Source organism: Allobosea sp., assembly GCF_030694325.1.
Lineage (GTDB): Bacteria > Pseudomonadota > Alphaproteobacteria > Rhizobiales > Beijerinckiaceae > Allobosea.
The window spans coordinates 1-43,387 of record NZ_JAUXYO010000297.1; the positions used below are offsets into that span (position 1 = coordinate 1).

Consider the following 43,387-nt stretch of genomic DNA (forward strand, 5'->3'; position numbering starts at 1 on the left):
AGCCGCGCCATCGCGCCGAGCGGGGCCGCGCAGGTGAGGTTCAGATGCAGGCCGAGATCGGCTTGGTCGGCGAGCGCCCTGAATGCCCCGGCGAAGGTCCGCCAGTGCGGACGGTTGGTCATCGCCCCCGCCGCCGAGAGCTTGCCGGCTTCGAGCAGCGCCAGGATCGAGCGGCTGACCCCGTCGGTCAGCGCGAAATCGTCGGCGCATAAAACAAATCCGCTCGCCATGCCGGTTTGTTGTCCTCTGTTCAGGCGCCTTGCGCTAAGAGCGCCCGCAAGCTTTACGGTTCCGCACAGGCCCCGTCATCCCGGCACCGCCCGGCCTCGACGGGATCGCGCCGGCGAAGCCGCCGAGAGGTCAACCGCGTGTCCGAGATGCAGCCCCCTTCCGCTTCGCCCGCACCGCCCGGCCAATCCAGCCGGCCGGAGCTCTCGATCGTCGTTCCCGTCCACAACGAAGCCGACAATCTGCCGCTGCTGTTCGAGCGGCTGAAACAGGTGCTCGACGGCGCGGTGACCTCCTGGGAGCTGGTCTGCGTCGATGACGGCAGCCGGGACGGCACGCTTGCGGTGCTGCGCCTGCTGGCGAGCCAGGACCGGCGCGTCAGCGCGGTCTCGTTCAGCCGCAATTTCGGCAAGGAGATCGCCATCGCGGCAGGGCTCGACCACGCCTCGGGCAATGCCGTGGTGATCATGGACGCCGACCTCCAGCATCCGCCCGAGACGATCCTGGTCTTCCTGGAAAAGTGGCGCGAGGGCTATCTGAACGTCTATGGCCAGCGCTCGGACCGCGACGGCGAAACCCGGCTGAAGCGCAATTTCGCCAAGGTCTTCTACCGCCTCTTCGCCCGCTTCGGCGAGACCGAACTGCCTGAGGGCGCCGGCGATTTCCGCCTGCTCGACCGCAAGGTGGTCGATGCGCTGCGAGCCCTGCCCGAGCGGGCGCGTTTCTCGAAGGGGCTCTATGCCTGGGTCGGTTTCCGTTCGACGGGCGTGACCTTCGACGTCGCCGAGCGCGAGCACGGCGTCTCGAAGTTCCGCTACCGCAAGCTGTTCTCCTTCGCCTTCGACGGGTTGTCCTCGTTTTCGACCGTGCCGCTCAAGATCGCGACCTGGGCCGGCGTCGTCATCGCGGTGATGGCGGCGATGACGGCGCTGTTCTTCGTGCTGCGCACCCTGTTCTTCGGCACCGACCTGCCCGGCTTCCCCTCGCTGATCGTCTCGATCATGTTCTTCTCGGGCATCCAGCTCGTCTCGCTGGGGATGATCGGCGAATATGTCGGGCGCATCTTCGCGGAGGTGAAGCGCCGGCCGCTCTACCTGATCGGCGAACGGGTCGGCTTCGATGCCCGCACCGTCGACCATCCCCGCGGCGACGCGCTGCCGCCGCTGATCCGGTAGACGCTGGCGCTGCGATCTGGGATGTAGGCGACATCGTTGATTGCCGGTCCCTGCCGACACCCACCGTCATCCCGGACGAGCGGCAAAGCCGCGCTGATCCGGGATCCATTCCGGAACTCTGATCGCAAAGGTTCCGGAATGGATCCCGGGTCTCCGCTTCGCTCCGCCCGGGATGACCGCGCGGTGGTTGTGAGAAAAGTCGTCACGCGCTGATGCTTCGCAAAATCCTCTCCGTCGGCGGCTTCACCCTGCTCTCGCGGCTTTCTGGCTTCGTGCGCGACATCGTGCTGGCGGCCGTGCTCGGCGCGGGCGCGCTGATGGACGCGTTTTCGGTGGCGCTGCGGCTGCCCAATCATTTCCGGGCGATCTTCGGCGAGGGGGCGGTCAACCAGGCCTATATCCCGGCCTATGCGCGCATTCGCCAGCAGGGTGGCGAGGCGGCCGCAGCGCTGTTCTCCAACCGCGTCTTCAGCCTCAACCTGATCGTCCAGCTCGTTCTGGTGGCGATCGCGCTGCCCTTCATGCCCGAGATCGTGCGGCTGCTGGCGCCGGGCTTTGCGAATGATCCGCTGCGTTTCGATCTCGCGGTTTCGCTGACGCGGATCACCTTCCCCTATCTGCTCTTCATCACGCTGGTGACGCTGCTCTCGGCCAATCTGAATGCGGTCGATCGCTATGCGGCTGCCGCCGCTGCCCCAATCCTGATGAATCTCTGCCTGGTCGCGGCGCTGATGGTCGCTTTCCTGTTTCCGAACGCCGCCTATGCGGCCGCCTGGGGCATGGCGGCGGCCGGCGTGCTGGAATGGCTCTTGCTCGCCTTCGCCGCGCGGCGCGCCGGCGTCGCCGCCGCCCTGACCCGGCCGCGGCTGGACGCCGATGTGAAGAGCTTCCTCAAGGCGTTCGGGCCGGCCGTCATCGGCTCGGGCGGGGTCCAGATCGCGCTCTTCGCCGACACGATCATCGCCTCGCTTTTGCCGGCGGGGGCCTATGCGGCACTGTACTACGCCGAGCGGCTCTACCAGCTCCCGATCGGCGTGATCGCGATCGGCGTCGGCACGGTGCTTTTGCCGACCATGAGCCGCCTACTCGCGGCCGGCGACGAGGCGGCCTCCGACCGGGCGCAGAACCGGGCGATCGCGCTGACGGTCGTCGCGGCCGCGCCCTTCGCAGCGGCCTTTCTCGCCATCCCCGAACTGGTCGTCTCGGCGCTGTTCGAGCGCGGGCGCTTCGACGCAGCCGCGAGCCAGGCGGCGGGCGCGGTGCTGCTGGCCTATGCGGTGGGGCTGCCGGCGATCGTGCTGATCCGCACCCAGGTCTCGACCTTCCAGGCCCGCGGCGACACCACGACGCCGATGTTCGTCTCGCTCGCCGCCATCGGCGCCAATGTCGCGCTGAAGCTCTTGTTGTGGCGCGATTTCGGCGCGGCCGGGCTGGCGCTGGCGACGGCGGCCGGCGCCTGGATCAATGTCGCGACCCTGTTCGTCCTCGGCATCCGTCGCGGCTGGGCGAAGCCGGACCGGAGGCTCGCGGTGCTGATCGCGGTCACGCTGGCAGCGGCGCTCGTCGCCGGCCTCGCCGCGCGTTTGGCGGCGCCTGCCCTGCTCGCGGCGATGGCCGGCTTCCCGCACGAACCCCGGCTCGTCGCGGTGGCGGCCTTGAGCCTGCTCGCGGCGCTGCTCTACGCGGCGGTGCTCGCGGTCGGGCTCAAGGTCTCGGGGACGGTCCGGCTGCTGCGGTAGGGCTCAGGTCACGATGACTTCGCTCGAAAACACGGCGTCATCCTGGACAAGCCGCGAAGCGGCGCAGCTCCGGGATCCATCATAGGGCACCGACGAGCCCTATGATGGATCCCGGGTCGACCTGCGGTCGCCCAGGATGACGGTTGTGTTTCCGAGTGAAGTAATCATCAACCCAGCAGGCCCCGCGCCCGCTCGCCCAGCAGCACCGCCGCCTCGTCGACCATGCGCGTGACGATGTCGCCGGCCGAGGGCACATCGGCGACCAGCCCGACCGCCTCGCCGACGATGACCGCGGCGTTGTCGGGATCGCCGGCCGCGAAGGCCTCCCGATAGGCCGGCGCCTCCTGCTCAATCGCCGCCTTCAGCGCTTCGTCGCGGCCGGCCCAGCGGGCGGTGAAGGCATTGGCGGCGACGCGGATGTCGAAGGGTTTCGGCCAGTCGAGCCTTCGGGCGATGTCGGGCAGCGAGGTGCGCAGCGTGCCGTCGCCGGTGGCAGCCAGCGCGGCCTCCTGCTGCCGTTCATGGACCAGCGCCTCGCGGCTCGCCCAGAAGCGGGTGCCGACCAGCACGCCGTCGGCGCCCAACATTAGCGAGGCCGCGAGACCGCGCCCGTCGGCGATGCCGCCCGCCGCGAGCAGCAGCGTGTCGGGGCTCTCGCGCGCCAGCAGATCGGCAACCTCCGGCACGAAGGGAAAGGTCGCGCGGCGGTGGCCATGGCCGCCGGCCTCGCCGCCCTGCGCGACGATGATCGCCGCGCCCGCATCGAGCGCCTGGCGGACATGGTCGAGCGACTGGCACTGGCAGATCAGCGGGATCTGCGCTGCCGCGATCTCCGCCGCAAACGACGTGGGATCGCCGAAGGAGAGCATCAGCGCCGCGGGGCGATGCGCCAGCGCGGCCGTCAGCAGGTGCGGCTGCTTGGCCAGCGACCAGGTGATGAAGCCGCAGCCGGTGCGGGTGTTGCCGGCCTGGGCGAACTCACGCTCGAGCCAGTCGCCGTCGCCATAGCCGCCGCCGATCAGGCCTAAGCCTCCGGCGCGGGTGACGGCGGCGGCGAGCGCGCCGCCCGCCGCCAGCGCCATCGGCGCCGAGAGCAACGGGTGCTCGATGCCGAGCCGCCGCGTCAGCCTGGTGACGAGGCGCGCCATGGTCTTCAGGCCTTCGCGCTGTTGGCGAAGTCCATGTAGAGCTCGCGGGCCTTGCGATAGAGCGGGCCGGGCTGGAGCTGGCGGTCGTCGATGCGGCCGACCGGCACGACCTTCGAGTAGTTGCCCGAGGAGAAGATCTCGTCGGCTTGCTCGAAATCGCTGTAGCGCAGGCTGGTCTCCTCGACGGTGACGCCGTCCTGCCGCAGCAGGCCGATGACGCGCTGGCGGGTGATGCCGTTCAGGAAGGTGCCGTTGGGAACCGGCGTCTTCACCACGCCGTCCTTGGCGAGGAAGATGTTGGAGGTCGCGGTCTCCGCGACATTGCCGAGCATGTCGAGCACCAGCGCGTTGTCGAAGCCGGCGGCCTTGGCGGCGCGCAGGGTGCGGGCATTGTTGGGGTAGAGGCAGCCGGCCTTGGCGTCGGTCGGGGCGGTCTCGACCGTCGGGCGGCGGAAGACACCCTGTGTGACCGAAAGCCCGTTGGGCGGCAGGCCCATCGGCGCCTCGAAGAGGCAGAGGCAGAAGCGGGTCGAGTCCTCGTCGGGGATGATGGTGGAGATGCCGTCGGCCTCGGCCCAGTACATCGGCTTGATGTAGAGGGCGACGTCGCCCTTGAACTTCTTGATGCCCTCATGCGCCTTGGCGATGATCGTCTCGGCGGTTTCCGTCGGCTTCAGGCCGAGCGCGGTCGCGGAGCGGTTCACGCGGGCCGCGTGGAGCGCGAGATCGGGCGCCAGGCCGTCGAACCAGCGGGCGCCGTCGAAGACCGAGGAGCCCTGCCAGGTCGCATGGCTGCGCGGCCCCATGATCGGCGGGTTGCCCTCGTGCCACTCTCCCTCGAACCAGGTCCAAGTCTGCGAATACCAGGCCATCAGGCGCTCCTGCTGCATCGGTCGATGTCGCGCGCACCGTCTGCCGCGCGGTGTCCGGCGTCAACACGCAGCCCCGCACATCCCGATGACGGGATGTGATGGAAGCGATCGGTCGCGGTGATGGATCAAAACCCCAGCGCGCGCAGGGCGGCGATGACGCTCATACCCACGACCAGTGCGAGCAGTTCGTTGCGACGCAGGATCATGCTGCCCATCGCAGCGAGCAACGCGATGCCGGCCGCCAGGCCGAGCCGCTCGATCAGCGGCAGGACGGTGGCGGCGATGATCGAGCCCGGCAGGGCCGCCAGCCCGCGGCGGACATGTGGCGTCAGCGGGATGAAACCCATCAGCACCACGCCCGCGATGCGGCAGAGATAGGTCGCGACCGCCATGGCGAGGATCGCGATGACGGCGCCCCAGGCGCCAAGATTCGCCGAGCCCGGATCAGGCAGCGTCATCGCTGAACGCTCCCACGATCGCCCCGGTCAGGGAGCCGACGATGATGAAGGCGTAGCCTTCGACCAGCTTGGCCGTCAGCAGCGCGGCGAGGCCCGCGGCGACCCAGGGCACGGCGGCGCGGCGGCCGCGCCAGAGCGGCACGATCATCGCGGCGAAGAAGATCGGCATGACGAGGTCGATGCCGAAGGCGCGCGGATCGGAGACCAGCGCGCCGAGCCAGTAGCCCAGCCCTGTGAGCAGGACCCAGACCACCCAGAGCAGCAGCCCTGCACCGATCAGGACGCCGAGATCGCGCCCGCCCTCGGCCCGGTAGCGCGTGCCGATGACCCAGTTGGCGTCGGTGAAGAAGAACAAATGGAGCGCGTTCAACGCCTTCGGATAGGACGCGAACCAGGGCTGCAGCGACGCACCCTGCAGGATCATCCGAGAATTGACGGTGGCGGTGACGACGGCGAGGCCGGCGATGGCGCCCCAGCTCCATTCCGGCCGCCAAAGCTCCATCGCGACGAGCTGCGAAATGCCGCCATAGACCAATGCGCTCATCAGCAGCGTCTCGACGAGGCTCAAGCCCTTGGCCGAGGCCGCCGCCCCGAAGGCGACGGCGAAGACGACGACGCCCGGCACCAGCACCATGACCCTGCGCATGCCCAGGCGAATCCCGGCCGCGCTCACCTGTGCCGCAGTTCGCTCCATCGACGGCTTCTCTCCCATGGTGCGTGGCCGTCTTTGGCCGCCCTTGCGCCGCCCGGGGCGAGCGGGAGGCGTGGTGTCCTTCCAAAGCCGAACCGCGCCGCAGGTCAACGCTGTCAGACGGGCGGGGCGCATGAGCCGCACACAGGGCGCGATGGCGGGTGCCGGCGCCCTGCCCTATCCTGCCGCGATGATCTGGCTCCGCAATGCCGACGACATCGCCGAAAGCCTTCCCGCCATCTGGCTGGTGGCGACGCCGGAGCGGCCCGCGACGCTGCCCGAGCGCTCGGCGCTGCGTCGGGGGGTGGCGGCCGGCATTCTGGCGCGGCAGCTCGGCCTGCCACTGGCGGCGATCGCGATCGGCCATGAGGCGGGCGGGCGCCCTCTGGTCGCGCAGCCCTCCGGCAACGGGCTGCATCTGTCGCTCGCGACACGGGCCGGGATGGTCGCGGTGGCGCTCGCCCGCCGGCCGGTCGGCGTCGACGTCGAAGCCGTGGACGAAACCGCCGCCCCGCCGATGGGTGTCCTGCATCCGGAGGAATCGGCCTGGCTTCTCGCTCAGCCGCGGGCGAGCCGCGCTTTGGCCTTCGCGCGGCTGTGGAGCGCCAAGGAGGCCTATGTGAAGGCGCTGGGGACGGGCTTCGCGCGCGCTCCCGAGAGCTTCGCCGTCTCGCTCTCGGCGGAGGGGCGGGTCACGGTGCGGGACGGAGCGGACGCCCTGGTGGCGAGCGGTTTCAGCCGCATCATCGAAAACGGCGGCCAGGAGATCCCGGCCGCCGCGATCGTCGTCATCGGGTGAGGCGAAAGGGCGCTCAGCCCTCGGCCGCGCGGTTACCGCGCCGCTGCTTCAGCCCATAGGCGATGGCGCAGACGAGTGCGGCGCCCATCACCGAGGTGACGTAATGCGGCATATTGGCAGGGCCGATCCCGAGCGCGCTGACCTCCGGCGGCACGGGCTTCACCCAGGTCGGCATGTTGACCTGAAGCCATTGCAGCACAGCGATGTCGCCGAGGATCATTTCGGCCGCGATCCAGCCCAGCAGGGCCGCGCCGATCCAGATCAGGATCGGGTAGCGGGTGATGATCGCGGTCAGGAACTGCGCGCCCATGATGATCAGCGGGATCGAGAGCAGCAGGCCGAAGATGAACAGCTCGGGGTGTCCGCGCGAGGCGGCGGCGATGGCGATGACGTTGTCGAGGCTCATCACGGCATCAGCGATGGCGATGGTGCGCACCGCCTGCCAGAGCGTGGTGCCGCCGTCGATCTCGGCATGGCTTTCGTCCTCGCCGAGCGCGAGCTTCACCGCGATCCAGAACAGCAGGATGCCGCCGACAATCTTCAGATAGGGCACCAGCAGCAGGTAGGTGACGACCAGCGCGAAGATGATGCGCAGGCCGATCGCCGCGGACGCGCCGAGCCAGATGCCGACCTTGCGCTGCTTCTCGGGGAGAGAGCGGCAGGCGAGCGCGATCACGACCGCGTTGTCGCCCGACAACAGCAGGTCGATCCAGATGATCTGGAGCAGCGAGACCCAGAATTGGGAGGATGAAAAATCCATTGGTCGGTCAAGTCCTCGTCGATCGGGGCACTGCGCCCTCCTGTGACCTTACGGGCCGCTCAACGCAAGAGGCTCGATCAGGCCAAGGGAGGCAAAGCCCGGTGGCAGCGCGCCGCCTCGCCCCGAACGGGTGACGGCGCGCAGGGTTCCATGGCCGTCAGCCGAGCGCCTGCTCGACCGCCTTGCCGGCAGCTTCGGTGCCCAGCGAACCGCCGAGATCGCGAGTGCGGGTGCGGGCATCGCCCAGCGCCCGCTCGATGGCGGCCTCGATGCCCTTTGCGGCTTCCGTCTCGCCGAGATGGTCGAGCATCATCGCCGCCGACCAGATCTGGCCGATGGGATTGGCCACACCTTGGCCAGCGATGTCGGGCGCAGAGCCATGGACCGGCTCGAACAGCGAGGGATGGTCGCCGGTCGGATTGATGTTGCCCGACGGCGCGATGCCGATCGTACCGGTGCAGGCCGGGCCGAGGTCGGAGAGGATGTCACCGAACAGGTTGGAGGCGACGACGACGTCGAACCGGTCCGGGTTCAGCACGAAATGCGCGGTCAGGATGTCGATATGGTACTGGTCGACGGTCACATCCGGGTACTTCTTCGCCATCTCCTTCACCCGCTCGTCCCAGTAGGGCATGGTGATGGCGATGCCGTTCGATTTGGTGGCCGAGGTCAGCTTCTTGCGCGGGCGGCGCATGGCGAGTTCGAAGGCGTATTTCAGCACGCGGTCGACGCCGACGCGGCTCATCACCGTCTCCTGCATGACGATCTCGCGCTCGGTGCCGGCATACATGCGGCCGCCGACGGAGGAGTACTCGCCCTCGGTGTTCTCGCGGACGACGAAGAAGTCGATGTCGCCGGGCTTGCGGCCGACGAGCGGGCCGGGCACGCCGGGCATCAGCCGCACCGGGCGGAGGTTGACGTACTGGTCGAATTCGCGCCGGAACAGCAGCAGCGAGCCCCAGAGCGAAATGTGGTCGGGCACCTGGGCGGGCATCCCGACGGCGCCGAAGAAGATCGCGTCATGGCCGCCGATCTGGTCCTTCCAGTCGTCGGGCAGCATCTTGCCGTGCTTGGCGTAGTAGTCGCAGGAGGAGAAGTCGAACTCGTCCAGGCGGAGCTCGAAGCCGTATTTCTTCGAGGCCGCCTCGAGGATGCGCAGCCCCTCCGGCATCACTTCCTTGCCGATGCCGTCCCCGGCGATGGCGGCGATGCGGTAGACGCGGTTGGTGCGGCTCATGACTTGTCTCCGAAGAAGGCGATGAATTCGGCGGCGACGAGATCGGGAATCTCCTCGGCCAGATAATGCCCGCCGGGCAGGCCGCGGCCTTGGACGTTCTCCGCGCGCAGGCGCCAGAGCGCCAGCGGATCGAAGCATTTGCCGATGATGCCGTTCTCGCCCCAGAGCGCGAGCACGGGCTGCGTCAGCTTGCGGCCACCATCCTCGTCGTCATGGCGGATGTCGATGGTGGCGGCGGCGCGGTAATCCTCGCAGGAGCCATGGATGGTCTGAGGATCGGCAAAGCAGCGCAGATATTCGGCCAGCGCTTCCGGCGCGAAGGGCTTCAAGCCCGCCGCGCCCGAACCGCACTTCTTGCGCCAATAGGCCTCCGGATCAGCCCCGATCATCTTCTCCGGGAAGGGCGCCGGCTGGATCAGGAAGAACCAGTGCCAATAGGCGCGGGCGAAGGCGTCGGTCGTGCCGGCATACATCTCGCGCGTCGGCGCGATGTCGAGCGTGGCGAGCCTGGTCACGCGCTGCGCATGGTCGAGCGCCAGGCGATGGGCGACACGGGCGCCGCGGTCATGCGCGCCGACCTGGAAGCGCTCATGGCCGAGCTGCGTCATCACCTGCGCCATGTCGAGCGCCATGGCGCGCTTGGAATAGGGGAAATGCTCGGCGTCGGTCAGCGGCTTGTCGCTGTCGCCATAGCCGCGCAGATCGGCGCAGACGAGGGTGAAGCGGTCCTTCAGCCGTCCCGCCAGCTTGTGCCAGAGCACATGCGTCTGGGGATAGCCGTGCAGCAGCAGCAGAGCCGGCCCCTGCCCGCCCGTCCGCACCCGGATGCGCGCGCCCGACGTCGCGACGTCGAGCAACTGGAAGCCGGGGAAGAGGCGGTCGGTGACGGGAAGTTCGGTGATGGCCATGGATGCCATTTCGGAATGTGCGATCGAGAGCGCGTACGCCTATTTCGGCGGAATTGCGCGCAGCGATTATTACACAATCCAGATCAATGGTGTGGGGGACGGAACCGCGCCATCCTCCTGGACAAGCTGCTAAGCAGCGCCGCTCCGGGATCCATCATAGCGCTCTGGAGCCCTTCGATGGATCCCGGGGCAAGCCCGGGATGACAGCGTGTTTCCGAGTACACACCTGCAGGTGCGCCCTATCCCCGGAGCACCGCCCCATAACGCTTCGCCATCTCGGCGACGATCTTGGCGCCGACCGCCTCGATCTCGGCTTCCGTCAGCGTCTTCTCGACCGGCTGGAGCGTGACCGCGAGCGCGACCGACTTCTTGCCGGGCTCGACGCCCTGGCCCTCGTAGAGGTCGAAGACCGAAACGTCGGAGATCAGGGCGCGATCGGCGTTCTGGGCGGATTTCACCATTTCGCCAGCCGCCGTCGCCTTGTCGACGATGAAGGCGAAGTCGCGCGTCACCGGCTGGAAGCCCGAGAGGGTGAGCTTCGGCTTGACCTTGGTCGGCTTGTATTTCGGCAGCGGCAGCGCATCGAGATGGATTTCGAAGGCGACCAGCGGTCCCTTGGCGTCGAGCGCCTTGAGGATGCGCGGATGGACCTCGCCAAAAGCGCCGATCACGCCCTTGGGGCCGAAACGCAGCGTCGCCGAGCGGCCGGGATGGGCCCAGGCCGGGCCGCCCGCCACGACCTGCAGCCCGCCGGTCGGCACGCCGAGCCCGGCCAGCAGCGCCAGAACGTCGGCCTTGGCATCAAAGGCATCGACGGGCTTGGCCACGCCATCCCAATGACGGCCGGCACCCTCGAGCCTCGCCGTGCCCCGGCGCAGGCCGGTCGCGGCCATGAGCTGGCCTTCGGGCTGGTCGCTCTGGAAGATCTGACCGACCTCGAACAGGGCGACGTCGCCGAAGCCGCGATCGGCATTGGCCTGGGCGGCGCGGATCAGCCCCGGCAGCAGCGAGGGCCGCATGTCCGAGAGATCGGCCGCGATCGGGTTGGCGAGCACGAGCTGGCGCGAGCCGCCGCCAAACAGCTTGGCCGACTCATGGTCGATGAAGGACCAGGTGACGGCCTCGACCATGCCGCGGCTGGCGAGCAGGCGCTTGGACTGGCGGGTGCGCTTCTGAAGGACGGTGAGGACGGGCTTGATCACTTCGCCGGTGATGCGCGGCAGCGGCGTCGAGACGACGCGGTCGAGCCCGGCGATGCGCAGGATCTCCTCGACCAGATCGGCCTTGCCGCCGACATCGGCGCGCCAGGAGGGGGCGGCGACCTTGACCCGCTCGCCCTGCCCCGAGACGTGGAAGCCCAGCGAGGTCAGCGCCAGTTTCATCTCCACCACCGGCAGGTCGAGCCCGGTCAGGCGCTTGACCTCGGACCATGGGAAATCGATCGCATGGGCGCTGTCGGGCAATTCTCCGGCGAAGACGATCTCCGAAGGCTCGCCGCCGCAGAGATCCATGATCATCGCCGTGGCGAGATCGAGCCCCGGCCGGCAGAACTCGGGATCGACACCGCGTTCGAAGCGATAGCGCGCATCGGAGGTGATGCCGAGCGCGCGGCCCGAGCGGGCGATGTTGAGCGGGTCCCACAGCGCGCTCTCGACGAGCACATCGGTGGTGCCCTCGTCGCAGCCGGAGGCCTCGCCGCCCATGATGCCGGCGATCGATTCGACGCCCGCCGCATCGGCGATGACGACCTGCTCGGAGGTCAGCGTGTAGGTCTTGCCGTCGAGTGCCACGATCGTCTCGCCGTCGCGGGCGCGGCGCACGACGAGGTCGCCCTTGACCTTGGCCGCGTCGAAGACGTGGAGCGGGCGGTTGCGGTCGAGCGTCATGAAATTGGTGATGTCGACGAGCGCGTTGATGGGCCTGAGCCCCACGGCGCGCAGCCGCGCCTGCAGCCAGTCCGGCGACGGGCCGTTCTTCACGCCTCGGACCAGCCGCAGGCCGAAGGCCGGGCAGAGCGCCTTGTCCTCGGGGGCGAAGTCGAGCTTCACATCGACAGGACAGGGGAAGGCGCCGCGCACGGGCGCCACCGACGGCGTCGTCGTCCTGCCGAGGCCGGCGGCGGCGAGATCACGCGCGACGCCGGCGACGCCGAGCGCATCGGCCCGGTTGGGCGTCACCGCGATCTCGATGACCGGGTCGCTCAGGCCGGCATAGGCGGCGTAGGACTGGCCGACGGGGGCATCCTGCGGCAGGTCGATGATGCCGTCATGGTCCTCGGACAACTGCAGCTCGGCGGCCGAGCAGAGCATGCCGTTGGATTCGACGCCGCGGATCACGCCCTTGCCGAGCGTGATGTCCTTGCCCGGAATATAGGTGCCTGGCGGGGAGAAGACGCTCTTCATGCCGGTGCGGGCATTGGGCGCGCCGCAGACGACCTGCACCGGTTCAGCCCCGCCGGTGTCGACCAGGCAGACGCGCAGCCGGTCGGCATTGGGATGCTGCTTGGCCTCGATCACATAGGCCACGGTGAAGGCGGCGAGCGCCTGGGCCTTGTCGTCGACGCCCTCGACCTCGAGCCCGACGCGGGTCAGGGCTTCCGTGATGGCCTCGACCGGCTCGGTCGTGTCGAGATGATCCTTCAACCAGGACAGGGTGAACTTCATGAGCGTCCGTCACTTCTCGTCATTGCATGGGACATCGGGGCCGGCGCGGCGTTCAGCTCGTCCTCCCCGTCCGTCTTGATCTTCATCGCGTTGCCGCGCCAGCTGACCTCGCCGGCAACGAAGGCGTAGGCCCAGACGCCTGGAAAGACGATGTCGCGGATCAGCAGCGCCAGCGGCATGCGCCAGGAGCCGTACCAGCCGACGCCGCGCGCGAAGGCCAGTTCGGCCGCGTACCAGGGCAGCAGCACGAGGACCGGCGCGAGCCAGGCGGACCACCCTAATGACGGCAGCGCGACGGCCGCCGCCAGCACCGCCAGCAGCGGACCGGAGAGGATCTCGGGCAGGAAGAACGGCAGGAAGGTCACGCGCCGCAGCCGTGCCCAGCGGAACTGGCGCTGGACCACGTCGCGCAGGCTGCGCTCGCCCAAAGGCTGCTCGAAGGGCCGGCCGACGAGATGGACATGCTTGCCGGCGCGGCGCACGAGCTTCGTCGCCGCCGCATCCTCCGCGATCTCCTCGCCCAACACGGCGATGCCGCCGCGGGCATCGAGGAAGGGCTTGTTCCAGAGCATCGACTTGCCCTGGGCGAAGCCGAAGCCGCAGGCCTCGCCGGCGAACTGCCAGCGCGCCTGGAAGGTGTTGAGGAAGGCGCATTCCAGCTCGGCCCAGAAGCCGAAGGGCCGCGAGCCCACCGGCGTCGAGCAGACCAGCCCGGTCTCCTCCCCCCAGGAGGCGAGCAGGCGCTGGATGTAGTCCTTCGGCATCAGCACGTTGGAATCGGCGAGGATGACCCATTTGGTCTGCGCCGCCTCCCAGCCCTTGACGCAGTTGTTGAGCTTGGGATTGGCGCTGACCTTCACGTCGCCGGTCATCAGCTTCACCCGCTCCGCGCCGTAGCGGGCGATCAGCTCCTCGACCATCGGCACGATCGGGTCGTCGGCATCGGCGACGGCGAAGATCGTGACATAGTCGGGATAGTCGAGTTCGAGCCCCGAGATCGCCGTCTCGCGGCTGAAGGCCTCGATGCCGCGCAGTGGGCGCACGATCGTCACCGGCGGCAGCGCCGCGAGCAGGGCCGTCTGCCGGTCGCGGCGGCGCAGGCGAACAAACGCGATCGCCTGGCAGAGCAGGTTCGTCGCGACGAGCAGCACGGCGAACAGGCCTGCCCATCCCGCGGCCGTCATGACCTCGCCCTCCGTTTGGCGGCGGCGCTCACGCCGAGAGGCCGCCGGTCAGCGTCGGCAGGTCGAGCGGGCGGAAGCCGTAATGGCTGAGCCAGCGCACATCCGCCTCGAAGAAGGGGCGCAGGTCCGGCATGCCGTATTTCAGCATGGCGATGCGGTCGATCCCCATGCCCCAAGCGAAGCCCTGATAGACCTCCGGATCGAGCCCGCAATTGCGCAGCACGTTCGGGTGGACCATGCCGCAGCCGAGGATCTCGAGCCAGTCCTCGCCCTCGCCGAAGCGGATCTCGCCGCCCTTGCGCGAGCACTGGATGTCGACCTCGACCGAGGGCTCGGTGAAGGGGAAGAAGGACGGCCGGAAACGCATCTTGACCGTGTCGATCTCGAAGAACGCCTTGCAGAACTCCTCGAGAATCCACTTCAGGTGACCCATATGGGCGCCCTTGTCGATCACCAGCCCCTCGACCTGGTGGAACATCGGCGTATGCGTCTGATCGGAATCCATGCGGTAGGTGCGGCCGGGGCAGATCACCCGGATCGGCGGCTGCTGGGCCAGCATGGTGCGGACCTGGACCGGCGAGGTGTGGGTGCGCAGCAGCTTGCGCTCGCCATTCGCGTCTGGTGCGAAGAAGAAGGTGTCGTGCATCTCGCGGGCCGGATGCCCGACGGGGAAGTTCAGCCTGGTGAAGTTGAGGTCGTCGGTCTCGACATCGGGCCCCTCGGCGATCGAGAAGCCCATGTCGCCGAAGATGGCGGTGATCTCGTCGATGACCTGGCTGATCGGGTGGATGCGGCCGCGCGCCTCGGGCCCCTCGCGCACCGGCAGCGAGACGTCGATGGTCTCGGCGGCGAGCCTGGCTTCGAGCGCAGCCTCCGCCAACGCTTCCTTGCGGGCGGCGAGCGCCGTCTGGACCTGGTCGCGCAGGCCGTTGATCAGCGGGCCTTTCTCCTTGCGCTCGTCGGGCGTCATCCCGCCCAGCGTCTTCAGCAGCGCCGAGATCGAGCCCGCCTTGCCGAGCGCGCCGATCCTGATCTGCTCCAGCGCCGCTTCGTCCTGCGCTTTCGCGATGTCCGCAAGGAGGCTCGCGCCCAAGTGATCGATCTCGTCCATGCCTGCTCTGGTCCGTTTGCGAGGCATCTTCTAGGGTGTCGCCAGCGTCGATGCTAGAGGCAATCACGCCGGCAAAGCAGGCGGACGCTCGCAAATCCCGGGGGTTTGACGATGATGAGCGCCGCTTCATGACAGGGCTGTCGCAATCATGGTCGCGCCGCGTGTGGCTGCGGTCGGCGCTGCCGATCGTCGCGCTCTTCGCGGCCGGGCTCGCCGGGCAAGCGCAGGCGCAGGACGGACAGCGCGTCAGCATTACCGGCGAGATCGCCGACAGCTGGTGCACGGTCAGCGGGCTGATGTTCGCCAAGGGCAGCGCCCATCACCAATGCGCGGTCTGGTGCGCGCTGGGCGGCATTCCGGTCAGCATCCGCGATGCGGAGGGCGCGCTCTATTTGATCCTGCGAATCGGCGACGATACCGACAGCGTCGCCAATCCGCGCGTCGCGCGGCTGATGGCGCATGAGGTCACGGTCGATGGCGAACTGCTGGAGCGCGACGGGGTCAAATACCTGCTCGTGGACCAGATCGCCGACGACAAGGGCGTGATCAACCTGACCCATGACGAACACGGCATCCAGCCGTTCGGGAACTGAGGAGATGGGCCACTTTCCAGCCCTCATCCTGAGGAGCGCTCCGCAGGCGCGCGTCTCGAAGGATGGTTCAGCACGCTCCGGAGACAACTGGAGCATCCTTCGAGACGCCGCTGAGTTTATCCTTGGGCCGGCCTTAGGCCGGACCCGAGGGCGGCTCCTCAGGATGAGGGCTGTGGGCATCGGCGTCGCGGCTTTGGTCGTCTTCGCTCCCGCAGTCGCGCCCGCCGCCGAGCCCTGGGGCATCCCGCATGAAAAGCCGGTCGTGCTGAAGGGCCGCGTCGTCGAGGCGCTGTGCCATCTCAAGGGCGTTTGCGCGCCCGATTGCGGCGCCGGCAAGCGCCAGCTCGGCATCGTCGAGGCGGATGGCCGCTTCCGGCTGGTCGGCAAGGGGCAGATCGATTTCGCCGGGGCGGCGCCCGATCTCGCCGGCTTCTGCGGCCGCGAGGTCGAGGCCGACGGGCTCTTGATCGAGAACCCGGCGATCACGCTGTTCTTCGCGCAGGGCGTCCGGGAGGCCGGCAGCACAGCCCCGTTCACGCCGACAGAGCGCTTCAAGGCGCAATGGGAGGCCCGCAACGGCCCCGCGCCGGAATGGTGGCGCGCGGACCCCGAGTCGAATGCGATCATCGCCGAGACCGGTCCGCTCGGCATCAAGGGCCTCGTGCCCAAGCCGAAGCCCTGAGCGCGCGGATGCGGGCAAGCCCGACGCGACGCGCTCTGCTGGCCGGGCTCGCCACCGGCTGGAGCCTGCCGGCGCCGGCGCAGCATCACGGCCATTCCGGCCATGCCGCGCCTTCCCCCCGGCCCGATCCGCTGGCGGGGCGCTTCGGTGGGCCGTTTGCGCTGGTCGACCACAGCGGCCGGGCCGTCAGCGAAGGCGACTTCCGCGGCCGCTTCATGCTGGTCTATTTCGGCTTCACCCGCTGTACCGACACCTGCCCGATCGACCTTCCGACGATCGCGCAGGCGCTGGACGGGCTCGGTCCGCTGGCGGAGCGCGTGGCACCGCTCTTCGTCACGGTCGATCCGGCCCATGACACGCCGGCGGTGCTGGCGGCCTATGTCGGCGCCGTCCATCCCCGCCTGATCGGGCTGACCGGCAGCGAGGCGCAGATCGCGGCGGTGGCCAGGGCCTACAAGGTCCACCGCCGCAAGCTGACGCTGCCGCACCACGCGCCGGGCGAGCACAGCGTCGACCATGGCTCGCTGACCTATCTGATGGATCGCGAGGGGCGCTTCCTGACGCTCGTCCCGCACAGGACGAGCGCGGATCGCATGGTGGCCGTATTGCGAAACTATCTGGGGTAAGGCTGGGACAGATCCACCGGATTCGCAAGACATGCCCGACACGACCGCCAAGCCCGACAGCACGGCCCAGAAGAACTCGCCCTCCTACCGCCTGGCGGCGCTCGACCCCGACTTCATCCTCGGCGATTCGACGCGGGGCGCCCGCTTCATGCTCGAATACCAGAAGGCCGAGGACCATTTGCGCGCCCGCGGCATCCTCTCGACGGTCGTCGTCTTCGGCTCGGCGCGGGTGCGGGAGGGTGATCCCTGGTACGAGGCGGCGCGCGCCTTTGGCCGCCTCGCCTCGGAGCGCGGCGGGGCGCTGGCACCCGGCGATCTCGGGCGCGACCATGTCATCGCCACCGGCGGCGGGCCGGGCATCATGGAGGCGGCCAATCGCGGCGCGACGGAGGCCGGCGCGCTCTCGATCGGCTTCAACATCACCCTGCCGCACGAGCAGGAGCCCAATGCCTGGTCGACGCCCGACCTCACCTTCCGCTTCCATTATTTCGCGATGCGCAAGATGCATCTGGCGATGCGGGCCTCGGCGCTGGTGGTCTTCCCCGGCGGCTTCGGCACGCTCGCCGAACTCTTCGAGATCCTGACGCTGGTCCAGACGGGCAAGATGCGCCCTGTCCCGATCGTGCTCTATGACCGCGCCTATTGGCAGGCGCTGCTGAACCTCGAGGTGATGGCGCAAGCGGGGCTGATCCGGGCCGAGGATATGGCCCTGTTCGCCTATGCGGATACGCCGGAGGAGGCGTATGCCCGCATCGTCGAGGGCGCGGGCGACAACTGGCGGCCGGCGACGGAGGATGACGTGCAGACTTGAGCATCCACGTCATGCTCGGGCGAAGATCCGAGCATCTGCTGAACCAGACTCTCGGGTCTTCGCTTCGCTACGCCCGAGAATGACGACAGTGAGTCAACGAAAAAAGGCCGGCATCGCTGCCGGCCTCTTTGGTATCTCGTTTCAGCCAGAAAGCTCAGGCAGCCTGGGCCTGCGGCTCGGCGGCCAGCGCGGCCTTGACCGCCTCGACCACCGCCGTGAAGGAGGCGGCGTCGTCGATGGCCATCGCCGACAGGGTCTTGCGGTCGAGTTCGATGCCGGCCTTGTGCAGGCCGTTGATGAACATCGAGTAGACTAGGCCGTGCTCACGCACCGCCGCGTTCAGCCGCTGGATCCAGAGCGCGCGGAAGGAGCGCTTCTTGTTCTTGCGGTCGCGATAGGCGTACTGCATCGAGCGATCGACGGCCGCCTTGGCGGCGCGGATCGTATTCTTGCGGCGGCCATAGAAGCCCTTGGCGGCCTTGAGTGTCTTCTTGTGCTTGGCATGGGACGTTACGCCCCGTTTCACGCGAGCCATGTTCGATCTCCGGAAAGGTTAGGGGGCGTCAGCCGTTGGGGAGGAAATATTTCTTCACGTTGGCCGCATCGCCCTCGAAGAGGACGGCGGTGCCGCGGTGATTGCGGAGCTGCTTGTTGGTCCGCTTGATCATCCCGTGACGCTTTCCAGCCTGGGCGTAGAGCACCTTGCCGGTTCCGGTGATCTTGAACCGCTTCTTGGCGGCCGATTTCGTCTTGATCTTGGGCATTTTCGCTCCTCATAGGTCGCGAGCGCGCAAACGGCGCCGCTTCATGTTTGCTTGCGGGAAGCAAAGATCGACCGCCACGGCAGCCCTTATCAGCCGGGCGATCGAAGGCCGCGCGTATGACAGAAAAGGGCGGAGGTGGCAAGAGAGGCGCCGAGGCAGCAGGCGGGAGAGATCATCTCCCGCAGGCGAAGGCCGTGGCAACCTCGCGAGACGAACCAGCGCATTCGACCGGCACCCCCACCATCGACCTCGCCATCGTCCAGCAGATCGTCCGGCGACTTGATCGACAATCACGGTCGCAAGGCGCTAGTCTCTCAGGCCGGGGCGCTGGGGCCGGGCCATTGCGGGAGGTTTGCATGCGCAAGAATCCGACGGCGAAATCGCTCTTCCTGCTGCTCGCCTTCATGGCGGGCTTCATTCCTCCGATCCCGGGCATCGGATCGGCGGAGGCGCAGGTTCGCGGCAACCAGCAGGGCTCGGTCCAGAGGTCCGATCGCGGCAGCCGACCCCAGGTCAACCGCGGCCATGTCAATCGCGGGAATGTCAATCGCAGCCATGCCAACCGAGGCCATGTGAACCGAGGCCACGTGAACCGGGGGCATGTGAACCGAGGTCATGTGAACCGAGGACATGTCTACCGCGGCCATCGCGGCGGCACTGTTGTCCGGCACCACAGGCCCGCTCGCGTGGTTGTGGTCCATCCCCGTCGCCACTGGAATCGCGGCGGCGCCATCGCGGCCGGCGCGGCCGTGGGCTTCATCGCAGGGGCTGCGGCGGTGTCGTGGGCCGGGCAGCCGCCGCGTCCGGGCTATTGCTGGTTCTATACCACGCCGTCGCGGACGACCGGCTTCTGGGACTGGTGCCCGATCCGCTGAGCTTTCTCCTACTCCGCGGCCTGGATGAGCGCCGGCCCGCCCTCGCCCTGAAGCCGCGCGCCGAGGCGGTCGACATCGAGCAGCATCAGCATGCCCGCCGGCTCGCCGCGGGCGTTGCGCGTGGCGACCACGCCGAGCGCGGGGACATCGGTCTTCGAGGTCAGGTCGCGCAGCGGCTGCAGTTCGGAGGTCGCGATCTCGGGGATGATGCCGAGCGCGTCGACGATGAGCCCGAGCGTGCGGCCGGCCGCGCGCACGATGACGATCTGCTGCTCCTCGGAGGAGGCGTCGGGGATGCCCAGCAGCCGGGCCAGACGCAGCACGGGCACGGGCTGGCCCTCATGCAGCTTGTAGCCGGCGAGCAGCCCGTCCCCCGCCTTCCTGGCCGAGGGCTTGAGCCCGGCGATGTCGACCGCCTCGACGACATCCCGCGCCGGGACGCCGAGCCAGTGCCGGCCGATATGGAAGGTCGCCACCTCGAAGGCCTCGACCCCGTCGGCAGGCTTCTGCGCGGCCAGCGCCACCGAGGCGGCGCCCGCCGCCGGGCGGGCCACGTTGTCCGCCGCGACCTCGCCGAGCGGCACGGCGCAGATCGCCACGACATCGGCGCGGTGGCCGTCGCTGGTCTTGTATTCGCGATAGCCCTTCGAGAGCGCGGCGCCCACCGCCATATGCTTGCCCTCGAAGCTGCGAATGCCGGCGAGATCGCCGTCGCGCTCCAGCGCCGCCGCATCGATCGGAAGCGGGCTTTGCGCGCCCACGGGGAAGCGCGGATCACTGGACGAGATGATCCGGCCATCGCCGCCCACCAGCAGCGTGAAGGCCCCCGCCAAGGCCGCGCCCTCCTCGTCGGTCGGCAGCGAATCGGCGAGGATCGCCGAAAATTGCGGAGTCGAGTCGAAGACGATGGCGATGCCGCCGAGCGCCCTGCCCCCGGCCGGGCTCTGAACCGCCGCGGTGTAGATCAGCGTCTCGGCCTCGCCATAGAGCAGGGTCGGCTCGAAGGCGGAGACGGCATAATGCTGGCCGGTGCGCAGGGCGAGCGTGCGTCCGACCCATTCGGCCTCGAGTCGCTGTCCGACGAGATGGGCCTGCGACGGCTGCGAGACGGCGACGACGACGCCCTGCGCATCGAACAGGATGAGATTGCTGTAGACGGTGTAGAGCGCGTTGATGGTGGCGAGAATCTCGCCGCAGAGCCGGCGGCCTTCGGGCGACGGCTCCGCCAGCACGCGGGCGAAGCTCGCATTCAGCGCCCACCAGCGGCAGTCATTGGCGCGCTCGTAGAGATTGCGGTCCATCACGTCGATGGCGAAGGCGGCGCGCGAGCGGCACTTCTCCATGATGGCGGCGACGACGGTGCGGTGGAGATCGCCGATCGAGGCGTCGCAGACGGCCTGCGTCTTGCGGCCGGCGCTGGAGATTTCCCAGAGCAGGATTTTCGAGAAGGCGGCATTGGCGGCGGTCGAGCCGGCCTGCCGGATCGAGCCGTTCCAGACGGAGCGGTTGAGATCGCCCTGGATCGCCGCCGCCTGGCGCGAGACATGGCGCAGTTCGGCCGAAAACAGCCCGGCCCGGCTGGTGACCGCCGCGAGCAGATCCTCGCCGATGCCCTTGCCGAGTTCGCCGTCGTCCTGGTCGAAGGCCGCCTCCAGCGGGATCAGCCCGAGACCGAGCCAGCCCGGCCCCATATAGCCCTGATAGCCCGACGTGCGGCAGGCCATGGCGAGATATTGCCGTCCCCCGAGGCGGATCACCGGGTCGCGCCCCTGCAGCGCGGAGGGCGAAAGCTTCAGCCCCGCCGGAAGCTGGATCGGGCAGGAGCCGGCGACGACGTCGCCGTCGGGCGAGACGCAGGCCAGCACGGTCCAGTCCTGTTCAGGCAGGAGCTTGCGGAAGATGCCCGCCATCTCGTCGGCCAGCCGGAAGACGAGAACGAGGACGCCGAGCGGGCGCTTGCCCGCATCCTCGACGCGCCAGGCATAGACCAGCGCGTTCTCGTCGGCGACGAAATCGATGGGGCCGTAATGCTCGACATAGGCGCCGCTCGAGGTCAGCGCCTCCGTGACGATCGGGTGCTGCGCCTCCTGCGCCGGATGCGGCGCGAGCCGGGCGCGGATCGCGCCCTCGCGGTCGATCAGCACGATGTCGGAATAAACCGAATACTTCGCGACATAGTCCCGGAAGCGCGCCTCGATCGCGGCCCGGGCCTCGGGCGAGACCGGGGCCTCCAGCATCTCGCGGATGTCGGTGTCGGCGGCGAGGAAGCCGATGTCGGCCGTGCGCTCGAACAGATTGCGGACCAGCACGTCGATGGCGTTCTGCGCTTTTGTGCGCAGATCGGTCATCGCCTTGTCGCGGGTCTCCTTGGCGAGATGGCCGAGCAGGCTGGCGGTCAGCGTCTCGAAGGCCGATCGCGTGCCCGACATCTCGGTGGCATTGCCGGAAAGCTGCCCGAGCAGCGTCAGCGTATCCCAAGAGGCCTGCAGCCGGTCGAAGACCTGGCGGTAGTCGTCGATCGCCCGCATGTGCCGGATCAGGCCGGCCAGCGCCGGATCGATCGCAGGTCCCGTCTGTAACGTCGGCAAGGGCAGGCGCCTCCGGTAGGCCGTCGCCCGCCGATACGGTACCGGACGAGGGACGCGCGCAACAAGGCGGGCCTCGTTGCGCGCGGAAGAAGATCACCAACTGCGCTGATTCGCATCCGCCCGAACAGGTGTTCGTGCTCAAATTTCGGTCAGAGGGCCCGCGCGAGCGGCGCCGCGACGCAGCTGCCTTTACGTTATCGACAGCATTCAGCGCGCCCGATACACGAGCGGGAACTGCTCGGGCGTGCCCGCCTTGCCGTCGCAGGCCACCTTCTCGCGATACTCGACCAGGACGAACTCGCCATCGGCCCCCACACGGTGGCGCTCATGGACCCCGCAGTCGCCCTCGCTGCGGCCGAGCGCGGTACCGGTGACGGTGCGGGTCTTCACATTCCATTCCGGCGACATCAATTCGGCGGGCGCGCTCGTGCGCTTCTTGCCGGGAGGGGCCTTGAAGTTCAGGAAGCGGAGGTTCTGCGCCGGCTCCGGCAGGTAGACCAGCGCATAGACCGCGTTCGCCTGGATGTTGAAGCGCTGGCAGGGCAGTTCCCAGATCGCCGATTCCTCCGACATCTGGAAGCCGGTGACGCCGGCCTTCAGCATCTCCGGGTCGCAGCCGAAGCGGCTCTTGAGCGTCGCCGGCAGCGTGCGCGGGATCTGGGCCGGCCTGACCGTGTAGCGGCTGAAGCTGCCGCCGGGATTGGAGGGAGGCGCCGCGGCGGCGGTCGCGGGCGGCGGTGCGGCAGGAGGCGGTGCGGCGATCGGCGCCATCATGCAGCCGGCTCCGCCCTTCACGGGCACGCGCGCCTGCTGCTTGCCGGCCATCGACACGGTCAGCGTTCCGCTCTCGATCTCGACCGCCTCGCCCTCGATCTCCCCAAGCTTGAGGTCGAGCACGGCAAAACCTTCATCGGCGCCGAGCCTGTAGAGTTGGTAGGGGTAGAGACCGTAGCCGCCGACCTTGCCGCCGGTCGCCACGCGCGTCATCGACAGGATCTTCTCGGCGACCTTGATGCGCGCCGGCTGGCGGGCGTGATTCTGGCCGGTCAGCGCTTCTGTGAAGATGAAGGCGTAGCGGTCCTTGTCGGGATCGCGGTTGGACTGCCACAGCGCGACAGAGCAGCCCTTCGAGCGGTCGACCTCGGCCTTGTCGAACAGTTTCAGGTCGAGCTTGGTCTCATCGGGCTTGGCCGGCGCCGGGCTCTGGGCGGGCGCGGGCGTCTGCGCCCCGATCGGTCCCGCTGACATTGCAGCCAGCACCAGCGCGGCCCACGCCGCCGCAACTCCGTTCGACCCCATCGCCAATCCCCCCGGCAGCGGCCGCGCCCGTGGCGGGCGTCGGCTTCCTCGCGGCACCCTAGTCAAGGACCGCGCCGGGGAGAACACGAAAGTGACGCTAGGTCAGATGCGCTCGATCCGCATCAGCGCTTCGAAATGCTTCTCTGACTGGAACACCAGGACCTGGCGCCATTCGCGGGCGGTCGCCTCAATCTCGGCGTCGGGAATGAGCTTCAACGGCCGGCCGGTCGACATGGCCAGGACCTGCTGGCGGCAGGCGCGTTCGAGAAAATAGAGGTCGTCGAAGGCGACCGCGACGGAAGGGCCGCCGATGGTGACGCCGTGATGGGCGAGGAAGGTGATGTCGGCGCCCGCCTCGGCCTTGTTGGCGGCTACGATCGCCTCGCCCTCGCTCTCGTCCAGCGCCAGCCCGCCGAAATGGTCGACATAGAGCGTGCGGCCATGAAAGCGGCAGGCGGTCTGGTGCGCCATCTCGAGCCGCCCGCCCTCGACCATGGTCAGCGCGGTGGCATAGGGCATGTGGACGTGCAGAACCGCGACATGGCGCGGATTGGCCTTGTGGGCGGCGATGTGGATGTTGCGGGCGGTGGCCTCGACCTCGCCCTCCCCTTCCAGGACCTGGCCGCGTTCGTCGATCAGCAGCAGGTCGGACGGCCTCATCTCCGACCAGTGCACGCCATAGGGGTTGATCAGGTAGCGCGTGCGGCCGTCGGGACCGTCGGGCAGAGCGACCGAGAAGTGATTGCAGATGCCCTCGTTCAGCTCGAACTTCGCGGCAAGGCGCAAGGCGGCGGCGAGATCGCGCCGCTGGCTGGTGATGGAAGACTGGGTCATCGGCGTGGCGCTCGCGGTTCGGTTCGGTCGCCGTGACCCAAGCATCGCGGGGCCGGACATGACAAGGCCCGGCACTGGGGCCGGGCCTGATGCCGATTGCATGGCGCGAGCGACTAGCGCGGCGCCAGCACCATGACCATCTGGCGGCCTTCGAGCTGCCAGTCGCTCTCGACCTTCGCCTGCTCGGCGAGATCGGCCTTGACGCGCTCGAGCACCTTCACGCCGAGATCCTGATGGGCCATCTCGCGGCCGCGGAAGCGCAGGGTCACCTTGACCTTGTCGCCCTCCTCGAAGAAGCCGAGCATGGCCTTCATCTTGACGTCGTAGTCATGCTTGTCGATGCCCGGCCGCAGCTTGATCTCCTTGATCTCGATGGTGCGCTGCTTCTTGCGCGCCTCGGCGGCCTTCTTCTGCTCCAGGAAGCGGAAGCGGCCATAGTCGAGAATCTTGCAGACCGGAGGCACGGAGTTGGGGGCGATCTCGACAAGGTCGAGACCGGCATCCTCGGCAATCTTCAATGCCTCGAAGAACGACACCACGCCACGATTGGCGCCGGTATCGTCGATGAGCTGGACCTCGCGAACGCCGCGGATGTCGCGGTTGGAGCGCGGACCGTCCTTGGTCGGGGTCGGGGCGGCACGGAAAGGACGACGAATGGCTGTATTCTCCTGTGAACGGCGCGCGCGGCGCCCATCGCCAGACACATTGCACAAAGACGCGCGTTGTCAATGCACGAGGGCCGGCTGTCGGTGACGAATACCCGATAGATCGGGACGATCCCGGTTTTCGGCAAGACCGACGCGGTTCAAGCGCCGCCCCGCCCCTCCAGCAGCGCGCAATAGACGTCGAGGGTCTCGGCGACCATCGTCTCGAGCGAGAAATGCCGCTCGACATGGCGGCGCGCCCGCATGGCGAGATTGTCGCGCGCCGACGGCCGCAGCGAGAGCGCGCCGGACAGCGCCTCCGCCAAGGCGGCGGCGTTGCCGGGCTCGACGCGCCAGCAGGTGCGCTCGCCGGGCGGGGTCTGCGGCGGGGCGAGCACGGTTTCCGGCACGGCACCGAGATCGGAGACGACGACCGGCGTGCCCATGGCCTGGGCCTCGACGGCGACGCGGCCGAAGGCTTCGGGCTCGGTCGAGGGCACGGTGACGACAGCCGCGGCCAGCAGGGCGGCCGGCATGTCCGAGCAATGGCCGACGCGGCGCACGCGCCCCTCGAGCCCCGCCTTGGCGATGAGCTGGTCGAGCTCCCTGACATAACCGTCGCGGCCCTGCGGATCGCCGGCCAGGATGAAGGCGGTGTCGGTGTCGCCGCCGTCGCGCAGGATGCGGGCGGCCTCGATCAGCACGCGCTGGCCCTTCCAGCCGGTCAGCCGGCCCGGCAGCAGCACGATCTGCTGATGCGCGCCGATGCCCCAGGCGGTGCGCAGCGCCTGGATCCGCTCCGGCGCAACGGCCTGGGGCGCGAAGGCCGCGAAATTGGTGCCCCGGTTGACGACGCGAATGCGCTCCCGAGCGAAGCCGTGACGGGCGAGGATGAGCTCGGCGGTATAGGCGGAATTGGCGATGACGATGTCGCCCCGCGCCATGACCGAGTTGTAGAGCGTCTTCACCGCCGAGCGGCTGTTGTAGGAGCCGTGATAGGTGGTGACGAAGGGCAGGCGCAGGAGCCTGGCGGCGGCGAGCCCGACCCAGGCCGGTGCCCGCGACCGGGCATGGATCAGATCGACGCCCTCGTGCCGGCAGAGCAGCGTGAGCTTGCGGATGTTCAGCGCCATGGCGAGCGGGTTCTTGGCCGCGGCCGGAAAGGGCAGCCAGACGCCGCCCTTGGCCTGCAGCTCGGCCACCAGCCGGCCGCCCTCGGTGGCGACCAGCGCGCGTGCGCCGACCTCGGTCAGCCCGCCCGCGATGTCGACCGCCGTGCGCTCGGCGCCGCCGGCCTCGAGCTCCGGGATGATCTGCAGGATCGTGCGCCCGACGAGCGGGTGGGACTCGGTCGAGGGCAGGGAGAGATGTGCACCGGGCTGAAAGGACATACTCACCGCTCTGGAACGCCACCCCTGACCCGTGCGGGCCGACCCGCGACACATTCGTGAGGCGTGACTATGCCTGCCCGCCGGCCGAATGCGCAGCCTATATTCGCCCGCCGGACCCGATTCGTCACAGGAGATTTGCGTTGGAGCGAGAGGCCCCCCAATGGCTCGAAGTCGGCGAGGGCGCGCAGATGCGCCGTCTCGCCGTGCTGTCCCGGCCCGGCGACGGCGTGCCGGTCGTCTGGCTCGGCGGTTTCCGCTCGGACATGCGGGCGACCAAGGCCGAGGCCCTGAACGACTGGGCAAGGCGGGCCGGCCGGCCCTTCCTGCGCTTCGACTATGCCGGCCATGGCGAGAGCGACGGCGATTTTGCGCGCTGGACGCTGTCGCACTGGCTGGAGGATGCGCTGGCCGTCATCGCCGCCCGCTGTGGCGCGCCGCCCATCCTGGTCGGCTCCTCGATGGGCGGCTGGATCGCGCTGCTCGCGGCGCGCCGGCTGCTGGGCACGGCGCTGGCGCCGGCCGGCCTCGTGCTGATCGCACCGGCGGTCGACTTCTCGGAAGATCTGATGTGGGCCCAGATGCCCGAGCCGATCCGCCAGACCATCCTCCGCGACGGCGTCTGGATGCGCCCGTCCGAGTATTCGCCGGAGCCGACGCCGATCACGCGCGCGCTGATCGAGGACGGGCGCCGCCATCTGATGTTCGGCTCGGAGATCAGGACGGGCTGTCCCGTCCACATCCTGCAGGGGATGCAGGATCCCGACGTGCCCTGGCGCCAGGCCCTGAAGCTCGTCGAGCACCTCAGTGGCGATGCGGTGATCCTGACGCTGGTCAAGGATGGCGACCACCGGCTTTCGACCGCGCAGGATATCCAGCGCCTTCAGGCGGCGGTCGCCGGGATGGCGACCGCGCCGTGATGCCTCAATGGACGCTGACCATCCGCAGATCGTGCTCCCAGGCGTTGGCGGTGGCCGCCTCGCGGGAATCCGTCACCAGGATGGGCGCGCCGTCGGCGGAGAGCAGCGCGAAGAGCTGCAGGCCCGACTGGATCTCCGGCGCCTGCGGAAAGATCCGCAGCAGTTCGTCGGATGTCATCGACTTGAGATAGGCGACCTCACCGGTCCCCAGCGCCGCGAATTCGGCCGGGGTCAGGGGGGTCGTCCGGATCATCGTGCTGTCTTCGTTCATCGCGCCCTCCTTCAGAGCAGTGCGAGTGCGGTTACAAGAATACGACTGCAATCATGAACGGATGCAAAAACCGCGCTTGCATCCGCTTCGAGCTCAGACCGGCTCATCGCGGCTCACGATATCGATACGCCGGATCAGCCTTTCGGGTTCCGGGCGGACGAGATCGATCGCCAGCAGCCCGTTGGAGAGGTCGGCCCCCATCACCTGCATCCCTTCAGCCAGCAGGAAGCTGCGCTGGAACTGGCGCGCCGCGATGCCGCGATGCAGGAAATGCCGGCTCTTGTCGTCGAGCTGGCGACCCCGGATCGTGAGCTGGTTTTCCTCCAGCGTGATCTCGAGCTGGTCGCGCGCGAAGCCTGCGACGGCGAGCGTGATCCGCAGCCGGTCGGGCTCGTCACCCGAGCGGGCGAGCCGTTCGATGTTGTAGGGCGGGTAACCCTCGTTGGCGCCCTTGGCGACCCTGTCGAGGGCGCGCTCGATATCGTCGAAGCCGAGAAGAAACGGATGGGACAGACTGGGCGTACGCGTCATTCTCAGGACCTTGCCTGACGGTGCCGGAGCCTCGCGAGAGCGCTCCCGATCGACCGGGGCCCAGATATCCGGCGCCCCGCGGGCGGAAGGCGAAGCCCTTCCGCTTGAGTGACGATATGGCGATCGCGGCGGCGGCTTCAAGGGTTCCGGCGGCGCCGCCGGGGCGGTCGAACGTCGCGGCGAACCGGGCGGGGACGGGTGGTACAGCCACCCCGGCTTGAACGGGGGACCTCTAGATCCACAATCTAGCGCTCTAACCAACTGAGCTATGGCTGCCCGCACCCGGCGCTTGGCGATCGGTCGCTTTCGCGAGATCGGCGGCGGCGCGGAACCTAGAACCGACGCCCCGCGATTGCAACCCGGCAATCGCGGGTTTTTGCTGTCCGCGAGCCCAGGCCCTGGAGATCCGATGTCAGTCCCTGCCGATCGCCTTGCTGGCGATGCGCGCCAGTTCCTTCAGATGCTCCGAATAGGACTCATAGGAGCGGCGCACGGCCTTGGCCTGAAGGGCCACCGCATCGGCGGCGCTGTCGGTGCGCGCCAGCGTCTCGACGTCGCCCAGCGTCGCCTTCAGCTCGGCGCAGGCATGGTCGAGCATGCTCGCCTGGAGCGCGCCGAAAGCTTTCGCCATCGCCAGCGTCTGAGTCATCACCGTGGTCGAGGCGATGGCGGCGAATTCAGGTGGGCGCGGCAGCGGCGTCGCGATCAGCGAAGCGGGCGCGGCCACAGGGGCGGCGGCCGGAGCCGCGGGCTTCGGCGGGGCGATGTCGGCCGTGCGCGCCGCGGTCTCGACGACCGCCTGCGTCGCCTTGGCCGCAGCGACCGCGACGGTTTCGATCGCGGCGGTCGCAGCGGCGGCCGTCTTCGCGACGGCAGCCGGCGCAGCGGCCGCGAGGGCGGCGGAGGCGGGCGCTTGGACCTTGGCGGCCGGCGTCTCGCGCCGGACCTTGGTGGAGGCGATCTGGGTCGCGGTGCCCGGCTTGATCGCCCGGGGCGCAATCTTCACGGGCGCCTTCGGTGTCTCCGTCTTGGCAGCCGGAGACTTGGCGACCACAGACTTGGCAACCACAGACTTGGCAGCCGAAGACTTGGCAGCCGCAGGCACGGCTGGGGCCGCTTTGGTGACCGCAGGCTCGGCAGGGGCGGGCTTGGTCACAGGCCCGGCAGCAGCCGGCATGGAAGCCGCAGGCTTGGCAGCCGAACCCTTTGCATCAGCCGGCTTGGCCTCCGGCATTTTGGCAGCGGGCATCGTCGCAGTTGGGGCGGGTTTGGCGGCGGGTTCCGCCTTGGGCTGAGGCGCTACGACGGGCGCTGGCGCCGGAGCCTTGGCGGCCGGAGCGTCGGGCGGCAGCGTCCCCGACAGCGCCTTGACGGGCGACAGGCTGATCGGGGCTTTGGACTTGGTCCGGGTCGGTGCGGGCTTGACCATCACGGTTCTCCTTCGGCGCTGACAGGGTGCGGCGGGCGTTGCGCCCGGCTTCCGGTCGTGGATATCGCGCCGGGGCTGTCCGGATGGTCAGTTCGGCGCAGGAGCGGCCGCCGCGGGGCAGCGGCCGCGTCCGAGGCGGTTGCGTCTGCGATTACTTGGGCTTGGCAGCCTTCGCCACAGTCTCGGCCGTCTTGGTGGCGACCTCCTGGGCGGCGGCACCGAATTCCTTCAACTGAGCCTGGAGAGCGGCCATCTGGGCCTTCATGAACTCCGACTGGTGCGTCATCACCTCGGTGATGTCCTTGGACTGCACCAGCTTCTGGGCCAGGTCGAAGGCCGCCGCAACGTTGTTCTCGGCATAGGAGATCGCCTTGCGGGCGGCGTCATGCGTGCTCACGCGGGCTGTCTCGGCCGAGCCATGCGCGGAATCGACGGCTTTCGTCGCCGCGCCGATGAAACCGTCGAAGGCCTTGCGGGCCTGCTCGACACTGCGCTCGGCGAAGTCGCGCATCTCGGCGGGGACTTCGTAAGGGGTCTTGATCGCCATGGGTGGTCCTCCTGTTCGGCGCCGCTGACTGTCTGCCTTGCCGGATCCGCCGGCCAAGGCCCGGTCTCTGTTATTGTGCAGCGCAATATCATTGTTGCGCCGCAAAGACAATGATAGCCGCAATGCCCGGATCCGTTAACGCTGTTTCGAACGGGCGGGGGAGAGCGCGGGTCCCTCCATGGCGCAGCGGTGATTTGGCGGCTATTAAGGCTTTGTTAGGCATAATGGCGCCGCCTTGGGGTGCCAACCGAGAGCATGCGGGCATGAGCGAAGCCGGACAGGACTGGGCACGGCTGGGCGCGACAGCGGCGCAGGATGCGACTCTCGCCTCCTATGCGGCCGGCGGCGCCCTGCTGCTCTGGGATCGAGACGCCGCACAGCCGGGCTTCCTCAACGCCGCGGCCCGGGCGCTGCTGGCCGGAACCGGCTCGCTGCCCGCCACGACGCGCCAGAGGCTGTCGCTGCTCGCGGGCGGCCTCGCCTCGCCCGATCGGCTGCGGCTGGAGCGCCTGCGGCTGACCGCGGGCTTCGCGGCGACGCTGGTCACCTGCGGCTGCAAGCTCGTCACCGCCGCGGACGGGACGCCGGTTCTGGCGCTCGTGGTGCCCGAGGCCGAGTTCCGGCGGCTGGGAATCGCCCTCCCGCAGCCTGAGTCCGATCCGCTGCCGACAGCCGAGACGCCGGCGCCTGCGACGACGCCGGCCGAGGCACCGGAGGCCGCGGCGACCGCCCCCGCTCGCGCGGTTCGCTTTCTCTGGCAGAGCGATGCACAGGCGCGCCTGACCAGCCTCTCGCCGAATCTGGCCGAACTCGCGGGCCCCGATGCCGTGGCGCAGCTCATCGGCCGGCCCTGGGCCGAGCTGATCGGCACGGTGGTGCAGGATCGCAGCGGCGGCCTGCTCGAGCGCCTGAGCGGAACGACGACCTGGAGCGGCCATGAGGTGCTCTGGCGCAGCGCGACGCCAGGCGAAGGCGCGCGGGTCGACCTCTCCGGCGTGCCGGTTCTCGACGCCACCCGGCAGGTCACCGGCTTCCGCGGCTTCGGCCTGGCGCGGCCCGGCGCGCGCGAGCCCTTCCCGGTCGCGGCCGAGGTCGCCTTGGCTGAACCCGCGGTCGAGGCTGCGGCCGACGAACCCAAGCTCGCCTTGGACGCGGCCGGCGAAACCGTGCCGGCTCACGCGACCGAGGCTGCGACGTCCGAGACCGAGGTCATCGAGGCGATCGATGCCGCCGTCGTCGCGCCGGCACAGGCCGCCTCGCCCGAGGACCTGGCGACCGACACCGGCGAGCCGCTGTCGCCCGAACCGGCCGAGCCCATCGCCGCGACGGAGGAGTCGGCCGAGCCCCCGCGCGCGACCGCGACTCCAGAGCCGCCCCCGGGCGACGAGGCTCCCGCCGAGGACGCGCCCTCGCCCGCTCCGTCAGCGGGCAACATCGTGCCGCTGCGCAACGGACATCTGACCCCGGTGCGGCCGATCATCGAACCGTCGAAACCCAATCTGAGCTCGGCCGAACGGAGCGCCTTCCGCGAGATCGCCAAGGCGCTGGGCGCGCGCATCGCAGGCGACGACGAGCCGGCTGCCCCGCGCCTGCCGCCCGCCGCGCCACTGCGGCTGAAGGAGGCCGAACCCGCGGCCGTCGAGGGCGGGAGCGGTGCGGCGGAGGCGAGCCCGGCGCCGGAGCCGGCCGCCACGGCCCGGCGGCTGCCGAACTCGCATGCGGACCTGCTCGACAGGCTGCCGATCGCGGTGCTGGTCAACCGCGACGACACCGCGCTATACGCCAACCGCACGATGCTCGACCTGCTCGACTATGCCGATCTCGACGATCTCGCCTCGGGTGGCGGTGTCAGCCGGCTGATCAAGGATGCCGAGCGCACCGATGGCGGCGGCATGACGCTGATCGACCGTCTGGGCCATCTCGTCCGGGTCGATGCGGTGCTCTCGAGCGTCGCCTGGCAGGGTGAGCAGGCGACGTTGATGGCGTTCCGCCATCCCAAGGGCGGCGGCGAGGCCAAGGCGCTCACGCCGGAGGAGGCCGAGGAGGCGGAACGGGCGGCCGAGTTCGAGGCCGAGGATACCGAGAGCGCCGCCCGGGTCGAGGCGCTGCGGCTGGATGCGGGCGTCCGCGACGCGCGCATCGCCGAACTCGTCGCGATGCTCGACACCGCCACGGACGGCGTCGTCACGGTGGATGAGCGCGGCCGGATCCTCTCGCTCAACAAGACCGCCGAGGCGCTGTTCGGCTACGACCAGCGCGAGGTCACGGGCGAACTGTTCACCCTGCTGTTCGCAGCCGAGAGCCATGCGCCGGCGCTGGACTATCTCGAGGGGCTGAGGGGCGGCGGCGTCGCCTCGGTGATGAATGACGGCCGCGAGGTCGTCGGCCGGGTGCGCCAGGGCGGCAAGATCCCGCTGTTCATGACGATGGGCCAGATCGCGGAAGGCACGGAGCGGCGCTTCTGCGCCGTGCTGCGCGACATCACCGCCTGGAAGAAGACGGAAGGCGAGCTGGTCGAGGCGCGCAAGGCCGCCGAGAAGGCCAGCGCCCAGAAATCCGACGTGCTGGCCAAGATCAGCCACGAGATCCGCACGCCGCTGAACGCGATCATCGGCTTTGCCGAGGTGATGGCGGAGGAGCGTTTCGGGCCGATCGCCAATGAGCGCTACAAGGAATACCTGCGCGACATTCACCAGTCGGGCGGCTACGTCATCAGCCTGGTCAACGACCTGCTCGACCTCGCCAAGATCGAGGCCGGCAAGCTCGATCTCGACTTCGTCAGCGTCAACCTGAACGAGATCGCGCTCTCGGCGGTGAGCCTGCTGCAGCCGGAGGCGCAGCGCGGCCGCGTCGTGCTGCGCTCGGGGCTCTCGCCGAAGCTGCCGCCGGTCGTGGCCGACCAGCGCTCGATCCGGCAGATCGTGATCAACCTGCTCTCCAATGCCGTGAAGTTCACCGATGCCGGCGGGCAGGTGATCATCTCCACCGCGCTTGGCGACCAGGGCGAGGCGATCCTGCGGGTGCGCGACACCGGCATCGGCATGGACGACAAGGAGATCGAGCTCGCGCTCGAGCCCTTCCGCCAGGTGCCGACGACGCGACGCGCCGGCGGCACGGGCCTGGGCCTGCCGCTGACCAAGGCACTGGTCGAGGCGAACCGCGCCGCGATGTCGATCACCAGCGTGAAGAAAGAAGGCACGCTGGTCGAGATCACCTTCCCGCCGCAACGTGTGCTGGCGGGGTGAGGAGACGGCGGCTGACGGCCCTGCGCGGCCGATGAGGGGCCGCCGTGCGAGAGGTCGGTCGCGGGTCAGGCCTGCCGCAGCACCCGTCGTCGCGGACCCTCCGGGCGAGCCGGCGACCCGTTGCGGATCATCCAGGGCACGCGCTCGGCGAAGGCCGGTTTCGCATAGAAATAGCCCTGGCCGAAATCGCAGCCCGCTTCCCTGAGCCGGTCGGCCTGGCCGGCGTTTTCGACGCCCTCGGCCGTGATCCTCATGCCCATGTTGCGACCGAGGCCGACGACCGCCGCCACGATAGCGGCATCGTCCCTGTCGGTTTCGAGGTTCCTGACGAAGCTCTGGTCGATCTTGATGTGATCGACCGGGAACTGCTTGAGGTGGGTCAGCGACGCAAAGCCGGTGCCGAAATCGTCCAGCGCGATCGAGATCCCGGCCTTGTGGCATTCGCTGAGGACGGCCGCCGCTCCCTCGGTCTGGCGCCCCAGGAACACCGTCTCGGTGACCTCGATCTCGAAGTGCGACGTCGGGACGTCGGCGGCGTCGAGGAGCGCCATGATCCGGGTCGCGAGCGTGCGGTCGGCGAAATCGGCGGAGGCGAGGTTGACGGCGACACGCCCGAATTCGAGGCCCTGGTCGAGCCAGGCGCGCATGTCCGACGCCACCTGCCCGATCATGGCCGTGGCCAGCGCCGTCGAGATCTCCTGATCGTCGAAGGCCGATCCGAAATAGGCCGGGGTCAGCAGGCCGAGTGTGGGATGCCGCCAGCGGGCCAGCGCCTCGAAACCGACGATCTCGCCCGTCGCGAGCGACACTTTGGGTTGATAATGGGGGAAGAATTCGGCCGCTTCCAATCCCTGGCGGACTTCGCGCAGGATCGAGACGCGGCGCTCCATCAGGTCGCGTGCCGCAGGCGAGTAGACGACCGCCCTGCTGCGTCCGCCCTCCTTGGCCCGGTAGAGCGCGATGTCCGCGTCCTTCATCAGTTCGACGGGATCGCGATGATGCTCGGGGAAGGCTGCTACGCCGATGCTGGCCTTGGTGGACAGGGCCCGTCCCAGATAGTCGAAGGTGGTCCGCAAGGCCTCGACGATTCCGTCGGCGCATGAAGCGATGTCGGCCAGCCCGGGCTGCTCGACCAGAACGATGGCGAATTCGTCTCCGCCGACGCGGGCGACCACGCCCCGGTCGCCGACCAGCCGCGTCAACCGGGCCGCCGTTTCGGCGAGGAGTTGATCGCCTGCGGCGTGACCCAGCGTGTCGTTGATGTCCTTGAAGTCGTCGAGGTCGAGCAACAACAGACCGACGCCGGTTCCAGCCAATTCGGCTGTCTCCAGCGCGTCCTCCAACCGCGTCTGGAACAGTGCCCGATTGGGCAATCCCGTCAGAGGGTCGTGGTTGGCCGTCTGCCAGATCGCTTTTTCGGTCGCCTTCCGGTCAGAGATGTCGAAAGTAATGCCGATCAGGCGCTCGTCGCCGTTCCGCTCCGCCCTGATCGCGAGCCAGATCTCGCCGCCATCGGGGCCGCGGTAGCGCACTTCGGTCGAGTGCGTGCCGTCGGCGATGGCGGCCAGGCGCAACAGATCGACCTTGTGCCGGTCGTCGGGATGAACGCGCTCGACGAACTCCGATGTCGGCCCCGAATGAATACCGAGCAGCGCGTAGGCGTTGTCCGAGCGATCGACATGCTTCGTCGTCAGGTCGACGTCCCAGGCGACCATGTTGCTCGCGTGCAGCGCCAGCCGGAGACGCTCGCCGCCGATGCGCACGGCGTCTTCGGCGATCTTGCGCGGGGTGATGTCTTGGAGAGTGCCCAACATACGGACGGGGCGGTCTTCGACATCGTAGAGCGTGCGCCCGCCGACCTCGACCCAGCGCGTCTCGCCGTCCGTGGGCCTGATGATGCGGAACGTCGCCGAAACGGATGGCGAGCCCCGATCGAAGGCCGGGTCGAACGCGGCACGAATCCGCGCGCGGTCGTCGGGATGGACGAGCGGCAGACAATCCTCCCGCTGCAGAGCCGCCGTCTCCGGCATCCCCAGGATGCCACGGACCTCCGACGACCATTCGAGATGCCCGGTGGCAAAGTCGAGGTCCCAGATGCCGAGTCCCGTCGCGGCCAGGGCCAGCCGAAGCCGCTCCTCGCTGGTGCGAAGCGCTTCGCTCGCCCGGCGCGCCTCGGTCAGATCCTGCAAGGCGCCCACCATCCTGATCGGCCGGCCCGCGGTATCCCTCACGAGATAACCGCGATCGCGGACATAGGCGTAGTCACCGTCGCCCTTGCGCCAGCGATACTCGCCTTCCCAGCGCTCGCCGTCCCGCCCCGCGATGAAGGCCCGAACCTGCTCGTCGACGGTCGCCCGGTCGTCCGGATGCACGCTTTCCAGCCAGGTCGTTCCCGTGGCGGGGGCTTGCGCCTTCTCGTAGCTGAACAGCCCGAGCCGGCTTTCGCCCCATTGCAGCCGGTCCGTCTCGAAATCCCAATCATAGATCGCGTCCGATGTCGCATGGGCCGCCAGACGATAGCGCTGCTCGCTCTCGCGGAGCCTCTCCTCAGCGACCCTGCGATCATCCTCCGCCAGCCTCCGGGCCGTGACGTCGGCGAAGGTGCGGACGACGCCGCCATTGGGCAGACGGTTCGTCCTGACCTCGAGGACCGTGCCGTTCGGCCGCCGTCGCTCGTAGACCGAGGCCTCGATGTTGTTGCCCTCGTGCCGGATGGCGTGCACGAGCGTCGGGTCGGCGTCCGCGAATTCGCCCTGCTCGATCTGCCAGCGCTTGACGTCCTCGAATTTTGGCACCGCGCGCATCATCTCGGCCGGCAGGTCGAGCAGATCGATGGCGCGCTGATTGCAGACGACGACGTCTCCACTGGAATCGACCATGACGATGCCCTGGTCGACATTCTCGAGCGCGCCGTGCAGCAGCGCCGTGTTCTCGGCCAGAGCCTTGTTCGTGCTGCGGAGCTTGAGCTCGCGCATCACGGCCCGCGCCAGCGCCAGCAGCGTGCTGGCCTGAACCTCCGTCAGCCCCTGCGGACGGGGACGGACATCGCCGACGCAGACGGCACCCAGCAGCAGACCATCCGGTGTTTCCAGGCGCGCGACGGCGTAGAAGCGCAGGCTCGGCGGGCCGATGACGAACGGATTGCTCTCGAAACGCTCGTCTTTGGCGAGATCGGCGATGACGACGAGCTTCGCCTCGTGGATCGTGTTCGCGCAGATCGACGTGTCGAGCGAATTCTCGTCCAGGCTCAGCCCGATCCGAGACTTGAACCACTGCCGCTCGCCCTCGAGGAAGCTGACGGCCGCCACGGGCGTGCCGCAGGTTTCGCTCGCAACCCGCGTGATTTCGTCGAACGCGGTCTCGGACTTCGTGTCGAGGATGTCCAGAGCCTTCAGCGCCGCGAGACGACGCTCATCTCTCCAGAACGATCTCGGTTCGGTGTTCATGGTCAAGCGGCTGACCTTCATGACGACGCGCGCGGGTTTGCGACGTTACGAACGAGCACTTACGAAACCCTGAAGCGGAGCAAGGCCGGGACATGGGGACCGGAGAGACGACTTTGCGCATGGCTGGGAGCCCAAGGACGCGGATGCACCCGCGCCGACTCTCCGCTAATGACAGGAGGCAATCCTTCTCCCAAGGCGCTCTCCCATGACCCTCACCATCTATGGCTGCTACCGCTCGCGCGCCTCGCGCAACATCTGGCTCGCCAACGAACTGGGCCTGTCCTTCACCCATGTCCCCGTGATCCAGGTCTATCGCCTGCCCGACCCCAACGCGCCGGGTGCGCCCGTCCATACGCAGAGCCCGGAGTTCCTCGCGGTCAATCCGAAGGGGCAGATCCCGGCCATCGACGACGGCGGCTTCAAGCTGCAGGAATCGCTCGCCATCAACCTCTATCTCGTCCGCAAGCATGGCGGCCCGCTGGCGCCGAAGGATGCGCAGGAGGAGGGGCTGGCGGTGATGTGGTCGCTCTGGGCGAGCACGGCGGTCGAGAGCCATGCGCTCAACATCCAGTACCACATGGCGGCCTATCCGCCTGAAAAGCGCGATCCGAAGCTGGTCGAGGCGGCGCTCGCCGCCCTGCCGGCCCCGTTTGCCGCGCTGGACAAGGCGCTCGCCGCGGGCGGCGGCTTCGTCATGGGCGGGCGCTTCACGGTGGCCGACATCAACGTCGCCGAGATCATCCGCTACGCCAAGCCGGCCGCGCAGCTCTTCGAGGCGGCACCGCATGTGAAGGCCTGGCTCGACGCCTGCCATGCCCGCCCCGCCTTCCAGGCGATGTGGACGGCGCGGGACGCGGAAGCGGCCTGACGCTACATCGGCACTCTGGACGACAGGATCCGGGTGGCGGCCTCGCCGCCCTGAGCCTACTGACGCGGGCTGACGGTCGGGCGAGGACAAAATGCCGCGATGACGATGCCCATGCCTGCCGCGCCCGCGCGGATGTCGACGCCCGACTGGCTGCTGCTGGCCGGGCTCTCCGTCCTGTGGGGCGGCTCCTTCTTCTTCAACGCGCTGGCGCTGGCGCAATGGCCGCCGCTGCCGGTGCTGCTCGCGCGGGTGGGTCTGGCGGCGCTGGCGCTGCTGCTGGCAGTGCGGCTGGCGGGGCTGTCGATGGCGGTCGGCCGGGGCCTCTGGCTCGCCTTCTTCGGCATGGGCGTGCTCAACAACCTGATCCCGTTCAGCCTGTTTCTGTGGGGCCAGCAGCAGATCCCGAGCGGGCTGGCCTCGATCCTGAACGCGATGACGCCGATCTTCACGGTGCTGGTGATGCATGTGTTCGGCGGCGAGCGCGCGACCGGGCGCAAGATCGCCGGCATCGTCGCGGGCTTCGCCGGCGTCGCCATCCTGATCGGGCCTGACGCGCTCTCGGGGCTCGGCCTCAACCTGCTGGCGCAGCTCGCCTGCATCGGTGCGACGGTCTCCTACGCCTTCTCGGGGTTGTATGGCCGGCGCTTCCGCGCCTTGCCGCCGCTCGTCACCGCCGCCGGCCAGCTCAGCGCCTCGACGCTGATGACGCTGCCGATCGTGCTCGTGCTCAACCCGCCCTGGACCCTGCCGCTGCCCACGGCGCAGACGGTCTTCGCGCTGCTCGGCCTGGCGCTGGTCTCGACGGCACTGGCCTATGTGATCTTCTTCAGGATCATGCGCTCCGCCGGCCCGAGCAATGTCGTGCTGGTGACCTTCCTGATCCCCGTCAGCGCCATCCTGCTCGGGGTCGGCCTGTTGGGGGAAAGCCTGTTGCCGCGCCATTTCGCCGGCATGGCGGCGATCTTCGCGGGGCTGGCACTGATCGACGGGCGCATCCTGCGCGTCATACGGCCCTCCACAGCCTCGTGACCGGGGACGGCTCGCGAAACCGAGCCCTTTATTGCCAATAAATTATGAATTGCTCTAGGGTCGCTTTCGCGGCATGAGCCGCTATCGGCTCTAACGACGAGCACTGGAAGATATCGGCCAACGATACGCCAGAGGGGACCAAGAGGGACACCCATGGACATCAGGCATCTGCGATGCTTCATCGCAGTGGCGGAAGAGCTTCATTTCGGCCGCGCTGCGGAGCGGCTCGGCCTGGCTCCCCCCGCCCTCTCCCGCCAGATCAGCACGCTGGAAGAAGAGCTCGGTTGCGTTCTCCTGACCCGTACGACGCGGCAAGTCGCTCTGACGCGGGCAGGCCTGATCATGCTCGAGGAAGCCAAGAGCATCCTCGCCCGGATGGACCACGCCTCCCGGGCGGTACGGGAGGCCTCGCTCGCCTCGGGCAAGATGCTGCGCATCGGCGCGATCGACGCCGCCTCGTCCAGCTTCGTTCCCGAGGCGCTCGTCGCCTTCCGCGAGCGCTATCCCGGCGTGCAGATCAAGTTCGTCGAGGCGATGACGGCCCCGCTCGTGCAGATGCTGGAGGCCGGCAAGCTCGATCTCGCCCTGACCCGGCCGCCGCGCAAACCGACCGACTGCGCCTTCGAGGTGCTGCGCGTCGAGCGGCCGATCGTCGTGCTCAACGAGGCCCATCCGCTGGCGGCGCGCGAGCATCTGACGATGCAGGATCTCGTGGGCCAGCCCTTCGTGGTGCCCTCGAAGCGGATCCGGCCCTTCGCCTATGATCTGGTGATGGCCTATTTCGAGAGCGTCGGCGCGGTACCCAACGTCACCATCGAAGCGACCGAGAAGCCGGCGATGATGTCGGCGGTGGCAGCCGGGCTCGGGATGGCGCTGGCACCGGACTGGGTCTCGCGCCTGAGCTTTCCGGGCGTGACGATGCGGCGTCTGCGCGGCGCGCTGCTCGACCCGCCGCCGCCCGGCGCTCTGGTGGGCATCGCCTGGCGGCCGCAGCAGCGGCTCGACGCCCGCGACGACTTCCTCGCCATCCTGCGCGAACGTGTCACCCTGATCGACGAACGGCAGGTGCTGCCCTTCGCCATTCCCGTCACGAAGCTAAAGCGAACCGCCCGCCTGGTCGGGTCGGCAGTTGGAGGAGCCTGATGAGTTTGAACCAGATCGAACGGGCGCGGGGCCTGCGCATTCGCTCGTCGCAGGATTTCGCGGCCGGGCTCTTCATGATCGTGCTGGCCGTCCTGGCGCTGGTTCTGGCGCGCGACCTGCCCATGGGCAGCCTGCGCCAGATCGGCCCCGGCATGCTGCCGACATGGTTCTCGATTTTCTGCGCCGCTCTCGGGCTGCTGCAGATCGTCGGGTCGCTGCGCTTCAACGGTGAGGCGCTCAGCGGCTGGTCGTGGCGCGGCGTGATCTTCGTGCTCGGCGGCGCCTGCGTCTTCGGCCTCACCATACGCGGCTTCGATTTCGGCCCGATCAGGTTCCCTTCCCTGGGGCTCCTCGTGGCCGGCCCGCTGGTGATGCTGATCTCCGGCCTGGCCGCCAACGACCTGAAATGGAAAGAGCTGATCATCTTCACCGTGGCGATGTCCGCCGCCTGCATCCTCCTGTTCAAATACGCGCTGAGCCTGCCGATTCCGCTGGCGCCCTGGCTGCTGGGAATCTGATCCGATGGATATGTTCTCCAACCTGTCGCTGGGCTTCGGCGTCGCGCTGTCCTTTCAGAACCTCGCGCTCTGTTTCGTCGGCTGCCTCGTCGGCACGCTGATCGGCGTCCTGCCCGGCGTCGGCCCGATCGCGACGATCTCGATCCTGCTGCCGATCACCTTCGGGCTCGATCCGACCGGCGCGCTGATCATGCTCGCGGGCATCTATTACGGCGCCCAATATGGCGGCTCGACCACCGCGATCCTGGTCAACATCCCCGGCGAAGCCACCGCCGTCGTCACCACCCTCGACGGCCACCAGATGGCCAAGCAGGGCCGGGCCGGCATCGCGCTCGGCACCGCCGCGATCGGCTCCTTCGTCGCCGGCTGCTTCGCGACCGTGGTCATCGCCGCACTCGGCGCGCCCCTGACAAAGATGGCGCTGCTGTTCGGCCCGGCGGAATATTTTTCGCTGATGGTGATGGGCCTGTGCTTTGCGGTGGTGCTGGCGCGCGGCTCGATCCTGAAGGCCTTCTGCATGATCATGCTCGGCCTCCTGCTTTCGACCGTCGGCACCGATCTGGAGACCGGCCAGGAACGGCTGACCTTCGGCATCCCCGCCCTGGCCGACGGAATCGACTTCTCCGTCCTGGCGATGGGCATCTTCGGTTTCGCCGAGGTGCTGCGAAACCTCGAGACCCCTGAGGCGCGCGACGTCGTGCGCGCCAAGATCGGGCGGCTGCTCCCCGGCTGGTCGGACATCAAGCAGTCGGCCATGCCGTGCATGCGCGGCACGGTGATCGGCGGCACGCTCGGCATCCTGCCGGGCAACGGCGCGGTGCTGGGCCCCTTCGCCAGCTACACGGTGGAGAAGAAGATCGCCAAGGATCCCTCCCGCTTCGGCAAGGGCGCGATCGAGGGCGTCGCGGGCCCCGAATCGGCCAACAACGCCGGCGCGCAGACCGCCTTCATCCCGCTGCTGACGCTCGGCATCCCGCCGAATGCGGTGATGGCGCTGATGGTCGGCGCGATGACCATCCACGGCATCATCCCCGGCCCCCAGGTCATGACCCGCAACCCCGAATTGTTCTGGGGCATGATCGCATCGATGTGGATCGGCAATCTGATGCTGCTGATCATCAACCTGCCGCTGGTCGGGCTGTGGGTGAAACTGCTGCAGGTGCCCTATCGCCTGATGTTCCCGGCGATCCTGATCTTCTGCTGCATCGGCATCTACTCGGTGAACAACCAGCCCCTCGACGTCGCCTTCACCGCGATGTTCGGCCTGTTCGGCTATCTTCTGATCAAGCTCGGCTTCGAGCCGGCGCCGCTGCTGCTGGGCTTCGTGCTCGGCAAGCTGATGGAAGAAAAGCTGCGCCAGGCGCTGATCATCTCGCGCGGCTCGTTCATGACCTTCCTCGAGCGGCCGATCTCGGCCGGGCTCCTGCTCGTGGCGGTCGCCGTGCTGGTCGTCGCGCTCATGCCGTCGATGGCGAAGAAGCGCGACGAAGTCTTCACCGAATGAGGGGCTTGCCGCGCATCGCGCGGCGCCCCACCTTGCCCGCAACCATAACGAGGAAGGAACCGCAATGAAGAAAACCGTAATCGGCCTCGCCGCCGCCATGACCCTCGCCCTCGCGGGCGGCGCCCACGCCCAGGGCTATCCGACCAAACCCGTGACGATGATCGTGCCGTTCGCCGCCGGCGGACCGACCGACATCATCGCGCGCATCGTCGGCGACCACATGTCCAAGACGCTCGGCCAGCAGATCGTGATCGAGAACGTCGCGGGCGCCGGCGGCACCACCGGCATCACCCGCGCGATGACCGCGGCGCCGGACGGCTACACCATCGCGATGGGCCATCTCGGCACCTTCTCGGCGGCACCCGCCACCTATCCTGGGCTGAAATACGACCCGATCAACGGCATCCAGCCGATCGGCCTGGCCGGCGGCACGCCGATCCTGATCGTCGCGCGCAAGAACCTCGAGGCGAACGACCTGAAGTCCTTCGTGGCGGCGGTGAAGGCCAATCCCGACAAGTTCAACGAAGCCCATGCCGGCCTGGGCTCCGTGTCGTGGACGACCTGCACCCTGCTGAAGGGGCAGCTCGGCGTGCCGAAGCTGAACGCCGTCGCCTATCGCGGCACCGGCCCGGCCCTGAACGATCTCGTCTCCGGCCAGATCGACTTCATGTGCGACCAGATCGTCAGCGTGTCCGAGCAGGTCAAGGCGGGCACGATCAAGGCCTTCGCGGTCGCCTCGGCGCAGCGTTCGCCCGCCCTGCCGGACGTGCCGACGACGACGGAAGCCGGCCTGCCCGAGTACCAGATCGAGGCCTGGAACGGGCTGGCCGCGCCGAAGGGCACGCCGAAGGAGGCCGTGGACAAGCTGGTCGACGCCCTCAACAAGGCGCTGAACGACGAGAACACCAAAAAGCGCCTGCTCGATCTCGGGGCGGTGATCCCCACCGCGACGGACCGCACGCCGGAGGGCTTCGGTGCCCTGATCAAGCGCGACGCCGCCAAGCTCGACCCGGCGCTGAAGAGCGCTCCGCGCTAGTCCTCGACCGAGGCGATTCCCTGACGGCGGCCTCCCGGGGCCGCCGTTTGCGTTTGGTGGTCCTCGCGGCGCGTTAACGCATCGACATAAGTCGTGACCGATTGTCGCGGAACCGCGACGCCTGCCGGTGGTTCTCTCCCCGAACTTTTCCTCGGAAGGAGACCATCATGATCAAGAAGCTTGCTCTCGTCGCCGCCATCGTCGCCATCCCCGCGACCGCCTTCGCGCAGACCCAGCAGCCTTCGGGCGGCGCCACGGGCGGCGCGGTCAGCGGCGCGACCTCGGGCGCCATCGGCGGCGCGATCGTCGGCGGCCCGGTCGGCGCGGCCGTGGGTGGTGTCGGCGGTGCGGTCGTCGGCGCGATCATCGGCGATGCGGCGACCCCGAAGTTCCGCACCTATGTCGTGGAGCAGGACGTGCCCTCCTACACCTATCGCGAGCAGGTCGCCGTCGGCGCCGTCCTGCCCGAGGAAGGCGTGGTCTACCGCGAGGTCCCGGCCGAGTACGGCGTGCAGGGTTACCGCTACACGGTCGTGAACGGCCGCACGGTCCTGGTCGAGCCGCGCACGCGCCGCATCGTCCAGATCATCAACTGATCGCAGCGCCGCTTCCTGCGGCGATGCAGGCCCGCTCCCGCAAGGGGGCGAGCCTTTCCTTTGGCGACGGCCGCTGCCGCCCACATGCCGTCCCGCGAGGAGGGATGACGCTGGAACATCGGCGGCTCCTGACTGTTGGTCCGGCAACCATCTCCAACAGGGAGTCTCCCACCATGATCAAGAAGCTCGCCCTCGTCGCCGCGCTGTCGGTCCTGCCCGCCACCGTC

At 68.7% G+C, this 43,387-nt stretch carries 40 protein-coding genes and 1 tRNA gene; 17 read left to right on the forward strand and 24 right to left on the reverse strand.

The features are described from left to right. On the reverse strand, positions 1-230 hold a 230-nt coding region (locus Q8M82_RS19145; protein ID WP_305692888.1), incomplete at its 3' end, for a ChbG/HpnK family deacetylase. A gap of 147 nt (positions 231-377) precedes the next feature. On the opposite strand from Q8M82_RS19145, the gene Q8M82_RS19150 reads away from it, so the two are divergent. Both Q8M82_RS19150 and murJ read left to right on the forward strand, forming a co-directional pair. Beyond that, a complete protein-coding gene (locus Q8M82_RS19150) occupies positions 378-1,403 on the forward strand; it encodes a glycosyltransferase family 2 protein (RefSeq protein ID WP_305692923.1) in 1,026 nt (341 codons plus the stop codon). A gap of 212 nt (positions 1,404-1,615) precedes the next feature. Next, on the forward strand, positions 1,616-3,142 hold the full coding sequence (gene murJ, locus Q8M82_RS19155; RefSeq protein ID WP_305692889.1) for a murein biosynthesis integral membrane protein MurJ: 1,527 nt from the start codon (positions 1,616-1,618) through the stop codon (positions 3,140-3,142). Between the two features lie 167 nt (positions 3,143-3,309). On the opposite strand, the gene Q8M82_RS19160 is transcribed toward murJ, so the two are convergent. The 4 genes from Q8M82_RS19160 to Q8M82_RS19175 form a co-directional block, all read right to left on the reverse strand. Then, the gene (locus Q8M82_RS19160; RefSeq protein WP_305692890.1) at positions 3,310-4,290 is read right to left on the reverse strand and encodes an NAD(P)H-dependent flavin oxidoreductase; all 981 of its coding nucleotides are present in this window, start codon (positions 4,288-4,290) and stop codon (positions 3,310-3,312) included. Positions 4,291-4,295: 5 nt separating this feature from the next. Further along, the gene (locus Q8M82_RS19165) at positions 4,296-5,180 is read right to left on the reverse strand and encodes a branched-chain amino acid aminotransferase (RefSeq protein ID WP_305692891.1); all 885 of its coding nucleotides are present in this window, start codon (positions 5,178-5,180) and stop codon (positions 4,296-4,298) included. A 107-nt stretch (positions 5,181-5,287) separates the two neighbouring features. After that, positions 5,288-5,620, reverse strand: a complete 333-nt coding sequence (locus Q8M82_RS19170; protein ID WP_305692892.1) for an AzlD family protein — start codon at positions 5,618-5,620, stop codon at positions 5,288-5,290. Then, a complete protein-coding gene (locus Q8M82_RS19175) occupies positions 5,607-6,266 on the reverse strand; it encodes an AzlC family ABC transporter permease (protein ID WP_305692893.1) in 660 nt (219 codons plus the stop codon). Before Q8M82_RS19175 ends, Q8M82_RS19170 begins: the two co-directional genes overlap by 14 nt. 178 nt (positions 6,267-6,444) lie before the next feature. On the opposite strand from Q8M82_RS19175, the gene Q8M82_RS19180 reads away from it, so the two are divergent. After that, positions 6,445-7,110 (forward strand): 4'-phosphopantetheinyl transferase family protein, encoded by a 666-nt coding sequence (locus tag Q8M82_RS19180; RefSeq protein WP_305692894.1) that lies wholly within the window; start codon positions 6,445-6,447, stop codon positions 7,108-7,110. Positions 7,111-7,123: 13 nt separating this feature from the next. Here the strand turns inward: Q8M82_RS19180 and Q8M82_RS19185 are convergent, their stop codons facing one another. The 6 genes from Q8M82_RS19185 to pheS all read right to left on the reverse strand — a co-directional run bounded on the left by Q8M82_RS19185 (position 7,124) and on the right by pheS (position 14,973). Continuing rightward, positions 7,124-7,870 carry a TerC family protein gene (locus Q8M82_RS19185; protein WP_305692895.1) on the reverse strand — a complete coding sequence of 249 codons (747 nt, stop codon included), beginning with the start codon at positions 7,868-7,870 and terminating at the stop codon, positions 7,124-7,126. A gap of 157 nt (positions 7,871-8,027) precedes the next feature. After that, complete coding sequence (locus Q8M82_RS19190; protein WP_305692896.1) at positions 8,028-9,107, reverse strand: tartrate dehydrogenase; 1,080 nt, start codon at positions 9,105-9,107, stop codon at positions 8,028-8,030. Next, positions 9,104-10,015, reverse strand: coding sequence for an alpha/beta fold hydrolase (locus tag Q8M82_RS19195; RefSeq protein ID WP_305692897.1), 912 nt, complete (start codon positions 10,013-10,015; stop codon positions 9,104-9,106). Before Q8M82_RS19195 ends, Q8M82_RS19190 begins: the two co-directional genes overlap by 4 nt. A gap of 239 nt (positions 10,016-10,254) precedes the next feature. Further along, on the reverse strand, positions 10,255-12,678 hold the full coding sequence (gene pheT, locus Q8M82_RS19200) for a phenylalanine--tRNA ligase subunit beta (protein WP_305692898.1): 2,424 nt from the start codon (positions 12,676-12,678) through the stop codon (positions 10,255-10,257). Next, positions 12,675-13,862, reverse strand: coding sequence for a glycosyltransferase (locus Q8M82_RS19205; RefSeq protein ID WP_305692899.1), 1,188 nt, complete (start codon positions 13,860-13,862; stop codon positions 12,675-12,677). The genes pheT and Q8M82_RS19205 overlap by 4 nt, the downstream gene beginning before the upstream one ends. 28 nt (positions 13,863-13,890) lie before the next feature. Beyond that, positions 13,891-14,973, reverse strand: a complete 1,083-nt coding sequence (gene pheS / locus Q8M82_RS19210) for a phenylalanine--tRNA ligase subunit alpha (RefSeq protein WP_305692900.1) — start codon at positions 14,971-14,973, stop codon at positions 13,891-13,893. 128 nt (positions 14,974-15,101) lie between these two features. Here pheS and Q8M82_RS19215 point away from each other — a divergent pair, with 128 nt between their 5' ends. The 4 genes from Q8M82_RS19215 (at position 15,102) to Q8M82_RS19230 (ending at position 17,685) form a co-directional block, all read left to right on the forward strand. Continuing rightward, entirely contained in the window at positions 15,102-15,566 is a 465-nt protein-coding gene (locus Q8M82_RS19215) for a hypothetical protein (RefSeq protein ID WP_305692901.1), read from the forward strand. A 172-nt stretch (positions 15,567-15,738) separates the two neighbouring features. Beyond that, positions 15,739-16,248, forward strand: coding sequence for a hypothetical protein (locus Q8M82_RS19220; protein WP_305692902.1), 510 nt, complete (start codon positions 15,739-15,741; stop codon positions 16,246-16,248). Between the two features lie 8 nt (positions 16,249-16,256). After that, positions 16,257-16,874 carry an SCO family protein gene (locus tag Q8M82_RS19225; RefSeq protein ID WP_305692903.1) on the forward strand — a complete coding sequence of 206 codons (618 nt, stop codon included), beginning with the start codon at positions 16,257-16,259 and terminating at the stop codon, positions 16,872-16,874. A 31-nt stretch (positions 16,875-16,905) separates the two neighbouring features. Continuing rightward, positions 16,906-17,685, forward strand: a complete 780-nt coding sequence (locus Q8M82_RS19230) for an LOG family protein (RefSeq protein ID WP_305692904.1) — start codon at positions 16,906-16,908, stop codon at positions 17,683-17,685. Positions 17,686-17,839: 154 nt separating this feature from the next. On the opposite strand, the gene rplT is transcribed toward Q8M82_RS19230, so the two are convergent. Together rplT and rpmI are read right to left on the reverse strand one after the other, a co-directional pair. Beyond that, positions 17,840-18,220 carry a 50S ribosomal protein L20 gene (gene rplT, locus Q8M82_RS19235; RefSeq protein WP_267519697.1) on the reverse strand — a complete coding sequence of 127 codons (381 nt, stop codon included), beginning with the start codon at positions 18,218-18,220 and terminating at the stop codon, positions 17,840-17,842. Between the two features lie 28 nt (positions 18,221-18,248). Then, positions 18,249-18,449, reverse strand: a complete 201-nt coding sequence (rpmI, locus tag Q8M82_RS19240) for a 50S ribosomal protein L35 (protein WP_305692905.1) — start codon at positions 18,447-18,449, stop codon at positions 18,249-18,251. 356 nt (positions 18,450-18,805) lie between these two features. On the opposite strand from rpmI, the gene Q8M82_RS19245 reads away from it, so the two are divergent. Next, positions 18,806-19,324: a hypothetical protein gene (locus Q8M82_RS19245; RefSeq protein WP_305692906.1), complete on the forward strand. Its 519-nt coding sequence runs from the start codon at positions 18,806-18,808 to the stop codon at positions 19,322-19,324. Positions 19,325-19,332: 8 nt separating this feature from the next. On the opposite strand, the gene Q8M82_RS19250 is transcribed toward Q8M82_RS19245, so the two are convergent. From Q8M82_RS19250 to Q8M82_RS19270, 5 genes are all read right to left on the reverse strand, one after another. Beyond that, positions 19,333-21,912: a chemotaxis protein CheW gene (locus tag Q8M82_RS19250; RefSeq protein ID WP_305692907.1), complete on the reverse strand. Its 2,580-nt coding sequence runs from the start codon at positions 21,910-21,912 to the stop codon at positions 19,333-19,335. A gap of 207 nt (positions 21,913-22,119) precedes the next feature. Next, positions 22,120-23,211 (reverse strand): DUF1176 domain-containing protein, encoded by a 1,092-nt coding sequence (locus Q8M82_RS19255; protein ID WP_305692908.1) that lies wholly within the window; start codon positions 23,209-23,211, stop codon positions 22,120-22,122. A gap of 102 nt (positions 23,212-23,313) precedes the next feature. Then, entirely contained in the window at positions 23,314-24,045 is a 732-nt protein-coding gene (locus tag Q8M82_RS19260) for an aldolase (protein WP_305692909.1), read from the reverse strand. Positions 24,046-24,158: 113 nt separating this feature from the next. Next, on the reverse strand, positions 24,159-24,701 hold the full coding sequence (infC, locus tag Q8M82_RS19265) for a translation initiation factor IF-3 (protein WP_305692924.1): 543 nt from the start codon (positions 24,699-24,701) through the stop codon (positions 24,159-24,161). A 149-nt stretch (positions 24,702-24,850) separates the two neighbouring features. Continuing rightward, complete coding sequence (locus Q8M82_RS19270; RefSeq protein ID WP_305692910.1) at positions 24,851-26,080, reverse strand: glycosyltransferase family 4 protein; 1,230 nt, start codon at positions 26,078-26,080, stop codon at positions 24,851-24,853. Positions 26,081-26,220: 140 nt separating this feature from the next. Here Q8M82_RS19270 and Q8M82_RS19275 point away from each other — a divergent pair, with 140 nt between their 5' ends. After that, complete coding sequence (locus tag Q8M82_RS19275) at positions 26,221-26,997, forward strand: alpha/beta hydrolase (RefSeq protein ID WP_371126413.1); 777 nt, start codon at positions 26,221-26,223, stop codon at positions 26,995-26,997. Positions 26,998-27,001: 4 nt separating this feature from the next. Here the strand turns inward: Q8M82_RS19275 and Q8M82_RS19280 are convergent, their stop codons facing one another. From Q8M82_RS19280 to Q8M82_RS19300, 5 genes are all read right to left on the reverse strand, one after another. Next, a complete protein-coding gene (locus Q8M82_RS19280; RefSeq protein ID WP_305692911.1) occupies positions 27,002-27,268 on the reverse strand; it encodes a BQ00720 family protein in 267 nt (88 codons plus the stop codon). A gap of 93 nt (positions 27,269-27,361) precedes the next feature. Further along, positions 27,362-27,799 (reverse strand): Hsp20 family protein, encoded by a 438-nt coding sequence (locus Q8M82_RS19285; protein ID WP_305692912.1) that lies wholly within the window; start codon positions 27,797-27,799, stop codon positions 27,362-27,364. A 199-nt stretch (positions 27,800-27,998) separates the two neighbouring features. Then, positions 27,999-28,075: transfer RNA gene (locus Q8M82_RS19290), tRNA-His, on the reverse strand. 136 nt (positions 28,076-28,211) lie between these two features. Further along, positions 28,212-28,805, reverse strand: a complete 594-nt coding sequence (locus Q8M82_RS19295; protein WP_305692913.1) for a phasin family protein — start codon at positions 28,803-28,805, stop codon at positions 28,212-28,214. 574 nt (positions 28,806-29,379) lie between these two features. Continuing rightward, a complete protein-coding gene (locus Q8M82_RS19300) occupies positions 29,380-29,775 on the reverse strand; it encodes a phasin (protein ID WP_305692914.1) in 396 nt (131 codons plus the stop codon). A 263-nt stretch (positions 29,776-30,038) separates the two neighbouring features. Between Q8M82_RS19300 and Q8M82_RS19305 the strand changes: the two genes are divergently transcribed. After that, the gene (locus Q8M82_RS19305; RefSeq protein ID WP_305692915.1) at positions 30,039-33,020 is read left to right on the forward strand and encodes an ATP-binding protein; all 2,982 of its coding nucleotides are present in this window, start codon (positions 30,039-30,041) and stop codon (positions 33,018-33,020) included. A 65-nt stretch (positions 33,021-33,085) separates the two neighbouring features. Here the strand turns inward: Q8M82_RS19305 and Q8M82_RS19310 are convergent, their stop codons facing one another. Beyond that, complete coding sequence (locus tag Q8M82_RS19310) at positions 33,086-36,466, reverse strand: EAL domain-containing protein (protein WP_305692916.1); 3,381 nt, start codon at positions 36,464-36,466, stop codon at positions 33,086-33,088. A 205-nt stretch (positions 36,467-36,671) separates the two neighbouring features. Here Q8M82_RS19310 and Q8M82_RS19315 point away from each other — a divergent pair, with 205 nt between their 5' ends. The 7 genes from Q8M82_RS19315 to Q8M82_RS19345 all read left to right on the forward strand — a co-directional run bounded on the left by Q8M82_RS19315 (position 36,672) and on the right by Q8M82_RS19345 (position 43,160). Beyond that, complete coding sequence (locus tag Q8M82_RS19315; RefSeq protein ID WP_305692917.1) at positions 36,672-37,334, forward strand: glutathione S-transferase family protein; 663 nt, start codon at positions 36,672-36,674, stop codon at positions 37,332-37,334. A gap of 99 nt (positions 37,335-37,433) precedes the next feature. Then, the gene (locus tag Q8M82_RS19320; RefSeq protein WP_371126415.1) at positions 37,434-38,363 is read left to right on the forward strand and encodes a DMT family transporter; all 930 of its coding nucleotides are present in this window, start codon (positions 37,434-37,436) and stop codon (positions 38,361-38,363) included. Positions 38,364-38,516: 153 nt separating this feature from the next. After that, on the forward strand, positions 38,517-39,506 hold the full coding sequence (locus Q8M82_RS19325) for a LysR family transcriptional regulator (RefSeq protein WP_305692918.1): 990 nt from the start codon (positions 38,517-38,519) through the stop codon (positions 39,504-39,506). Next, positions 39,506-40,024 carry a tripartite tricarboxylate transporter TctB family protein gene (locus Q8M82_RS19330; protein WP_305692919.1) on the forward strand — a complete coding sequence of 173 codons (519 nt, stop codon included), beginning with the start codon at positions 39,506-39,508 and terminating at the stop codon, positions 40,022-40,024. The genes Q8M82_RS19325 and Q8M82_RS19330 overlap by 1 nt, the downstream gene beginning before the upstream one ends. A 4-nt stretch (positions 40,025-40,028) precedes the next feature. Continuing rightward, the gene (locus Q8M82_RS19335) at positions 40,029-41,528 is read left to right on the forward strand and encodes a tripartite tricarboxylate transporter permease (protein WP_305692920.1); all 1,500 of its coding nucleotides are present in this window, start codon (positions 40,029-40,031) and stop codon (positions 41,526-41,528) included. Positions 41,529-41,592: 64 nt separating this feature from the next. Next, positions 41,593-42,564, forward strand: coding sequence for a tripartite tricarboxylate transporter substrate-binding protein (locus tag Q8M82_RS19340; protein ID WP_305692921.1), 972 nt, complete (start codon positions 41,593-41,595; stop codon positions 42,562-42,564). 167 nt (positions 42,565-42,731) lie between these two features. After that, positions 42,732-43,160, forward strand: a complete 429-nt coding sequence (locus tag Q8M82_RS19345) for a DUF1236 domain-containing protein (RefSeq protein WP_305692922.1) — start codon at positions 42,732-42,734, stop codon at positions 43,158-43,160. The last annotated feature ends 227 nt before the right edge of the window (positions 43,161-43,387 follow it).

Excerpts from the sequence above, each read along its gene's own strand:
- Q8M82_RS19185 (WP_305692895.1), bottom strand. The coding sequence starts at position 7,870 with ATGGATTTTTCATCCTCCCAATTCTGGGTCTCGCTGCTCCAGATCATC.
- Q8M82_RS19175 (WP_305692893.1), bottom strand. The coding sequence starts at position 6,266 with ATGCGCAGGGTCATGGTGCTGGTGCCGGGCGTCGTCGTCTTCGCCGTC.
- Q8M82_RS19205 (WP_305692899.1), bottom strand. The coding sequence starts at position 13,862 with ATGACGGCCGCGGGATGGGCAGGCCTGTTCGCCGTGCTGCTCGTCGCG.
- murJ (WP_305692889.1), top strand. The coding sequence starts at position 1,616 with ATGCTTCGCAAAATCCTCTCCGTCGGCGGCTTCACCCTGCTCTCGCGG.
- Q8M82_RS19225 (WP_305692903.1), top strand. The coding sequence starts at position 16,257 with ATGCGGGCAAGCCCGACGCGACGCGCTCTGCTGGCCGGGCTCGCCACC.
- Q8M82_RS19270 (WP_305692910.1), bottom strand. The coding sequence starts at position 26,080 with ATGTCCTTTCAGCCCGGTGCACATCTCTCCCTGCCCTCGACCGAGTCC.
- Q8M82_RS19180 (WP_305692894.1), top strand. The coding sequence starts at position 6,445 with ATGAGCCGCACACAGGGCGCGATGGCGGGTGCCGGCGCCCTGCCCTAT.
- Q8M82_RS19165 (WP_305692891.1), bottom strand. The coding sequence starts at position 5,180 with ATGCAGCAGGAGCGCCTGATGGCCTGGTATTCGCAGACTTGGACCTGG.
- Q8M82_RS19330 (WP_305692919.1), top strand. The coding sequence starts at position 39,506 with ATGAGTTTGAACCAGATCGAACGGGCGCGGGGCCTGCGCATTCGCTCG.
- Q8M82_RS19195 (WP_305692897.1), bottom strand. The coding sequence starts at position 10,015 with ATGGCCATCACCGAACTTCCCGTCACCGACCGCCTCTTCCCCGGCTTC.
- Q8M82_RS19150 (WP_305692923.1), top strand. The coding sequence starts at position 378 with ATGCAGCCCCCTTCCGCTTCGCCCGCACCGCCCGGCCAATCCAGCCGG.
- Q8M82_RS19230 (WP_305692904.1), top strand. The coding sequence starts at position 16,906 with ATGCCCGACACGACCGCCAAGCCCGACAGCACGGCCCAGAAGAACTCG.
- pheS (WP_305692900.1), bottom strand. The coding sequence starts at position 14,973 with ATGGACGAGATCGATCACTTGGGCGCGAGCCTCCTTGCGGACATCGCG.
- rpmI (WP_305692905.1), bottom strand. The coding sequence starts at position 18,449 with ATGCCCAAGATCAAGACGAAATCGGCCGCCAAGAAGCGGTTCAAGATC.
- Q8M82_RS19335 (WP_305692920.1), top strand. The coding sequence starts at position 40,029 with ATGGATATGTTCTCCAACCTGTCGCTGGGCTTCGGCGTCGCGCTGTCC.
- Q8M82_RS19345 (WP_305692922.1), top strand. The coding sequence starts at position 42,732 with ATGATCAAGAAGCTTGCTCTCGTCGCCGCCATCGTCGCCATCCCCGCG.
- Q8M82_RS19170 (WP_305692892.1), bottom strand. The coding sequence starts at position 5,620 with ATGACGCTGCCTGATCCGGGCTCGGCGAATCTTGGCGCCTGGGGCGCC.
- pheT (WP_305692898.1), bottom strand. The coding sequence starts at position 12,678 with ATGAAGTTCACCCTGTCCTGGTTGAAGGATCATCTCGACACGACCGAG.
- rplT (WP_267519697.1), bottom strand. The coding sequence starts at position 18,220 with ATGGCTCGCGTGAAACGGGGCGTAACGTCCCATGCCAAGCACAAGAAG.
- Q8M82_RS19320 (WP_371126415.1), top strand. The coding sequence starts at position 37,434 with ATGACGATGCCCATGCCTGCCGCGCCCGCGCGGATGTCGACGCCCGAC.
- Q8M82_RS19280 (WP_305692911.1), bottom strand. The coding sequence starts at position 27,268 with ATGAACGAAGACAGCACGATGATCCGGACGACCCCCCTGACCCCGGCC.
- Q8M82_RS19310 (WP_305692916.1), bottom strand. The coding sequence starts at position 36,466 with ATGAACACCGAACCGAGATCGTTCTGGAGAGATGAGCGTCGTCTCGCG.
- Q8M82_RS19305 (WP_305692915.1), top strand. The coding sequence starts at position 30,039 with ATGAGCGAAGCCGGACAGGACTGGGCACGGCTGGGCGCGACAGCGGCG.
- Q8M82_RS19190 (WP_305692896.1), bottom strand. The coding sequence starts at position 9,107 with ATGAGCCGCACCAACCGCGTCTACCGCATCGCCGCCATCGCCGGGGAC.
- Q8M82_RS19325 (WP_305692918.1), top strand. The coding sequence starts at position 38,517 with ATGGACATCAGGCATCTGCGATGCTTCATCGCAGTGGCGGAAGAGCTT.
- Q8M82_RS19285 (WP_305692912.1), bottom strand. The coding sequence starts at position 27,799 with ATGACGCGTACGCCCAGTCTGTCCCATCCGTTTCTTCTCGGCTTCGAC.
- Q8M82_RS19315 (WP_305692917.1), top strand. The coding sequence starts at position 36,672 with ATGACCCTCACCATCTATGGCTGCTACCGCTCGCGCGCCTCGCGCAAC.
- Q8M82_RS19160 (WP_305692890.1), bottom strand. The coding sequence starts at position 4,290 with ATGGCGCGCCTCGTCACCAGGCTGACGCGGCGGCTCGGCATCGAGCAC.
- Q8M82_RS19255 (WP_305692908.1), bottom strand. The coding sequence starts at position 23,211 with ATGGGGTCGAACGGAGTTGCGGCGGCGTGGGCCGCGCTGGTGCTGGCT.
- Q8M82_RS19245 (WP_305692906.1), top strand. The coding sequence starts at position 18,806 with ATGCGCAAGAATCCGACGGCGAAATCGCTCTTCCTGCTGCTCGCCTTC.
- Q8M82_RS19215 (WP_305692901.1), top strand. The coding sequence starts at position 15,102 with ATGACAGGGCTGTCGCAATCATGGTCGCGCCGCGTGTGGCTGCGGTCG.
- Q8M82_RS19260 (WP_305692909.1), bottom strand. The coding sequence starts at position 24,045 with ATGACCCAGTCTTCCATCACCAGCCAGCGGCGCGATCTCGCCGCCGCC.
- Q8M82_RS19340 (WP_305692921.1), top strand. The coding sequence starts at position 41,593 with ATGAAGAAAACCGTAATCGGCCTCGCCGCCGCCATGACCCTCGCCCTC.
- Q8M82_RS19300 (WP_305692914.1), bottom strand. The coding sequence starts at position 29,775 with ATGGCGATCAAGACCCCTTACGAAGTCCCCGCCGAGATGCGCGACTTC.